This window comes from Streptomyces phaeolivaceus (assembly GCF_009184865.1).
In the GTDB taxonomy this organism is placed as follows: Bacteria; Actinomycetota; Actinomycetes; order Streptomycetales; family Streptomycetaceae; genus Streptomyces; species Streptomyces phaeolivaceus.
This window is the reverse complement of the sequence record NZ_CP045096.1, coordinates 5154276-5211946: the sequence shown is the minus strand read 5'-3', so window position 1 is coordinate 5211946 and position 57671 is coordinate 5154276. Positions and strand designations below refer to the sequence as shown.

The 57671-nt window shown below is 67.9% G+C and carries 46 protein-coding genes and 3 pseudogenes (1 of these 49 only partly in view); 20 read left to right on the top strand and 29 right to left on the bottom strand.

Annotated features, from left to right (window positions below; translation table 11 throughout):
• Positions 1–1481, top strand: partial view of a SpoIIE family protein phosphatase gene (locus F9278_RS24575; protein ID WP_226966905.1) — the 3' portion only. It extends 1171 nt beyond the left edge of the window; only the last 1481 of its 2652 coding nucleotides appear in the window; its start codon lies off the left edge, out of view; its stop codon occupies positions 1479–1481.
• A 34-nt stretch (positions 1482–1515) separates the two neighbouring features.
• On the opposite strand, the gene F9278_RS24570 is transcribed toward F9278_RS24575, so the two are convergent.
• Complete coding sequence (locus F9278_RS24570) at positions 1516–2562, bottom strand: AI-2E family transporter (RefSeq protein ID WP_152170256.1); 1047 nt, start codon at positions 2560–2562, stop codon at positions 1516–1518.
• A 184-nt stretch (positions 2563–2746) separates the two neighbouring features.
• On the opposite strand from F9278_RS24570, the gene F9278_RS48215 reads away from it, so the two are divergent.
• On the top strand, positions 2747–3661 hold the full coding sequence (locus F9278_RS48215; protein WP_152170255.1) for a BRO-N domain-containing protein: 915 nt from the start codon (positions 2747–2749) through the stop codon (positions 3659–3661).
• Between the two features lie 177 nt (positions 3662–3838).
• On the opposite strand, the gene F9278_RS24560 is transcribed toward F9278_RS48215, so the two are convergent.
• The 3 genes from F9278_RS24560 to F9278_RS24550 form a co-directional block, all read right to left on the bottom strand.
• Entirely contained in the window at positions 3839–5314 is a 1476-nt protein-coding gene (locus tag F9278_RS24560; protein WP_152170254.1) for a hypothetical protein, read from the bottom strand.
• 430 nt (positions 5315–5744) lie between these two features.
• Positions 5745–6716, bottom strand: coding sequence for a pirin family protein (locus F9278_RS24555; RefSeq protein ID WP_152170253.1), 972 nt, complete (start codon positions 6714–6716; stop codon positions 5745–5747).
• A gap of 324 nt (positions 6717–7040) precedes the next feature.
• Positions 7041–7535, bottom strand: coding sequence for an SseB family protein (locus F9278_RS24550; protein WP_152170252.1), 495 nt, complete (start codon positions 7533–7535; stop codon positions 7041–7043).
• A 149-nt stretch (positions 7536–7684) separates the two neighbouring features.
• Here F9278_RS24550 and F9278_RS24545 point away from each other — a divergent pair, with 149 nt between their 5' ends.
• The 3 genes from F9278_RS24545 to F9278_RS24535 all read left to right on the top strand — a co-directional run bounded on the left by F9278_RS24545 (position 7685) and on the right by F9278_RS24535 (position 11331).
• Positions 7685–9526, top strand: a complete 1842-nt coding sequence (locus tag F9278_RS24545) for an acyl-CoA dehydrogenase (protein WP_152170251.1) — start codon at positions 7685–7687, stop codon at positions 9524–9526.
• A 143-nt stretch (positions 9527–9669) separates the two neighbouring features.
• Complete coding sequence (locus F9278_RS24540) at positions 9670–10968, top strand: M18 family aminopeptidase (RefSeq protein WP_152170250.1); 1299 nt, start codon at positions 9670–9672, stop codon at positions 10966–10968.
• Positions 10969–11091: 123 nt separating this feature from the next.
• Positions 11092–11331 (top strand): DUF6458 family protein, encoded by a 240-nt coding sequence (locus F9278_RS24535; protein ID WP_152170249.1) that lies wholly within the window; start codon positions 11092–11094, stop codon positions 11329–11331.
• A 103-nt stretch (positions 11332–11434) separates the two neighbouring features.
• Here F9278_RS24535 and F9278_RS24530 read toward each other — a convergent pair whose 3' ends face one another.
• From F9278_RS24530 to dnaB, 9 genes and pseudogenes are all read right to left on the bottom strand, one after another.
• Positions 11435–13099, bottom strand: coding sequence for an IS1182 family transposase (locus F9278_RS24530; RefSeq protein ID WP_193241490.1), 1665 nt, complete (start codon positions 13097–13099; stop codon positions 11435–11437).
• Positions 13100–13196: 97 nt separating this feature from the next.
• Positions 13197–13514: a hypothetical protein gene (locus tag F9278_RS47300; RefSeq protein WP_226967404.1), complete on the bottom strand. Its 318-nt coding sequence runs from the start codon at positions 13512–13514 to the stop codon at positions 13197–13199.
• Between the two features lie 279 nt (positions 13515–13793).
• Positions 13794–14231 (bottom strand): annotated as a pseudogene (locus F9278_RS48765) (TniQ family protein); the annotation flags it as partial.
• A complete protein-coding gene (locus tag F9278_RS24520; RefSeq protein ID WP_152170247.1) occupies positions 14228–15346 on the bottom strand; it encodes an AAA family ATPase in 1119 nt (372 codons plus the stop codon). The gene F9278_RS24520 and the pseudogene F9278_RS48765, both read right to left, overlap by 4 nt.
• Positions 15343–16431: pseudogene (locus F9278_RS24515) on the bottom strand (transposase); the annotation flags it as partial. The gene F9278_RS24520 and the pseudogene F9278_RS24515, both read right to left, overlap by 4 nt.
• A gap of 94 nt (positions 16432–16525) precedes the next feature.
• Positions 16526–17251, bottom strand: a pseudogene (locus F9278_RS24510) (TniB family NTP-binding protein); the annotation flags it as partial.
• Entirely contained in the window at positions 17251–19299 is a 2049-nt protein-coding gene (locus tag F9278_RS24505; protein WP_152170246.1) for a Mu transposase C-terminal domain-containing protein, read from the bottom strand. The gene F9278_RS24505 and the pseudogene F9278_RS24510, both read right to left, overlap by 1 nt.
• A complete protein-coding gene (locus tag F9278_RS24500) occupies positions 19299–20048 on the bottom strand; it encodes a TnsA-like heteromeric transposase endonuclease subunit (protein ID WP_193241616.1) in 750 nt (249 codons plus the stop codon). Before F9278_RS24500 ends, F9278_RS24505 begins: the two co-directional genes overlap by 1 nt.
• Before the next feature lie 259 nt (positions 20049–20307).
• On the bottom strand, positions 20308–21783 hold the full coding sequence (gene dnaB / locus F9278_RS24495; protein WP_152170245.1) for a replicative DNA helicase: 1476 nt from the start codon (positions 21781–21783) through the stop codon (positions 20308–20310).
• 458 nt (positions 21784–22241) lie between these two features.
• Here dnaB and F9278_RS24490 point away from each other — a divergent pair, with 458 nt between their 5' ends.
• Complete coding sequence (locus tag F9278_RS24490; RefSeq protein ID WP_152170244.1) at positions 22242–23579, top strand: MATE family efflux transporter; 1338 nt, start codon at positions 22242–22244, stop codon at positions 23577–23579.
• 189 nt (positions 23580–23768) lie between these two features.
• On the opposite strand, the gene rplI is transcribed toward F9278_RS24490, so the two are convergent.
• The 4 genes from rplI to rpsF form a co-directional block, all read right to left on the bottom strand.
• A complete protein-coding gene (gene rplI / locus F9278_RS24485; protein ID WP_005482940.1) occupies positions 23769–24215 on the bottom strand; it encodes a 50S ribosomal protein L9 in 447 nt (148 codons plus the stop codon).
• A gap of 18 nt (positions 24216–24233) precedes the next feature.
• Positions 24234–24470 carry a 30S ribosomal protein S18 gene (rpsR, locus tag F9278_RS24480; protein WP_003949403.1) on the bottom strand — a complete coding sequence of 79 codons (237 nt, stop codon included), beginning with the start codon at positions 24468–24470 and terminating at the stop codon, positions 24234–24236.
• 82 nt (positions 24471–24552) lie between these two features.
• Positions 24553–25158, bottom strand: coding sequence for a single-stranded DNA-binding protein (locus F9278_RS24475; RefSeq protein ID WP_152170243.1), 606 nt, complete (start codon positions 25156–25158; stop codon positions 24553–24555).
• 77 nt (positions 25159–25235) lie between these two features.
• Positions 25236–25526: a 30S ribosomal protein S6 gene (gene rpsF, locus F9278_RS24470; RefSeq protein WP_005482942.1), complete on the bottom strand. Its 291-nt coding sequence runs from the start codon at positions 25524–25526 to the stop codon at positions 25236–25238.
• 262 nt (positions 25527–25788) lie between these two features.
• Here rpsF and F9278_RS24465 point away from each other — a divergent pair, with 262 nt between their 5' ends.
• The 3 genes from F9278_RS24465 (at position 25789) to F9278_RS24455 (ending at position 28546) form a co-directional block, all read left to right on the top strand.
• Complete coding sequence (locus tag F9278_RS24465; protein WP_152170242.1) at positions 25789–26103, top strand: hypothetical protein; 315 nt, start codon at positions 25789–25791, stop codon at positions 26101–26103.
• Between the two features lie 223 nt (positions 26104–26326).
• Positions 26327–27448, top strand: coding sequence for a peptidoglycan bridge formation glycyltransferase FemX (femX, locus tag F9278_RS24460; protein ID WP_152170241.1), 1122 nt, complete (start codon positions 26327–26329; stop codon positions 27446–27448).
• 66 nt (positions 27449–27514) lie between these two features.
• Positions 27515–28546: an alanine racemase gene (locus F9278_RS24455; RefSeq protein WP_033530670.1), complete on the top strand. Its 1032-nt coding sequence runs from the start codon at positions 27515–27517 to the stop codon at positions 28544–28546.
• A 122-nt stretch (positions 28547–28668) separates the two neighbouring features.
• Here the strand turns inward: F9278_RS24455 and F9278_RS24450 are convergent, their stop codons facing one another.
• Positions 28669–30177, bottom strand: a complete 1509-nt coding sequence (locus F9278_RS24450) for a glycosyltransferase family 87 protein (protein WP_152174095.1) — start codon at positions 30175–30177, stop codon at positions 28669–28671.
• 184 nt (positions 30178–30361) lie between these two features.
• Positions 30362–33034, bottom strand: a complete 2673-nt coding sequence (locus F9278_RS24445) for a transglycosylase domain-containing protein (protein WP_193241615.1) — start codon at positions 33032–33034, stop codon at positions 30362–30364.
• 373 nt (positions 33035–33407) lie between these two features.
• Between F9278_RS24445 and F9278_RS24440 the strand changes: the two genes are divergently transcribed.
• The 3 genes from F9278_RS24440 (at position 33408) to F9278_RS24430 (ending at position 36584) form a co-directional block, all read left to right on the top strand.
• A complete protein-coding gene (locus F9278_RS24440) occupies positions 33408–34088 on the top strand; it encodes a PadR family transcriptional regulator (protein WP_152170239.1) in 681 nt (226 codons plus the stop codon).
• 44 nt (positions 34089–34132) lie between these two features.
• Positions 34133–35215: an inositol-3-phosphate synthase gene (locus tag F9278_RS24435; RefSeq protein ID WP_152170238.1), complete on the top strand. Its 1083-nt coding sequence runs from the start codon at positions 34133–34135 to the stop codon at positions 35213–35215.
• 79 nt (positions 35216–35294) lie between these two features.
• Entirely contained in the window at positions 35295–36584 is a 1290-nt protein-coding gene (locus F9278_RS24430; protein ID WP_152170237.1) for an MFS transporter, read from the top strand.
• Positions 36585–36735: 151 nt separating this feature from the next.
• Here F9278_RS24430 and F9278_RS24425 read toward each other — a convergent pair whose 3' ends face one another.
• Positions 36736–38184 (bottom strand): CCA tRNA nucleotidyltransferase, encoded by a 1449-nt coding sequence (locus tag F9278_RS24425; protein ID WP_152170236.1) that lies wholly within the window; start codon positions 38182–38184, stop codon positions 36736–36738.
• A 232-nt stretch (positions 38185–38416) separates the two neighbouring features.
• Here F9278_RS24425 and F9278_RS24420 point away from each other — a divergent pair, with 232 nt between their 5' ends.
• The 7 genes from F9278_RS24420 to trxA all read left to right on the top strand — a co-directional run bounded on the left by F9278_RS24420 (position 38417) and on the right by trxA (position 48098).
• On the top strand, positions 38417–40825 hold the full coding sequence (locus F9278_RS24420; RefSeq protein WP_152170235.1) for a DUF6049 family protein: 2409 nt from the start codon (positions 38417–38419) through the stop codon (positions 40823–40825).
• 47 nt (positions 40826–40872) lie between these two features.
• Positions 40873–43104 carry a murein biosynthesis integral membrane protein MurJ gene (murJ, locus tag F9278_RS24415; RefSeq protein ID WP_152170234.1) on the top strand — a complete coding sequence of 744 codons (2232 nt, stop codon included), beginning with the start codon at positions 40873–40875 and terminating at the stop codon, positions 43102–43104.
• Between the two features lie 118 nt (positions 43105–43222).
• Positions 43223–44950, top strand: a complete 1728-nt coding sequence (locus F9278_RS24410) for a protein kinase family protein (RefSeq protein ID WP_152170233.1) — start codon at positions 43223–43225, stop codon at positions 44948–44950.
• 24 nt (positions 44951–44974) lie between these two features.
• Entirely contained in the window at positions 44975–45688 is a 714-nt protein-coding gene (gene sigM / locus F9278_RS24405) for an RNA polymerase sigma factor SigM (RefSeq protein WP_152170232.1), read from the top strand.
• The gene (locus tag F9278_RS24400) at positions 45685–46581 is read left to right on the top strand and encodes an anti-sigma factor family protein (protein WP_152170231.1); all 897 of its coding nucleotides are present in this window, start codon (positions 45685–45687) and stop codon (positions 46579–46581) included. The genes sigM and F9278_RS24400 overlap by 4 nt, the downstream gene beginning before the upstream one ends.
• A 171-nt stretch (positions 46582–46752) precedes the next feature.
• Positions 46753–47724, top strand: coding sequence for a thioredoxin-disulfide reductase (trxB, locus tag F9278_RS24395; RefSeq protein ID WP_152170230.1), 972 nt, complete (start codon positions 46753–46755; stop codon positions 47722–47724).
• Positions 47725–47765: 41 nt separating this feature from the next.
• A complete protein-coding gene (trxA, locus tag F9278_RS24390; protein ID WP_045558506.1) occupies positions 47766–48098 on the top strand; it encodes a thioredoxin in 333 nt (110 codons plus the stop codon).
• Between the two features lie 66 nt (positions 48099–48164).
• On the opposite strand, the gene F9278_RS24385 is transcribed toward trxA, so the two are convergent.
• The 9 genes from F9278_RS24385 to rpmH all read right to left on the bottom strand — a co-directional run bounded on the left by F9278_RS24385 (position 48165) and on the right by rpmH (position 55085).
• A complete protein-coding gene (locus F9278_RS24385) occupies positions 48165–48782 on the bottom strand; it encodes a GNAT family N-acetyltransferase (RefSeq protein WP_152170229.1) in 618 nt (205 codons plus the stop codon).
• 321 nt (positions 48783–49103) lie between these two features.
• Positions 49104–50198, bottom strand: a complete 1095-nt coding sequence (locus F9278_RS24380) for a ParB/RepB/Spo0J family partition protein (protein WP_152170228.1) — start codon at positions 50196–50198, stop codon at positions 49104–49106.
• The gene (locus tag F9278_RS24375) at positions 50195–51268 is read right to left on the bottom strand and encodes a ParA family protein (RefSeq protein ID WP_152174094.1); all 1074 of its coding nucleotides are present in this window, start codon (positions 51266–51268) and stop codon (positions 50195–50197) included. The genes F9278_RS24380 and F9278_RS24375 overlap by 4 nt, the downstream gene beginning before the upstream one ends.
• Positions 51269–51557: 289 nt before the next feature.
• Positions 51558–52274 (bottom strand): 16S rRNA (guanine(527)-N(7))-methyltransferase RsmG, encoded by a 717-nt coding sequence (rsmG, locus tag F9278_RS24370; RefSeq protein WP_152170227.1) that lies wholly within the window; start codon positions 52272–52274, stop codon positions 51558–51560.
• 115 nt (positions 52275–52389) lie between these two features.
• Positions 52390–52902: a Jag family protein gene (locus F9278_RS24365; RefSeq protein ID WP_152170226.1), complete on the bottom strand. Its 513-nt coding sequence runs from the start codon at positions 52900–52902 to the stop codon at positions 52390–52392.
• Positions 52903–52917: 15 nt separating this feature from the next.
• Positions 52918–54201 carry a membrane protein insertase YidC gene (yidC, locus tag F9278_RS24360; RefSeq protein ID WP_152170225.1) on the bottom strand — a complete coding sequence of 428 codons (1284 nt, stop codon included), beginning with the start codon at positions 54199–54201 and terminating at the stop codon, positions 52918–52920.
• Between the two features lie 3 nt (positions 54202–54204).
• Entirely contained in the window at positions 54205–54558 is a 354-nt protein-coding gene (yidD, locus tag F9278_RS24355; protein ID WP_152170224.1) for a membrane protein insertion efficiency factor YidD, read from the bottom strand.
• Positions 54555–54926 carry a ribonuclease P protein component gene (rnpA, locus tag F9278_RS24350; protein WP_152170223.1) on the bottom strand — a complete coding sequence of 124 codons (372 nt, stop codon included), beginning with the start codon at positions 54924–54926 and terminating at the stop codon, positions 54555–54557. The genes yidD and rnpA overlap by 4 nt, the downstream gene beginning before the upstream one ends.
• A gap of 21 nt (positions 54927–54947) precedes the next feature.
• Entirely contained in the window at positions 54948–55085 is a 138-nt protein-coding gene (rpmH, locus tag F9278_RS24345) for a 50S ribosomal protein L34 (protein ID WP_005482975.1), read from the bottom strand.
• 417 nt (positions 55086–55502) lie between these two features.
• Between rpmH and dnaA the strand changes: the two genes are divergently transcribed.
• On the top strand, positions 55503–57536 hold the full coding sequence (gene dnaA, locus F9278_RS24335) for a chromosomal replication initiator protein DnaA (protein ID WP_152170222.1): 2034 nt from the start codon (positions 55503–55505) through the stop codon (positions 57534–57536).
• The last annotated feature ends 135 nt before the right edge of the window (positions 57537–57671 follow it).

Sequence of the window (57671 nt, the reverse complement as noted above, 5' to 3'; positions counted from 1 at the left end):
AGGGACATCCCCCGGACGCGGTGCTCTCCCGTGCCTCCCGCTTCCTGCACGGGATCACGAACTCCTCCGCGGACGCCTTGGCCGACCTGCGCTTCGCGACCTGCCTCTATGTCGAGGTCGACCCGGTGTCCGGCGTGCTCGACATCGCCCGCGCCGGGCATCCCGACCCGGTGATCCGCATGGCCGACGGCACGGTCCTCGTCCGCCCGACCCCGGGCGGCCTCCCCCTGGGCATCGACCCCGACGCCGACTACCCCACCACCCGTCTGGTCCTCGAACCCGGCGAGACCATGCTCCTCTGCACCGACGGCCTCATCGAAACCGGCGGCCACGACCTCGACACCGGCTGGCGCCGCATCCGCACGATCCTGGAGTCCTTCGACCCGAGCCCACAGGGGACGGCGGCGACGCCGACGGGCACGGGAACGGGCGACGGGGCCGAGGCCGGGGCTGCGGCGGGGGAGGGGCGGTCGCTTGTTGAGGGCCTGGAGGGAGAGGGGCTGGGCGGAGAAGGACTGGGCGGAGAGGGGTCGGGCGCCGACGGGGTGGAGGCCGACAGGCTCGCTGCCGGTGGCGGTGCCGGTGCCGGTGGTGGCGGCGGCGGCGGCGGCGGCGGGGCGAACAGCGTGGGCCCGCTCGTCGACATGGACACGAGTCGCCTGGAGACACCGACACTCGCGGCAGGTGCCGCGCAGCGTGGGGCCGTCACACCCAACGGCTCGGAACCCGGCGACCTCACGCCGAGACGTCCGGAACCCGGCGACCTCGCACCGGGCCAACCGGGCCAACCGGCACCTGGTGACGGCGCGCCGAAGGCCCCCCGGCAGACCCCGCTCGCGCCGGCCGCCCTCCCCCCGGCCCGTCCGGAACCCGTCGGTCTCGCGCCGGGTCGGCTGGAGGCGTTGGCCGACGCGCTCGTCCAGGGGGTGCACGGCCCCTCGTCCCACCACACGCCCGGCCCCCTCGCCGACCGGCGCGAGGACGACATAGCGATGCTGCTGCTGTGCCGGGAGAGCGAGGGATGCGACCGCGACGACGCCTCGGCCGTACGCCCGCCCGTACGCCGTACCGCCCTGACCATCGCCCAGGCGGAGCCCGAACGCATCGCCGGCGCCCGCCAGCAGGTACGCGAACTCCTCCACGACTGGAACTGCGACGACCAGGTCGACTCCGCCGTCCTCCTCGTCTCCGAGACGCTCACCAACGTCCTCGTCCACACCGACGCCGACGCGCTCCTCGTCGCCGAGATGACCGGTGAGAGCGGAAGGCGCCGGATGCGTGTCGAGGTCACCGACGCGAGCGACGCCCTGCCCCACAAACGCCACCCCGGCGAACTCGCCTCCTCCGGCCGCGGCCTCGTGCTCATGGACATGCTCGCGGACGCCTGGGGCGTGGACCCCCGGGGCGACGGCAAGAGCATCTGGTTCGAACTGCACGAGACCACACCGCCGGACGGCTCGGACGGACGGCTACCGAGCTGACCACGCCCCGCGCGGGACACGGTCCCCGACCGCCTCACCCATCCCCGTCCCCCTCCGCCCCGTACCGCCCCCTCAGCTCATGCACCACCCCGAACGCCGCCGCCGTCAGCGGCACCGCCAGCAACATGCCGAGGACCCCGGCCACCGAAGCCCCAGCCGTGATCGCGAGCATCACCACCGCCGGATGCATCTGCACGGTCCGGCTCTGGATGACCGGCGTCAGCACATGCCCCTCCAGCACCTGCACGGCGAGCACCACCCCCAGCACCCACAACGCGATCGCGACCCCCCGGTCCGCGAGCGCGACCAGCACGGCCACCGCCCCCGAGACGAACGCCCCGAGATAGGGGATGTACGCCCCCACGAACACCAGCGCGCCGAGCCCGACCGCCCCCGGCACATCCAGCACCAACAGCCCCACCGTGATGCACACCGCGTCGATGAGCGCGATCAGTGTCGTACCGCGCATGAAGCCCTCGACCCCCTCGTAGGCCCGCCGCGCGATCGCCTCGACCATGTCCGCTCCCCCACGCGGCGACAGCGCCCGGATCACGTCCACGGCCCGGTGGGAGTCCCGCAGGAAGAAGAAGACGAGGAACAGCGCGAGTACGGCCATGGCGAGGGCCTCCCCGACGACGCTCACCCCGCTGATGACGTTGGACGCCGCCGTCCCCCCGAACCTGCTGAGCAACTCCTTCGCGTTGGCGGCCAGATCGTCCAGCGAGGTCCCCGCCGCCCCGAAGCGCGAGGTCAGATCCCCGGCCGCGTTCCGCAGCGAGGCGATGATCTGATCGCCGGTCTCGATGAGCGCCGCGACCACGATGTACACGGCCCCGCCGACCACCCCGACCACGGCCACGCACGTGAGCCCCGCCGCCACCGACCGATGCACCCGCGCCTTCACCAGCCTCCGGTGCAACGGCCCGAGCAGCGCGGTCCCCAGCAGCGCGAGCAGCACCGGCGTCACCGCCGTCCGGAACTCCACGCACAGGCGGACCCCGACATACCCGACCCCGGCCACCAGCAGCACGACGGCACACCACGCGGCCACACGCCGCACGGGTTCGGGGAGCAACTGCACACCCCCAGCGGACCACGCCCCGAACACCCCTGCCACGGGATGACACCCCGCCCGGGTGACCCGACCTCAAACGGCGTACGACGACCGCAGAATCGATGCCCTGTCCCCCATCGAGTGAACATCCTTGCCACGGACACGAGTTGCACCCCCCTCTGCCTGGCTTCCGAAGCGGAGGTGATGCTCGATGCACGAGCAGAACAACACGCCGCCGGAAGAACCGACGGCACACCAGGACGCGATCGACATCAACGACTTCGTCTTCGCGGCGACGGGAGCACGCATCCGAAGGCTGACGACCCCGGACGGCGAGCACTGGTTCGTAGCGGCGGACGTGGCCACGGACCTCGGCTACGCGAACACGCGTCAAGCGCTCATCTGGCACGTTGCACCGGATTGCGCAAAGCGGCTGAATGAGATTGCACAAGGCGTCTATACAACAGACACCTCACGCAAACTTGCAGATCACAGGCTGCAAAGGTCGATGAAGATGGTGAACCTGCGCGGGCTCATCGCACTCGTCAACGGTTGCTCCAAACCCGAGTGCACCCCCTTCAAAACCTGGGTCTCCGAAGTCATCGCCACCATCCAGCGCGACGGCTCCTACTCCCTCGAACCGTCCCCCGTACAACCCACCCCCACCGGCACCACGGCCTACGCCATGCCCCCACAGGTGGCCGACGCCATCGTCCGGCTGGAAGAGCGGAACATCCGGGCGGACGAGATGCTGACTGCGTTCCAGGAGGTGCGCAACGATCTCCTGAGGGACATCAGCCGGAGCCTCCGGGACATCGCCCAGGCTCTCAGGCACCCGGCCGACAGTCCTCGCCCCTCCCCGGCGCCGGAGCTGACACCCCGGCAGCTCCTCGCCAACTGGAAGGCGAAGAACCTCGTCGTCACCGACGACGTCCACACCGTGGCGGCCTATCTGGCACCGGCGCTGCTCCACGGAGGCGCCGCCTACCGGGTCGAGGAGATCGCGACCCGTACGGGGCTGTCGCAGGAGCGCGTACGCCACTGCATGGAGCTGCTGTTCGAACAGGGCTGCGTCCGCCCGGCAGGCCGCACGGTCGACAGCGCACCGGTTTTCGTCCTGCCGTGACGCGGTCACGCGGTCACGCGGTCACGCGGTCACGCGGTCACGCGGTCACGCGGTCACGCGGTCACGCACTGACGCCGTGACGAAGCGGCTCACATAGGCCGGGCCCGAAGTCGCAAATCCAAGTTGCGGCTTCGGGCCCGGCCGTACCGTACCGGAATTCAACGACTCCCCGCCCGCTCATCGCCGCTCGTACACGAGCACCCGCCGCCCGTGCCCCCGCTCCTCCGCCACCACCGTGAAGTGCTCCTCCAGCACGGCGGCCTTCACCCTGTCCCTCACCCCGGACGGCGACCGGCCCGCACCAGGGGTATCGGTGACCAGCAGGATCCGCCGCTCCGCGAGCATCGCGGCTCGTATCCGGGCCGCGTCCGACTCCACCCCCTTCAGCGTCCCGGACTCCGCCGGACTCCGCGCCAGCGCGATGTCCCGCAACCCCGCGAAGTCGTCGGGGGAGACCAGCGCGGTGTCGCGCCGGGCGGACGGCGCGAAGAGCACCGCGTCGCCGGGCTGCTTCAGGCGTCGCACGTCGACGGCGGTCGCCAGGACGTCGTCGATCCGGCTGGCGGGGGACCGTTTGGCCAGCGAATGCGGCAACAGCGCCACCACCGCGACGGCGACCACCACCGGAACGAACCACGACGCCGCCCGTGGAAACCGTGGCCGGACGCCCCGCACCGCCGCGTCCAGCGCCGCCCCGACCAGGAGCGCCAGCCCCAGCATGCCGAAGAGGACGTACCGCTCCAGGAACAAGGGGTGGACCAGCGAGAGACCGAGCAGCCCGAGCTGCGGCACCGCCAGCAGCGGCAGTCCGACGGCCGTCACCGACAGCCGCCCCGCCCGTGACCGGTCGAGCACCGCTCCCAGCGCGCCGATCGCCAGAAGGACCGCCGGGCCGATCAGCATGTGCCAGGTCAGCGGCGGTATCCAGGAGACCTGGCCGGACTGCCGCCGGCTGAACAGGATCAACGGCAGGACACCCGCCGTGGCGACCGCCGAGGCCCCGCCCCAGCGCACCCAGGTCGCTCGCGAGGCCCGCGTCCACAGCAGGGTCGCCGCATGCGCGGGCAGAATCAGTAGCGACAGCCAGTTCAGCAGCGCACACACCAGGACCGCACTCCCGTACGCGACCCAATGCGCCCCTCGGCCACCCCGCCCCCACCGCTCCGAACCCCACTCCCGCCTCCCGTCCCGCTCTCCTTCCTCCTCCCCTTCCCCTTCCGCTTCTCCCTCTCCCTCTCGCTGGAGCACGGTCACCAGTACCAGCGTCGAGATTCCCGCGCCCGCCGCTATCAGCGCGTACGGACGGCCCTCCTGCATCTGGAACTGCACGGCCGGCAGCAACCCGAACCCCAGTCCGCCACCCAGCCCGGCCCAGACCCCGGCCAGCCGGCGTCCGACGACCGTCACACAGACGGCCGCCACCGCCATGGCCAGCACCGAGGGCAGCCGCAGCGTCGTCGTGCCGGGCCCGAAACGCTCGAAGAGACCGTGCATCAGCAGGTAGTAGAACCCGTGTACGACATCGACCTGCCCCAGCAGATGCCAGATCTCGGCGGCCGACCGTCGCGCCACCTGCCAGGTCGCCGCCTCGTCCCGCCACACGCTGTTCTGCCGGGACATTCCCCACAGACCGAGAACGAGGGTCCACACCATCGGAATAGACCAGACCGGCGGTCTCCGCAGCCCGACCGACCGAATTCCCTGTGCCGGCAGCGCATTCACCCGTCAAGCACCGCGCCCATTTTCTCTCTCCCCGTTCCCCTGCTTCGCAGCTTCGTACGGCGGGGCGACGGGCACGCCGAATCACGCCCTGGCCGTCGGCCAACGCGGGGCCTGACGTGCCGGTATCCCCCTGAGCGCCACCCGTTTCGCAAGCCGGCCGAATCGAGCGGACACGCCAGAATCTACGCGCGGGGAATGAACCCATCCAGTAATTCCAGGGTGGGCATGATCACCCGAAAGCGAGGCAACCCGGAGAAATCCAGAAGCCCGATTGGAGAAGGTGCACCACATTTACCGCGTTTACCGCAAGAAAAGGCCCCGTCCACATGCGGACGGGGCCTTTTCGAGCTTCCTCCCGGGACTACAACCCTTCGGCGGTCATCCCGTGAACCGCCGGGATCGTGCCCAGCCGCCCCTTCTGGAAGTCCTCGAACGCCTGCTGCAGCTCGTCGCGGGTGTTCATCACGAACGGGCCGTAGTGGGCCATGGGCTCACGGATCGGCTGTCCGCCGAGGAGCACGATCTCCAGGTCGGGCGCATGGGAGTCCTGCTGCTCCTCCGCGCGGAAGGTGATCGAGGAGCCCGCGCCGAAGACGGCCGTCTGACCGAGGTGGATCGGGCGCCGGTCCACACCGACGCTGCCGCGCCCGGCCAGCACGTACGCCAGGGCGTTGAAGTCCTCGCGCCACGGCAGGGTGATCTCCGCGCCCGCAGCGACGGTCGCGTGCAGCAGGGTGATCGGGGTGTGGGTGACCCCCGGCCCCTCGTGGCCGTCCAGCTCACCGGCGATGACGCGGAGCAGCGCGCCGCCGTCCGGGGTGGTGAGCAGCTGGACCTGGCCGCCGCGGATGTCCTGGTACTTGGGGGCCATCATCTTGTCGCGGGCCGGCAGGTTCACCCACAGCTGGATGCCGTGGAAGAGACCACCGGACACGACGAGGGACTCCGGCGGCGCCTCGATGTGCAGCAGACCCGAGCCGGCAGTCATCCACTGGGTGTCGCCGTTGGTGATGGTGCCGCCACCACCGTGGCTGTCCTGGTGGTCGAAGACCCCGTCGATGATGTAGGTGACGGTCTCGAAGCCTCGGTGGGGGTGCCAGGGGGTGCCCTTCGGCTCTCCCGGCGCGTAGTCCACCTCGCCCATCTGGTCCATCATGATGAACGGGTCGAGGTGGCGGTAGTTGATCCCGGCGAACGCACGGCGGACCGGGAAGCCCTCGCCCTCGAAACCACTGGGCGCGGTCGTCACGGTGAGCACCGGACGGGCCACCGCGTCGGTCGGTGCGGCGACACGGGGCAGGATCAGCGGGTTCTCGACGGTCACTGCAGGCATGTCGGTACCTCCTTGTGCGCTCAGTTTAGTTGATTATTGAACTTTCTGCCAGGCCCAACACACACAGCCCGCATCCCATTCCCTAACGACCCGGGCAACAGAACGCCGCCGGCCACAGAGGCCAGCGGCGACAGTAGGGGACCCAAGAGACCGGAAGAAACGGTTCAGCAAACCCACATGGCCCAGCCGCAGCCCACCCAAGGGGCGCGGGGAACTGCGCGAACAACCCCCACAGACCCGCAGCCCGCGACGAACCGCGACCCCCCGCCCCGAACCCGAACCCGGCCCGACCGACGGAGTCACCCGTCCGCGAAGCAATGGCGTCTAGCCATACATCCGCCGCATCGCGAACTCCACCATCTGCTCCACCGCCTTCGCGTCGAACACCATCCGGTGCTCCCCCTCCATGTCGAGGACGAAGCCGTACCCGGTCGGCAGCAGATCGATCACCTCCGCACCGGTGATCACGAAGTACTTGGACTCCTTGCCTGCGTACCGGCGGAGCTCCTTGAGCGAGGTGAACATCGGGATCACCGGCTGCTGCGTGTTGTGCAGCGCCAGGAACCCGGGGTTGTCACCGCGCGGGCAGTACACCTTGGAGGTGGCGAAGACCTGCTGGAAGTCCTCCGCCGCCAGCTGCCCGGTGGTGAAGGCCCGCACCGCGTCCGCGAGGGAGGGCGGGGACGGCTCCGGGTACAGGGGTGCCTGCTGCCCGTAGCCGCCCCCCATCTGGCCGCCGGGCATCTGCCCGGACATCTGCTGCTGCGGCGGCGGGGCGTACTGCTGCTGAGGGCCGGCGCTCTGGTCGTAGCCGTACATGCGGCAAAGCGTAACGAGTCACAGATGGACCGCTCGGGGTTGCTTCTTATTACTGATGGGTAGCATCATCGACATACAAGCTACTTGTTGGTACGTGAACCAGCGCGAGGATCCAGTGCCTCGCCGATCCCTCTTACGGAGCCGTCGCCATGGGGCACTACAAGTCGAATCTCCGCGACATCGAGTTCAACCTCTTCGAGGTGCTCGGGCGCGACAAGCTGTACGGCACCGGCCCGTTCGCGGAGATGGACACGGACACCGCCAAGAGCATCCTGGAGGAGCTGGCCCGTCTCGCCGAGAACGAGCTGGCCGAGTCCTTCGTCGACGCCGACCGCAACCCCCCGGTCTTCGACCCGGAGACCAACACCGCTCCGGTGCCGGCCTCCTTCAAGAAGAGCTACAAGGCCTTCATGGACTCCGAGTACTGGCGGCTCGGCCTGCCCGAGGAGATCGGCGGCACCACCGCCCCGCGCTCCCTGATCTGGTCGTACGCGGAGCTGCTGCTCGGCGCGAACCCGGCCGTGTGGATGTACGCCTCCGGTCCGGCGTTCGCCGGGATCCTCTACGACGAGGGCAACGACGTCCAGAAGAAGATCGCCCGGATCGCCGTCGAGAAGACCTGGGGCTCCACCATGGTCCTCACCGAGCCGGACGCCGGCTCGGACGTCGGCGCCGGCCGCACCAAGGCCATCCAGCAGGAGGACGGCTCCTGGCACATCGAGGGCGTGAAGCGGTTCATCACCTCCGGTGAGCACGACATGGAGGAGAACATCCTCCACTACGTCCTCGCCCGCCCCGAGGGCCACGGCCCCGGCACCAAGGGCCTCTCCCTCTTCCTCGTCCCGAAGTACCTCTTCGACTTCGAGACCGGCGAGCTGGGGATGCGCAACGGCGCCTACGCCACCAACGTCGAGCACAAGATGGGCCTCAAGGCCTCCAACACGTGCGAGATGACCTTCGGCGACCGCCACCCGGCCAAGGGCTGGCTGATCGGCGACAAGCACGACGGCATCCGCCAGATGTTCCGCATCATCGAGTTCGCCCGGATGATGGTCGGCACGAAGGCGATCTCCACGCTGTCCACGGGCTACCTGAACGCGCTGGAGTACGCCAAGGAGCGCGTCCAGGGCACCGACCTGGCGAACTTCATGGACAAGACCGCCCCCAAGGTCACCATCACCCACCACCCCGACGTCCGCCGCTCGCTGATGACGCAGAAGGCGTACGCGGAGGGCATGCGCGCCCTCGTCCTCTACACGGCCTCCATCCAGGACGAGATCCAGGTCAAGGAGGCCGCGGGCGAGGACATCTCCGCCCTGGAGGCCCTGAACGACCTGCTCCTGCCCATCGTCAAGGGCTACGGCTCCGAGAAGGGCTACGAGCAGCTCGCCCAGTCGCTGCAGACCTTCGGCGGCTCCGGGTTCCTCCAGGAGTACCCGATCGAGCAGTACATCCGCGACGCCAAGATCGACACCCTGTACGAGGGCACCACCGCGATCCAGGGCCAGGACTTCTTCTTCCGGAAGATCGTCCGCAACCAGGGCGCCGCGCTGAACACCCTCGCCGAGGAGATCAAGAAGTTCCTGGCGCTCGGCGAGGGCGGCGAGCAGCTGGACGGCGCCCGCGAGCACCTCGCCAAGGCCGCCGTCGAGCTGGAGGCCATCGTCGGTCTCCTCCTCACCGACCTGGCCGCCACCGAGCAGGACGTCAAGAACATCTACAAGGTGGGCCTCAACACCACCCGTCTGCTGCTGGCCTCCGGTGACGTGGTCGTCGGCTACCTGCTCCTCAAGGGCGCCGCCGTCGCCGCCGAGAAGCTGGAGACCGCCTCCGCGAAGGCTGTGTCCGCCAAGGATGTGGCCTTCTACACCGGCAAGATCGCGGCGGCGAAGTTCTTCGCGGCCAACGTCCTCCCGGGCGTCACCCTCGCCCGCAAGATCTCCGAGGGCGTCGACCTGGACCTGATGGAGCTGGACGAGGCGGCGTTCTAGACACCCCTTTTCCGGCCGCACCCCGGTCGTGGCGCCGGACGGACCCTGCCCGTCCGTCCGGCGTCCCTTCCTCCACACGCTCACCACGAGGGCCCGCTCCCATCCCCCGGAGTGGGCTCTCGTACGTCGTTAAGGTGAACCCCATGCGCACACCCCCACGCTTCGATCGCGGCCACACCGACGACCTCATGACCTTTCTGGCGAGCAGCCCCACCCCGTACCACGCGGTGGCGAGCGCCGCGGAACGGCTGGAGAAGGCAGGCTTCCGGCAGCTCTCGGAGACCGACGCGTGGGACGGATCGCTGGGCGGCCGGTACGTGCTGCGCGGCGGCGCGATCATCGCCTGGTACGTGCCGGAGGGCGCTCACCCCCACACCCCCTTCCGTATCGTCGGTGCCCACACCGACTCCCCCAATCTGCGGGTCAAACCCCGCCCCGACAGCGGCGCCCACGGCTGGCGCCAGATCGCCGTCGAGATCTACGGCGGCCCGCTGCTGAACTCCTGGCTCGACCGCGACCTCGGTATCGCCGGCCGGCTCTCCCTGCGCGACGGCGGCAGCCGTCTCGTCAACGTCGACAGACCCCTCCTGCGCGTCCCCCAACTCGCCATCCACCTCGACCGCAACGTCACCTCCGACGGCCTCAAGCTCGACAAGCAGCGTCATCTCCAGCCCGTCTGGGGCCTCGGCGACGACGTCCGCGACGGCGATCTGATCGCCTTCCTGGAGGAGGAGTCGGGTCTCCCCAAGGGCGAGGTCACCGGCTGGGACCTGATGACCCACTCCGTCGAACCGCCCGCCTATCTGGGCCGCGACAACGAACTGCTCGCCGGTCCCCGCATGGACAACCTCCTCTCCGTGCACGCCGGTACGGCCGCACTCGCCTCGGTCGCCACCTCCGGTGACGACCTTCCGTACATCCCCGTCCTCGCCGCCTTCGACCACGAGGAGAACGGCTCCCAGTCCGACACCGGTGCGGACGGCCCGCTGCTCGGCGGGGTGCTGGAGCGCTCGGTCCTCGCCCGCGGCGGCTCCTACGAGGACCGTGCCCGTGCCCTCGCCGGCTCGGTCTGTCTCTCCTCCGACACCGGGCACGCCGTCCACCCCAACTACGCGGAGCGCCACGACCCGACGCACCACCCCCGCGCGGACGCCGGCCCGATCCTCAAGGTCAACGTCAACAACCGCTACGCCACGGACGGTTCGGGCCGTGCCGTCTTCGCCGCCGCCTGCGAGAAGGCCGGCGTGCCCTTCCAGACGTTCGTCTCCAACAACTCCATGCCCTGCGGCACCACCATCGGCCCCATCACCGCCGCCCGGCACGGCATCCGCACCGTCGACATCGGCGTCGCCATCCTCTCGATGCACAGCGTCCGCGAGCTGTGCGGCGCGAAGGACCCCTACCTCCTCGCGAACGCCCTGGTGTCCTTCCTGGAGGGCTGACCCGTAGGGCCCGACCCTCAACTGCTGTTACTGAACGGCCCCTCCGGGTACCCGGTAGCCACCGGTAGGACCGAACGACCGGAACGACCGGCCGACCCAACCGGACACTGGGAGGGAACACTCATGGGCCTGGGCGGGTGCATCATTCTGATCGCGGTGGGGGCCATCCTCACGTTCGCCACCGACTGGGACATGCAGGGCGTCAACCTCGACCTGGTCGGCATCATCTTCATGATCGTCGGACTCATCGGCGTCGCGACGTTCAGCAGCATCGCCAAGCGGAGGCGGGTCGTGGTACCGCCCCCCACCACTCAGATCGTCGACGAGAACGGCCAGCAGCGGGGTGGGTACCAGGGGTACTAGGCCCCTCACCCCACTTGGCGAAACCCCCGTCTGGCGGACTGCGGGCAGTGGGCAGTGGGCAGTGGGCAGTGAGCGACTCTGTCGGGGATCTTGAGGACGGGCGTCACTTCCCTTGGCGCCACCACAGCGGCCGGGGTAAGTCGCGTGCGTCGAGGTACTGCTGGAATGCTGTGGGAGGGCGGGGCCGGTACGAGCTGTCGGCGGGTTCTTGAAGGCTCAGCCGCTCGATGTTGATCGCGAGTGCGGTCAGGACGTGCTGGACGTGCGTCTTGGCCAGGCCGCGGTAGCGGCACCGGCGTCCGCGGTGGCCGTCCGCGAACTCCTCGATGGTGCCCTCGGCCCCCGAGCGCCGCCTGTAGAGCCGGCGCCAGTCCGCATCCTGCTGATCGGCCCGGTTCTTGACCTGGAGTTCGTACAGGCGCCGTGTCGGGAAGTACAGGCTGCGAAACCGGCCCGGAGTGCACTTGGCCCGCTCGGGGCAGCGGCCGCACTGGCGGGCGTCGAACCGGACTGTGACCTTGGTCGGCTCGACTGTCGGCAGGTCCTGCCAGTTGCCGCTGACCTGCCCGTTGGGGCAGGTCACCTCGCGCTGGTCGAAGTCGATGATGAAGTTCTCCCGGCCGAAGCCGTCCCCTGCCCGGTGCTGCGGGGTGGTGCTGGGCGGAAGCGGCCCGATCAGGGTGACGCGGTGCAGGCGGGCGGCTTCGTCCATGCCGGCCACGGAGGTGTAGCCGCCGTCGACCAAGTGCCGATTCGGCAGTAGACGCCGTCGCCTGAGGCGGGCGTGGATGCCGGGCAGCGCCTGGCTGTCCGCGCTGGAGACGGCCGTGGCCACGTCGGTGATGATGTTGACCCGCTTGTCGTCGCAGGTCTCGGTCAGGTGCACGAGGTAGCCGGTCCAGCGTGTGTCACCGCGCATGGTGCAGCGGGCCTCGGTCTCGTACGGGGATTCGATTCGGACTCGGGAGGGCGGCTGGCCGTCGCGTTTCGTGCGCGGCCTGAACCGCCCCTTGGCATCCACCAAGAAGTGCTGCACCAGGATCGTTCGGAGCACGTTCGCCTGCGCCGGAGCGCCGCCGGGGAACCGGGCGTCGAGACGGTACAGCAGTTCGCGGGCGTCGTTGCCCACCTGCTCCAGGCGGGCGACGGGGTGGCTGGGCTGGGAGCACAGGCGAACCGGCCGGCCGTAGCGTTGGGCCCATTCGGCGGTGACCAGCTCGTCCAGCACCTCTGGCGCGTCGCGGGCCGCCTCTTCCAGCACGGCGCGGACCGCCTCGCACGCCAGCTCCAGGCGGGTCAGCTCCCGTGCGGCGGACAGGACGTGGGTGGAGTCGGTGCGCTGCGTGACCCGCCCTTTGAGCAGGCCGGCCCGTCGGATCCGGGTGAGTGCGAGGCCCAGTAGCCGGTCGGCGCGGTCGCCTTCGGCGAGCCGGTCGCGGAAGTCGGACAGGACGCTGTGGTGGAAGCCGGGATCGTCCAGGTCCAGGCCGAGGGCGTACTTGAAGTCGATTCGGCAGCGCACTGCCTCGGCGGCCTGGCGGTCGGAGAGGTTCATCGCGTACTGCAGCACGCAGACGGTGGCGAGTTGGGCGGGTGAGAGCCCAGGTCGGCCGTCACGCGGGTACCAGGCGGTGAAGTCCTCGTCGCTCCAGAGGCCGTCGAGGCGGTCGCGGATCCACATCGCGGTGGTGCCTTTGGGGTTGGCCGCGCGGGCAACCCGGGCGGTCAGCGGCGGGATCTCGGCTCCGGAGTGAGGCTGGAGGGACACATCGGGCTCCTGGGGAACGAGGGCGGAACGTTCCAACGAGCCTGACGCAACGTCACGATCGTTAACTGCCCATCCTCAAGATTCCCGACAGAGTCGCTCAGTGGTAGATGTCGCTCGCGGTAACTGCCCGGTCTTCTCGTTCCATCGCCCGGAGGAGGTCACGCATGATGCTGCCGGCCTGCTGGATGTCCGGTTCACTCAGGGCTTTCAGGACTGCTGTGATCGCGACGGCGGTGCTGACCGCGGTGGACGGTGCCATGAAACCTGGTCGTTTGAGCGCCATGCGGCGTCCGCGGGGAACGGACAGGTGCTCGTCGATCAGGTCCCCAGGGACTACGGACGACAGTTCTTCGGAGTTGGCGGTGGCCAGGAGTCGGCTCGCGACCGTACGGACGTCGGCCAGAGCGACGGCCACTGGTTGAGGTGACCTCGCGTAGACGCCGAACTGGGCGGCTCCGGAGGTGATCGCGTCCAGGATCAGAGTCTGCGCTCGCAGCGCGAAGTGCCCGGCAGGCAGTGTGAGCGTGGAGACGTCGGTGAGGTCGTGACCGCAGAGGGCTGAACGGCGATCATCCGGTTCACAATTCCCGGCTCTTCGGCAGCGTCCGGGGTGGGGGATCTCCGTGCGCTGATGGGGCCGGTCTCGTTGCGTGTTGCCGCAGCAGGGACAGGCGTCAGCGAGGAGCCGCAGGTGGTGGACGCAGGCGAAGGACCATCCGAGGCGCCAGGTCAGTTGCCACCTCCCGCCGGAGGAGGCAAGGCAGTCCGGGCAGAATCGTGATCCTGAGGCACGGCCCCATAGAATGTGGCGGTTGACGCGGGGCTGGCGCTCCCTCAAAAGGAGGGCCCTCCCGTGGAAATGGGCGAGCGTCATGCGAGCGATCCGCGCTGGCTCGACACCCGTCGCGTGCGCGATGGACGAAATCTCATGCGGCCTCAGCTTGATCGTCCGCTCCGTTGGGCTGGAGCACCGCGGAGCTTGCTGACCTTTGGGCGAAGGCAGACCAAGAGCCTCCAGCAGGTTCCCAAGGGGGCTGTGATGCCGGTGGGCCAGGGCTTCCAGCCAGGAATCGAGAGCTTCTCCTTCAGCAGGCTGCAGTCTGAGTGGCAGTGTCCTCGGTGCGGCCGTCATGCCGCTTTCCCGCGGCCAGTCTGAGGGCGGCTGGTCAGGCGTCCTGTCTGCAGGGCGGCTTCGAGCTCCTGGCGGGCGTTTTCGGATGCCTCGTCGTTCTTCACTCCGGCGAGCAGATCGCGGCTGAGGCATTCGGCGCCGCTGCGGACGGCGCGCTGGCAGCCGCGGTTGATCAGCGTCATAAGCGATCCGATGTGCCCGGTGCTGCGGGCGAAGAGGTCGTCGGACAGGTCGTCGGCGAGCATGCCGGGGTACTTGTCCGCGAGAACAACGCGCTGTTCGAGGGTCAGCAGCATCTGCCGCCAGGCCTGCCGTCCCTTCTCGGTCTTGATGGCGAAGGGAGGCATGCCCAGGCGGGTGGTGCGACGGCCCGTCTGGGCCAGGGCGGAATCGCTCTGCTTGTCCCCCTCGCTGAACAGACCTTTCCCGGCGAGACCGACGCCGATCATCACCAGGGTCACGGGGAACTCGTTGGCGATCCACTTGAGGTGGTTGCTGACCTCGATGCCGTTCGTCTTGCCCCACTTCAAGAAGTGCAGGTCGTCGAGTACCAGGACACGGACCTCACAGGACAGAACGCAGTCCAGGGCCTGCTGCCCGAGCTGAGCGGTGGTTCCGCGGATACGGCCGGGGTGGCCGAAGAACTCCACCAGGGACCGGTTGAGATCCTTCATACCGGTGTTGCCCGTGAGCCCGACCCTGCAGACGGGCCAGCGCTCATGGCCGGCCGCAGTGAACTCTCCCTGTTCGGCGATCTCCCTGCGGTGGAACTTACGCGCGAAGGCCAGCACCGAAGTGGTCTTGCCCAGACCCGGGAAGGCGTCGACGGCCACTGCTCCCTTGGCTTTGTCCCCGTCCTGCTGGTTGCTGTCGACGATGTCCCACAAGTCACTGTGCAGTTCGGCCAGTTGAGGTGTCTTGATCGGTCCGAGGTTCGCGTGCCACTCACGCCGCCGACGGTCGTAATCGGCTCTTGCCGGTTCACTCAAGGCGTTCAACTGAGTCCGGTTCAGCACCGGGGGCTGGTCGCGGCAGGCAGCCTCGGCGAACACTTTGAAGTCTTCCTTCCGCGACAGCGCCAGGTTTCCCAGGTTCGGCAGACTGGCCGTAGTCACACGTCCTCCAGGGCGTCCGCGTAGAAGTCGCTCTCCTGGGCGAGGTCTTCGAGGTCGGCCTCGTCGTCATCGCCCGTCTCAGCCACCGGCTCCCGGGCTTCGGCCTCTGACGGTCCGTCGTCGTGGCCCAGGGCTTCGCGTACCGACGGAAGAGAAACGACCGCCTCCTGCTCGGTGTCGGGGAGGTCGATGGCGGCCTGTTCACGCGAGAGCCGCAGGGCCATGCGCCGTTCGGCGAGTGTGGTGCCCAGCCCGAGGTTCCAGCGTTCCAGCAGGTCGGCGACGGCGAGCCGGTCGTCGGGGTAGCGGTATTTCACGGCGGCCAGCTTCCGGGCGAAGGCCAGCGCGTCCTCGCTCAGCGGCATCCGCGCCGACGGCGCGTGCTCCCAGGTCAACGTCTGCCAGTGACGACCAGAGTCGCGGAAGTAGATGCGAGTGATGTCGTCGGGGTCGACCTGGAACGGCCAGCCGTTCTTCACCAGGCCGTCGTAGGGACTGCGGATCCCGGGATCGGGCAGGCCCGGGCCGCTGTAGCGACGGTGGCCGATCTCCACGCCGTAATGCTGGATCGTGCGCCACTCGGTCTTCAGGAACTCGAAGGCGAGGTCCCGGTCGCGGGGGACCTCGATGTAGCCGGCCCTGGCCATCCCGTGCTCGAACATCTTCGCCGGGGACATCCGCAGCCCCGGCATGCCTGGATCGACCAGACTGGAGTGCGGCCGGCTGTGGTAGACCGTCGCGGTCCACTCCCGGATGATCGCCTCCAACTCGTCGAGGAAGAAGAACGCGTCGTCTTCCGGGCTCTCGCCACGGGAGTGGATGTCGGGACCTTTGTAGCCGGGCAGGGCCTGCAGCAGGCCCTCGCGCAGCGTGCGGAAATAGCGCTCCACCGGCCCTTTGTCCCGGCCCGTTCGCAGCCTCGCTGGTTGGATCGAAATGCCTATCCGACGGCAGACACTCGTCAGATGCTCGGAGACGTAGACCTTGCCGTGATCGACCACCAGCGTCTCGGGAACCAGGGGCGGCGAGGCGAGCCCCGGCCCGGTGGCGCCCTCGACATCGACGAGGACGGTGCGTCCCCAGCCGGTGGGCTCGCAGCCGCAGGGACTCCTCCAAAGTCACCACGAGAGAACACCAGGAGCCGCGCTGTTCCTCGGTCTTGTGGTGGAACGGGCTGGTGGGAATGAGGGTGTAACGGCTGGCGATCTGTCCGCCGCGGCGTCCGGCGAATAGTCCGGTGCCCTCGACGCCGGCCAGGACGAACGTCGCGGGGATGCGCTCGGACAGGTACTTGATCTGGTCGGATGCCTCGGCGCCCACCCGCGTACCGATGTCGAGATTGTGCAGTTCGTCGATGAGCACGAGACGGCAGCCGAGGGTGCAGAGCAGATCGCAGACCTTGTTGGTCACTTCGACCTGGCTGAAGCGCGAGGGCAGCGGCAGGCCGATGAATCGTGCGAACTCGATGGCCAGCATTTTCGGGGTGGCCGCGGGCGGGACGGTGACGTAGACGACCGGCAGGGATTCCGGCATGATCTCGCCGCGGCGCCGTCCCAACTGTTCGTAGTTCTTGCCCAGTTGAGTGATGGCGGTGGTCTTCCCGGTCCCGGCGGGGCCCGAGACGATCAGTCCGCGGCGCGCGGAGTGCTGGTGCCGGTTGAGCACGATGCGCTTGCGTCCGGTCGCGGTGACATGGCGGATCGTCGGCGTGGAGACGATGACGAGTTGCGCGTGATAGTCCTCCAGAGCCTGGTCGTAGGCGGTTCGCTCCGCCTCGCTGAGCCGCTGCAGGGCCGCGGGCGCCAAGACAGCCGGCGGAGTGGTGGCCTCCGCGGTGAAGGCGGTCCAGCCCTCCTTCGTCGTCAGCGGGTGGTCGACCTCTTCCGGCTCCAGGAAGTGCGTCATCAGCGACTCCCATCGGTGAAGGCATCGAACACACCGAACGGGATGACCTGGGCGATCTCGCCCTCGCCGTCAGGTTCCTCGTCCGTCTCCGGCTGGGGTTCGCGCCGTGCCTGCGGCAGCGCGGGAACGGCAGTTGCCGCCTTGGTGCGGGCGGCGATGCGCCGGTCGGGCCCGCTCCCGGCGCGGGTCAGCAGGTCATCGATGACGACGGCGATGGCGTCCTCGTCGGAGTCGTCGGCGCCCTTGGCGGCCAGCACGGCTCGGGCATGGCGCCAGGTGAAGTCGGCGAACGGCGCGGAGACCGTGCCCAGCCGGGTCCAGGGAACGGTGATCCAGCCTCCGGCCCGGGTGTCGCGTACCCAGACATGCGAGAGGTCGTAGGGGTCGTAATGGACCTCCCATAGGTTGCCCTTGGTGTCCACTCCGGACGGCTGGCGCCGGTAGGAGCCCAACTCCCGGCAGTCGTAGGTGCGGTAGTCGAGCGTGATGCCGTAGTCGTTGATCTTCCGCCACTCGACGGGCAGCAACTCGATGTAGTCGTCACCGTCGAGACAGACCGGCAGGTAGCCGGTGCGGGAGACCAGCATGGCGTAGACCTCGTTCGGCGAGAGGGCCTTGCCCGGCAGGAACGGACTGCGCAGAGCATCGTGCGGTCGGGTCTGCCACCGGGCGATAACCCACTCGTGGAAGAGATCGGCAAGTTCCGCGATCGTCCAGACCGCCTGGACGTCGCGGCCGCGGCGGGTGGTGTCGGAGCCGACATATCCAGCGACATGCTGGCAGAACAGCGTGTTGATCGATTCGAAAGTCCGTTCCACGATTCCCTTGTCCGTCGGCGTGGCCGGCCGTGCGGGCTGGAAGGACATGCCCAGCGAACGGCAGGCCGCGACGAACGTGTCCGAGACGAAGACCTTGCCCCGGTCCACGATGATCGTGTCCGGGACGATCACCGGACGTGCCGCGGCGTGCTCCAGACGGGCATCCACGCTCATCAGCCGGGCGTGCGGGATCAGCGAGGCGGACATCCGCAGGGCGTCCGACCAGCCGGGCCGCATCGGTTCGGGCACCAGCATCCGCGCCAGCAGCAGTGCGGCATCCACGGCCTTCGTTCCGGCCGGACGCAGGATCGCCGCGCAGATGGTGCGCGAGGCGACATCGACCGCGATCGTCAGCTCAACCCGGCCGGTCACGCCGTCGTCCAGGACGGCCAGCACGTCCAGCGGAGTGGTGTCGATCTGCACCACCTCACCGGGCCTGGCGGCCAGCGTCGGAGTGAACGGAGCCTCCGGGCGCCCGGCCAGAGAGCGCCGGGTCGTGGCCGCCCCGAAGCTGTGACGCCCCTCGGAAAGCGACTTGAGCAGCCGGAAGTACGTCGCCCTCGACGGCAGTGGGACCGTGCCCTCCCCGTGCCGCTCGGCGACGAGTTTCTCGGCCAGCCGGATCACGCGGGTGCGGGTCCCCGACGAGGAATCCTCCTGCGCGGTCAGGACCTCCAGCACCGCCTCGACCAGGCGCTCGTCCACCCGCCCGATGCCCGGCGCCATGGACAGCCGGGTGGCTCGCCGGTCCACCAGCCCCCAGAGCCCCTCGTCCCGCCACTTCGACCTCAGCCGGAACAGGGTCCGGTCCGACACCTCGTTGCCTGCTGCGGTCAACTCGGCCGCTTTGGCCACGACGCGTTCGTTCACGGTTCGCCACTGCGGGTCGTACTCAGGCCGAGGAACAGCTCCCTTCGGCGCCTCGGGAGGGAGCCCGGTCTCCACCTCGATCAGGTGCTTCTCATAGAACCGGGCCTTGCGCAGGGCCACTTCGGGAACGGTGTCCAACAGGCCGAAGGGCGGAAGCCCCGGCGTGGGTGCCGTTGAGTCCAGCAGCTCGAACCCTTCTGACGCCATCAGGTGGGCGAACATCACCATGCTCGCGCTGTTGTGCTCGTCGAGCAGGCGGACCGTCGTGCCCGACAGACCCACCACTGTGTGGACCCGGTCCTCGAACCGGACACGGTCGCCCACCCGCAACACGCCCTTGGGCCGCTCGTGCTCGGTCATCAGCCCTCCACCCGGCTCACCAAAGAGTGATCACCCAAGGGGCGCGACAGGTCTGTCGTCAGCCGTCCGCACCACAGCAGATGAAAGACGACCGGCAGCACCAGGATCGGGTCACCGACCTGCGCTGCCTGGCCCACCAGTGGTCCTGGAACGGCGAAGGCGGCCCCGACCACTTCCTCCAACCCGGCCTGGGCGAAACGCGGATGACGAAACCCGGCAAGCCACCGCAGGTTCGCCACCCGCACCCGGTCGATCTCGCCCACGAGCTGGAAGTCCCAGCCCACGGCCTCGCACGCCATCTGCGTACCGGCGAACTTGGCCAGGTCCCTCGGCTTGCTCCGGCGAGCCTCCGGCCGGCAGTCCACCACCACGGCCGTTCCGTCGGTCCGCCGGGCGAAGTAGTCCGGCGCGTGGGACAGCCGCACCCCCTCCGGCGACGTCCAGGACAGCCAGAACGGCTGCGACGCGAACCACATGACGCGCGGGTCGAAGTCCATCGAGATCGCATGATCCCGCTCCAGCCAGGACTCGAACCCCACGTGCCGCAGCATCGTGGCCGCCCAGTACAAGCCCGGAAAGTTCCTCTGCCCCCGGTACGACGGGAACTCCCGTACCGGATCGGCCTCCTCGAAGGCCAGCTCCGTCACGTCCGCCAGCGACCCGCGTACCTCGACCCCGCCCTGAACCCAGGCCACCTCGAAATCGACTGCCCTGTGCCTGCCGCTCTGCGACTTCCCCTGATCATCCACACCAGGACGATGTCCACTGAAATGAGACAAGCCACCTGTAGCGAGACAAGAGCCACCCCAAAGCGGGACACCGTCTCACTCAAACCTGTCCCCGCCCCGTACACGGCACGGTCAGCACGCAGATGAGTGCGACAGGCCCCGCTTCACTGAGACCGGACAGCTCCGACCAGGGAGTCTCACGATGGCGGCATAAGTGCCACCGTTGTGCCATCGCGGCTGAGACTGTGCCACGAAATCTGAGACCCTACATTTCCCCGGGTCAGGTCTGTGCCATGTCCACGAACCGTGAGTAGTGGCCCTGGAAGGCGACCGTGATCGTGGCCGTCGGGCCGTTACGGTGCTTGCCGACGATGATGTCGGCCTCGCCGGCGCGCGGCGACTCCTTCTCGTACGCGTCCTCGCGGTGCAACAGGATCACCATGTCCGCGTCCTGCTCGATCGATCCCGACTCACGCAGGTCGGAGACCATGGGCTTCTTGTCCGTGCGCTGCTCGGGACCACGGTTGAGCTGGGAGAGCGCGATCACCGGCAGCTCCAGCTCCTTGGCCAGCAGCTTCAGGTTTCGCGACATGTCCGAGACTTCCTGCTGACGGCTCTCGGATCGCTTGCCACCGGACTGCATGAGCTGCAGATAGTCGATGATCACGAGCTTCAGGTCGTTGCGCTGCTTCAGCCGTCGGCACTTGGCGCGGATCTCCATCATCGACAGGTTCGGGGAGTCGTCGATGTAGAGCGGCGCGGCCGAGACGTCCGGCATCCGGCGGGCCAGCCGCGTCCAGTCCTCGTCCGTCATCGTGCCGGAGCGCATGTGGTGCAGGGCCACGCGTGCCTCGGCCGACAGCAGACGCATCGCGATCTCGTTGCGACCCATTTCGAGCGAGAAGATCACGCTCGGCATGTTGTGCTTGATCGAACAAGCGCGCGCGAAGTCCAGCGCCAGGGTGGACTTACCCATGGCGGGACGGGCCGCAATGATGATCATCTGACCTGGGTGGAGGCCGTTGGTGAGCTGATCGAGGTCGGTGAAGCCGGTCGGCACACCGGTCATCTCCCCCGAACGTGAACCGATCGCCTCGATCTCGTCGAGCGCGCCCTCCATGATGTCGCCGAGGGGCAGATAGTCCTCGGTGGTGCGCTGCTCGGTGACCGCGAAGATCTCGGCCTGGGCTCTGTTGACGATCTCGTCGACGTCGTCGTCGGCCGCATATCCCATCTGGGTGATTCGGGTGCCGGCCTCGACCAGGCGGCGCAGAACGGCGCGCTCGTGGACGATCTCCGCGTAGTACTCGGCGTTCGCCGCCGTGGGCACGGTCTGGACGAGGGTATGCAGATAGGAGGCGCCGCCGACCTTGGTGATCTCGCCGCGCTTGGTGAGTTCGGCGGCGATGGTGATGGGGTCGGCGGGCTCGCCCTTGGCGTAGATGTCGAGGATCGCCTGATAGATGGTCTCGTGCGCCGGCTTGTAGAAGTCGGGGCCCTTGAGGATCTCCACCACGTCGGCGATGGCGTCCTTGGACAGCAGCATGCCGCCGAGAACCGACTGCTCGGCGTCGAGGTCCTGGGGTGGGACGCGCTCGAAGGCCGAGCCTCCGCCCTCCCACTCCCCGTTGTCCCGGCCGCGGTCGTGCCGGTCGTCCCTGCTCCGGCCGCCGTCGTCACGGCGGCGGGAAGAGGGCAGACGATCACTGGGCCCGCTGTCGGCCCACGGGTCGTCCAGGGGCTCGGAAATGCTCACCGAGCGACCTCCTCCCGTCCGCCGAGCGGACCTCGCCGTGCTTCTCATTTCTACGGCACGACACTGACAAATAAGAGGCCCAACTCCGGTTCTGGCGCGTCGGTTTTGCGAGCTTTTCGTGATCTGCCGAGGAACGGGCGCCGCACCACCGTAGGCCCGTCGGCACCGTCAGCCAATCTGGTTATCCACAGGCCATGTGGACGACGGCCCAGATGCTGTGGAGAACCCCGCGAAACCTGTGCACGACTCGGTGGACAGCCCTGTGAACAAGACCTCGCTCTTTTCGTCGCACCCCATCTGACCTGCATCTTTACCATCCACCGGCTGTGCAGAAGAAAAACTTCCTCGACCGGATCAAGATCATCACAGTCAGTGCACGAGAGCGCACCCGACGAGGCATGATGTAATGGTCACTGACTTACTTCATCTATTACCTGTGGAAGGTTGGATAGGTGGTCATGACACAGGCTCCCGTGACCCCCAGGGCCACCCGACGTCGACATGATCGCGAGATCGTCACGCTGGCCGTTCCCGCCTTCGGCGCGCTCGTCGCCGAGCCTCTCTTCCTGATGGTCGACACGGCTGTCGTCGGCCACCTCGGCACGGCGCAACTGGCCGGTCTCGGGATCGCTTCCGCACTCCTCGTCACCGCCGTGAGTGTCTTCGTCTTCCTGGCCTACGCCACCACGGCCGCCGTCGCCCGGCGCGTCGGAGCCGGAGATCTGCGGGCCGCCATCCGCCAGGGCATGGACAGCATCTGGCTCGCCCTGCTACTGGGCGCGGCCGTCGTGGCCGTCGTCATTCCCACCGCACCCACCCTCGTGGCTCTCTTCGGCTCCTCGGACACCGCGGCCCCTTACGCCACGACCTATCTGCGGATCTCGGCGCTCGGCATCCCGGCCATGCTCGTCGTTCTCGCCGCCACCGGCGTACTGCGCGGCCTCCAGGACACGAAGACCCCTCTGTACGTCGCCGTGGCGGGCTTCATCGCCAACGGCGCCCTGAACGTAGGCCTCGTCTACGGCGCCGATCTGGGCATCGCGGGATCCGCCTGGGGCACGGTCATCGCCCAGGCCGGCATGGCTGTCGCTTACCTCTACGTCGTCATCCGCGGTGCACGCAGACACGGCGCCTCATTGCGGCCGAACGCAGCCGGCATACGCGCCTCGGCCCAGGCAGGAGTCCCCCTGCTGGTCCGTACGCTCTCGCTGCGAGCTGTCCTCATGATCGCCACTGCGGTCGCCGCCCGGCTCGGGGACAAGGACATCGCCGCGCACCAGATCATCCTCTCGCTCTGGAGCCTGCTCGCCTTCGCCCTGGACGCGATCGCCATCGCCGGGCAGGCCATCATCGGCCGCTACCTCGGCGCAGGCGATACCCAGGGAGCACGCGAGGCCTGCCGCCGGATGGTGCAGTGGGGGATCGCCACAGGTGCCGTACTCGGCCTACTGGTGATCCTCGCCCGCCCCGTGTTCATCCCTCTCTTCACGGACGATCCGACAGTGCAGGAAGCCGCGCTTCCCGCTCTGATCGTGGTGGCACTCGCCCAGCCGATCTCCGGGATCGTCTTCGTGCTCGACGGCATACTCATGGGCGCGGGAGACGGTCCCTATCTCGCCCGAGCCATGCTGCTGACCCTGGCGATCTTCATCCCGGCCGCGCTGCTCGTTCCCACCCTCGGCGGTGGTCTGACCGCCCTCTGGGGCGCCATGACGCTGATGATGGCGACCCGTATGCTGACTCTCTGGCTGCGGTCCCGTTCCGGCCTCTGGATCGTCACCGGAGCAACGCGCTGAGAGCAGGAGCTGAGCCCGGCGTTGTTTCACGTGAAACATCGCCCCGGATTCGCCGTGTTTCACGTGAAACAACCGCCCCGTGGGCATCCTGAGCCGATCCACGTCTCGTCACCGAGGGCTCGACAAGCGTGTGGGGCCGCACCCCATCACAGGGTGCGGCCCCACACGTCGCTTCAGCGAGCACGACCCTTAGGCCGCGATGACCTCGATGTTGACCTTGGCGGCAACCTCGGGGTGCAGACGCACGGACGTCTCGTGAGCGCCCAGCGTCTTGATCGGAGAGGTCAGTTCGATGCGGCGCTTGTCGACCTCGGGGCCACCGGAAGCCTTGATCGCGGAAGCGATGTCGGCGGGGGTGACGGAACCGAAGAGACGACCGGCGTCGCCGGAGCGGACAGCCAGACGGACCTTGACGGCCTCGAGCTGGCCCTTGACCTGGTTGGCCTGCTCGATGGTCTGAATCTCGTGGATCTTGCGAGCACGACGGATCTGCTCGACGTCCTTCTCGCCGCCCTTGGTCCAGCGGATAGCGAACTTCCGCGGGATCAGGTAGTTGCGAGCGTAGCCGTCCTTGACGTCGACGACGTCGCCGGCAGCGCCAAGGCCAGAGACCTCGTGGGTGAGGATGATCTTCATGTGTCGGTCACCCTTCCCTTATCGCGCGGTGGACGTGTAGGGCAGCAGCGCCATCTCACGGCTGTTCTTGACGGCCGTGGCGACGTCACGCTGGTGCTGCGTGCAATTGCCGGTCACGCGGCGGGCACGGATCTTGCCGCGGTCGGAAATGAACTTCCGCAGCATGTTCGTGTCCTTGTAGTCCACGTACGTGACCTTGTCCTTGCAGAAAGCGCAGACCTTCTTCTTCGGCTTGCGCACAGGCGGCTTCGCCATGGTGTATCTCCTGTGTGATCAAGAAGTTTGGGGTACGACCCCGCCCTCGACCTCGAAGACCGGTGATCCGGCCTCAGGGGTCCTAGAAGGGGGGCTCGTCCGAGTAGCCGCCGCCACCGCCACCGCCGCCGCCGGAGCTTCCGCCCCAACCGCCGCCTCCGCCGCCGCCCTGGTTGCCACCGGCGGGAGCGCCGCTGGCCCACGGGTCGTCGGCGGGAGCGCCGCCGCCCTGCTGACCGCCGCCGGGGCCTCCGCCCCAGCCGCCGCCACCCTGGCCACCGCCGTTGCCGCCGCCGTAACCACCCTGGCCACCGCGGCCACCCGCGGCGGTCTTGGTGACCTTGGCCGTGGCACTGCGCAGGCTGGCGCCGACTTCCTCGACGTCCAGCTCGTAGACCGTGCGCTTGACGCCCTCACGGTCCTCGTAGGACCGCTGCTTCAGCCGGCCCTGCACGATGACGCGCATGCCTCGCTGGAGCGACTCGGCGACGTTCTCCGCCGCCTGACGCCAGACCGAGCAGGTCAGGAACAGGCTCTCGCCGTCCTTCCACTCATTGGTCTGACGGTCGAAGGTGCGGGGGGTGGACGCGACACGGAACTTCGCGACCGCCGCACCGGAAGGGGTGAAGCGCAGCTCGGGGTCGTCGACAAGATTGCCGACGACCGTGATGACGGTCTCGCCTGCCATGGGGGAACCTCTCGGCGGGTTTGCTGCTGGCTGCTTGTGCTGCTACTCGGATCCCGGGATCGACTGAGCGGGAGAGCTCAGTGGGTCTCGGGGCGGAGGACCTTGGTCCGGAGGACCGACTCGTTCAGGTTCATCTGGCGGTCGAGCTCCTTGACGACCGCAGGCTCGGCCTGCAGGTCGATGACCGAGTAGATGCCCTCAGGCTTCTTCTTGATCTCGTACGAGAGACGACGACGGCCCCAGGTGTCGACCTTCTCGACCTTTCCGTTGCCCTCACGGACGACGGAGAGGAAGTTCTCGATCAGGGGGGCGACAGCGCGCTCCTCCAGATCGGGGTCGAGGATGACCATCACCTCGTAGTGACGCATGTGGAACCCACCTCCTTTGGACTCAGCGGCCACGGTCGTTCCGTGGCAGGAGGGTTGTGATGCGTACGCAACGGTATCCGCCGCCACTGACAATCGGGGTCCCGCTAGGGATCCCTGTCATGGCCTGGGCAGACACCGGTGCAGAGGGTACAGACTACCCGCACACCCGCTTCCGGTTGAAATCCGGGGGTGGTGACCCTCAATCTGTACACATCGGGTGTGTATGGCGCTACGATGCGCCGCCTTCCGCAGGAGGTGCCCCATGGCACAGACATTGCGACCCAACATCGCCGGCTCTCTGCTCGCCACCGACGACAAGCCCCACCCCGTGCAGGACACCCTGCTCGCCGTGACGCTCGTGCTCGGCGTGCTGTCCTTCGTCACGGCGATGTTCCACCATCTGCATCTGCTGAGTTCCTGGGCGGGGCTGGTGGGCATTCTGACCGGCGCGTACGGACAGTTCATCTCCGAGACGACCCGTGAGCGCTTCGGCCTGATCGTGGGTCTCGGTGCCTCAGCCGTCGGTTTCTTCCTCGGCATGGCACACGGAGGTCTTTTCGGCGGGGTCATCGGCTGACTCCGTGCCCCGGCCGCACAATTGACGGACCGTGCTCCCTGCCGTCCATCGGCTTACATCGGACCAAGCGGCCGAATAACACCGCCTGACGTCCCGGCCACGTGTCGGCCGGGACCCAGGTTCCATACGGCCATTCGAGGCGCCCGCAGGGCGCAGTAGGCTTCGGCGCGAGAGCCGGAGCCCCTGTACCCATGGGGACACACCAGCCCGAGGAGCGCCCCGAATGAGCCTGACCCTGAGGACGATCAGCCGTGAGCAGCATCTGGCATACATCCAGAGCCTGCCCTCGGCCAGCCACATGCAGGTCCCGGCCTGGGCCGACGTCAAGGCCGAGTGGCGCTCAGAGAGCCTCGGGTGGTTCGACGGCAAGACCGGTGAGATTGTCGGCGCGGGCCTGGTGCTGTACCGCCAGTTGCCCAAGATCAAGCGCTATCTCGCCTATCTGCCAGAGGGCCCGGTCATCAACTGGTTCACGCCGAATCTGACCGACTGGCTGGAGCCGATGCTCGCCCATCTGAAGCAGCAGGGCGCCTTCTCGGTGAAGATGGGACCTCCGGTGATCATCCGGCGCTGGGAGGCCACCTCCATCAAGGCGGGCATCCAGAACCCGGACGTGAAGCGCCTGCGTGACATTGAGGCCGACTTCATCGAACCGCGTGCCTTCGAGGTGGCGGACAAGCTCCGCCGGATGGGCTGGCAGCAGGGCGAGGACGGCGGGGCCGGCTTCGGTGACGTACAACCCCGATACGTCTACCAGGTGCCGCTCGCCAACCGCTCGCTGGAAGAGGTCCACAAGAACTTCAACCAGTTGTGGCGCCGAAACATCAAGAAGGCCGAGAAGGCGGGCGTCGAGGTCGTCCAGGGCGGCTATCAGGACCTGGAGGAATGGCAGCGGCTGTACGAGATCACGGCCGTCCGTGACCGCTTCCGGCCCCGCCCGCTGTCGTACTTCCAGCGCATGTGGACGGCCCTCAACACCGAGGACCCCAACCGCATGCGGCTCTACTTCGCCCGGCACAACGGGGTGAACCTGTCCGCGGCGACGATGCTGGTCGTCGGCGGGCACGTCTGGTACTCCTACGGAGCCTCGGACAACATCGGCCGTGAGGTCCGGCCCTCGAACGCGATGCAGTGGCGCATGCTGCGCGACGCCTACGCCCTCGGCGCGACCGTCTACGACCTGCGCGGCATCTCCGACTCGCTGGACGAGACGGATCACCTCTTCGGCCTGATCCAGTTCAAGGTGGGCACCGGCGGACAGGCCGCCGAATACCTCGGTGAGTGGGACTTCCCGCTGAACAAGCTGCTCCACAAGGCGCTCGACATCTATATGTCGCGGCGCTGACACCCCCCGTTTTTGCTTCCATATCTCTGATACACCGCAGCCACGAGAAAGGTTCCGGGACCGTCCATGGCGCTCACCCTGTACGTCGACACCGCGCGCTGGCGGGCACACCACAAGCACGTTCAGGAGCAGTTCCCGGGACTCGTCCCCGTCTGCAAGGGCAACGGCTACGGCTTCGGGCACGAGAAGCTGGCCGAAGAGGCCACGCGCCTCGGGTCGGACATCCTCGCCGTCGGCACCACGTACGAGGCCGCCCGGATCAAGGACTGGTTCAGCGGTGACCTGCTGGTGCTGACGCCCTACCGACGCGCGGAGGAGCCCGTCCCCCTGCCCGACCGCGTCATCCGCTCCGTATCGTCGGTCGACGGCGTCTACGGCCTCGTGGGTGCCCGTGTCGTCATCGAGGTCATGTCCTCGATGAAGCGGCACGGAGTGAGTGAACAGGAGCTGCCCCAGCTCCACGCGGCCATAGAGAACGTGCGCCTGGAGGGCTTCGCCATCCACCTGCCGCTGGACCGCACCGACGGCTCGGACGCCGTCGAGGAGGTCATCGGCTGGATGGACCGCCTGCGCGCGGCCCGTCTGCCGCTGCACACCATGTTCGTCAGCCACCTCAAGTCCGAGGACCTCATCCGCCTTCAGCAGCAGTTCCCGCAGACTCGTTTCCGGGCTCGTATCGGCACGCGGCTGTGGCTGGGCGACCACGAGGCGACCGAGTACCGCGGGGCCGTGCTGGACGTCACCCGCGTCGCCAAGGGCGACCGCTTCGGCTACCGGCAGCAGAAGGCGGCCTCCGACGGCTTCCTGGTGGTCGTGGCGGGCGGTACGTCGCACGGGGTGGGTCTGGAGGCACCAAAGGCGCTGCACGGCGTCATGCCGCGCGCGAAGGGCGTGGCGCGGGCGGGCCTCGCCACGGTCAACCGGAACCTTTCTCCGTTCGTCTGGGGCGGCAAGCAGCGCTGGTTCGCCGAGCCACCGCACATGCAGGTGTCGATCCTCTTCGTTCCGTCGGACGCCCCGGAGCCGAAGGTCGGCGAGGAACTGGTGGCCCATCTGCGGCACACCACCACGCAGTTCGACCGGATCGTCGACCGCTGACCCCTGCCGCGCCAGGGGGCGGGGGCGAGTCGTCGGGCGGATCGTCCGCGGTCCGACGCGGAAGGCCGTACACAAGAACCTCGTGTACGGCCTTCCGCGTTGCGCGCCCGTGCTCTGTTCGCTCAGAGCGAACTTTCCTCCGGTCCACGGTTGCCCCACTCCACCTGCGGCCCTTCGAAGTGCATCGCGTGCCTCGAGGGACGGGCCGCCGCGCCGTAGACATGAACGTCCTGCGCACCGTCGAGCACGCCGCCGGAGGGATCGTCGTCACCCGCCCGGCGCACCACGTCCCGGTCGGGCATGAAGATGTCCCGCACGACGATGACGCAGAGATAGAGCGTCCCCAACAGGTGAGCCATGATGGCGAGTTGATAGCCCTCGGCCGGCAGACCCTTGTGGGCGTCCCCGCTGGTCGTGTACGCGAGGTACATCCAGATCCCCAGGAAGTACGCGACCTCGCACGCCTGCCAGATGAGGAAGTCCCGCCAGCGGGGCCGGGCCAGCGCGGCAAGCGGGACCAGCCAGAGCACGTACTGCGGTGAGTAGACCTTGTTGGTGAGGATGAAGGCCGCGACGATCAGGAAGGCGAGCTGCGCGAAGCGCGGGCGGCGCGGGGCGGTGAGCGTGAGCGCGGCGATGCCGGCGCAGACGAGCACCATCGAGACCATCGCGTAGGTGTTTGCCGTCTCGGCGGTGATCTGGATGTTCAGCCGTTGCGAGAGGACGAGGAAGAAGGATCCGAAGTCGACGCCGCGTTCCTGGCTGAAGCGGTAGAACTTCGACCACCCGTCGGGTGCCAGGAGCATCACCGGAACGTTCACCGCGAGCCAGGCCCCGACGGCGCCGAGCAGGGCCGTCGCGAAGGCACGCCATTTGCCCGCTCGCCAGCACAGCACGAAGAGCGGTCCGAGCACCAGGAACGGATAGAACTTGGCGGCCGTGGCGAGCCCGATCAGCACACCGAAGGCGAGGGGGCGCCGGCGCGACCACATCAGCATCGCGGCAGCCAGCAGGGCCACGGCGAGGAGGTCCCAGTTGATCGTGGCGGTCAGCGCGAAAGCGGGCGCCAGGGCCACCAGGAGGCCGTCCCAGGGGCGCCGACGGTGGATGCGCGCACAGCAGACCGCGATGACCGCCGCGCACACCATCAGCATCCCGGCGTTGACCATCCAGTACCACTGCTCTTGTTCCTGGATGGTGCCGCTGCCCGGGGTGAGCCAGGCGGCGACCTCCATGAACACACCGGTCAGCACCGGGTACTCGAGGTACTCCATGTCGCCGGGGATCTTGTCGAAGTACGGCACCAACCCGTCGGCGAACCCACGCCCCTGGTAGAGGTGCGGGATGTCCGAGTAGCAGGCGTGCGTGTACTGGGAGCTGGCTCCGAAGAACCAGGCACCGTCGTAGCAGGGCAGCTTCTGGACCATGCCCAGCGCGAACACGCCGATCGCCACCAGTGCGACGACCCGCACCGGTGTCCACCAGGACGTGCCGAGCAGCGCCCGCCGCCCGATCGGGCCGCCGATCAGCTCGCTGCCGGTCGAAGCGACCTCGTCCTCCTTGGTCGGCCGCACCGGCTCCGGCTCGTCCGTACTCACTCGCGTCGTCTCTGCACTAGGCATGCCGCACATCCTGCCGTACGCGCCTAGGAATACGCCGAGGACCATCGCATCCGCCGTGGGCCACGCTCATGTTTCACGTGAAACATGAGCCGTCGTCCCTACCCGGCCTCTTGGGGACACGGCAAGGGCCACCGCACCTTGATCGGTGCGGTGGCCCTTGTTTCACGTGAAACACAGTCCGGCGGACGTGGAGCTACCCGTCGTTCCCTCCGAAGAGTCCCCCGTTCTGGTTGCCTCTCGAATCGTCCTCCGGCTCACTCGGTGACGCTGTCACCCCGCCATCGGTGCCACCGACATCCGTACCTCCCGTGTCCGTGCCTCCCGTCTCCTCACAGGTGGTGTCGAACGGGTTGGTGCAGGTCTCGCTGGGCGACGGTGAGGGCAGGATCTCGCTCTCGGTCGGCGTCGGGCTCGGCTCGGGGTCCTCTTCCTCCTCGGACTGGGTCGGCGTCGGGGTCGGCGTCGGGTCCGGATCGTCGTTGACGATCACACCGATCGGCTCGGGCTCCGGGAAGTCCTCCGGCTCCACACCCTTGAGCGCGTCCTCCATGTAGTCGTGCCAGATCTCGGCCGGGAACGAGGCACCGTGGATCGTCTCCTGACCGCCCGTGCCGTACATCTCCAGGAACGTGCGGTTCTTGTTCGACTCGTCGTCGTCCATGCGGTACATGCTGATCGCGGTCGACAGCTGCGGGGTGTACCCGACGAACCAGGCCGACTTGTTGCCGTCGGTGGTACCGGTCTTGCCCGCCACCTCACGGCCGGTCAGCTGAGCCGACGTACCGGTGCCCTCGTCGACGACGGTCTTGAGGACATCGGTGACGTTGTCGGCCACCGCAGCCGTGAAGGCCCGCTTGGGCTTGGAGACCTCGTCGTGGTCGAACACCGTCAGGCCCTCGTACTCGACCGTCTTCACCGAGAACGGGTCGTTCTGCTTGCCGCTGGCGGCGAAGGTCGCGTAGGAGCCCGCCATACGGATCGCGCTGGGATCGGAGATACCGATGGAGAACGACGGGAAGCCCGTGCCAGTGAGGCTGTCCTTCTTGAGGCCCGCCTCGATGGCCGCCTCCTTCACCCGGTCCAGACCGACGTCCATACCCAACTGCACGTAGGGGGAGTTCGCCGAGACCCGCATCGCCTCACGGAGATCGATCTGGTACTTCGGCGCACTGCCGTACGACTCGTCGCCGTCGTTGGCCTGCAGCCACTCCTTGCCCTCTTCGTTGGTCCAGATCTCGCCGTTGTAGTCCCTGATCTTGAGGTTGTTCTTGCCGTTGTAGAGGCTCTTCGGCGAGACGATGGTCCGCTCGTCCTGTGCCTGATCCGGATCGAGGTCGGGATCGCGCTTGCCCCAGGTCATGGCTGCCGCCAGGACGTACGGCTTGAACACCGAGCCGACCTGGGCTCCGGTGACGTCGGCGTTGTTGGTGAAGTGCTTGGTGGCGTCCTCACCGCCGTAGATCGCCTCGATGGCGCCGGACTTCGGACTCACCGACGCGCCACCGAACTGCACATGGGTGTCGGTATCCGGGCGCAGATCCGGCTTGATGTTCTCCTTCCGGACCTTGTTCACAGCCTTCTCGAGTTCCTTGACCTTGTCCTTGTCGAAGGTCGTGTGGATCTCGAAGCCGCCCTGCTCGAGCTGCTTCTGCGTGATCTTCGTGTTGTTGAGGATGTAGCCCTTGGCCGTGTCGACGAGGTAGCCGATCTGGCCTCCCAGCTGGGCGTTGGAGCGAGGACGCTGGATCTTGGGGAAGTCCGGGTACTTGGCCCGCTCGGCCGCCGACAGATGGTTGTCCTTGACCATCTCGTTGAAGATCCAGATCCAGCGTTCCGTGGCCCGCTTGGTGTTCGCCTGAGACGTGGCCGCCGGGTCGATCGACGTCGCTCCGGCCGGGTCGTAGTACGTCGCGCCCTTGAGGACAGCGGCGAGGAAGGCGCACTGACTGGGGTTGAGCTTCTCCGCGTCCACACCGAAGTACGTACGGGCGGCCGCCTGCAGACCGTAGGCGCCACGGCCGAAGTAGGCCGTGTTCAGGTAGCCGCGCATGATCTCGTCCTTGTCGACGGACGCGCCCACCTTCACAGAGATGAAGAGTTCCTTCACCTTCCGGGACAGCGTCTGCGACTGGTCGTCGAGCATGGCGTTCTTCACGTACTGCTGGGTGATGGTCGAACCACCCTGCGTCTGACCACCCTTGGCCATGTTGACGACGGCGCGGGCGATACCCATGGGGTCGACGCCGCTGTCGGTCTCGAACGTCTTGTTCTCGGCCGACATGACGGCGTAGCGCATCGCCTTGGGGATCTTCTCGTACGCGATGATCTGGCGGTTGACCTCACCACCCGTCGCGACCATCTGCGAGCCGTCCGACCAGTAATAGACGTTGTTCTGCGCTGTCGCGGCCTCGGCCGCGTTGGGCACGGCCACGACCGCGTATCCGATGCCGGCCGCGGCCACCAGGCTTCCGAAGAACCCGATGAGCAGTCCTGTCACCTGGCGCCACGACGGGACCCAGCGCATGGCTCCGTACTTGCCGGCACGCGGGTAATCGATAAAGCGCTTCTTCCCCGGTGGAGCGGCGCGTCCACGACCGCGGCCCGGTCCGCGCCCCGTGGGTTCGGCGGCTCTGCGGCGACCGCCACCTGCGCCGGCGGCCATGCCGGTGCTTCTCTGCGACGCCCGCCGAGACGCGGCACGGCCCTCGTAATGGTTCTCCTCACCCCCCGCGCCATAGGTGTCGGAAAGTGACCCGGTGGCGCCCGGCGGTGCCGCGCGGCGGCCGGAGGACGCCGACTGGCCGCGTCGGGCCGCGGCACGTCCGCCTCCCTGCGGCTGCGGCGGTTTGCGACGGTGCTCGCTCATCGAACGACTACTCCTCGGGCAGGCGCACCCGTGCGCGCCTGGAAACGGCGGCTGGTTTCCGGTCCCCCCGAAGTACGGATGCGGTCGTGTGGGTATTCATCCGTACCGCACCCAGGACCACTACGTGCTCAAACGTCACTCGGTTCCCGGTGGTGTGCATGCCGCACAGACTACGCACCGCCAAAACCCACTGAGCACCGAACTTCACCCCAAATCAGGCAACTTGCTTCCTACTGATCGGTGATGTGACCCCGTTCACCGGATCCCCACTTGTCGCATCCGTAGGGGCGTTCTATCGTCTGGATGTATCGAGTCGATACATCAGCTCGGCATAAACCGTGACGACAGGGCCAGCGGGAGAGGGGAGGCGACGATGAGCCGGCGCTCCGGGATACTCGAGTTCGCTGTCCTCGGTCTGCTCCGCGAAGCCCCGATGCACGGTTACGAGCTGCGCAAACGGCTCAACACGTCGTTGGGCGTGTTCCGGGCGTTCAGCTACGGGACGCTCTACCCCTGCCTCAAGACGCTGGTCGCCAACGGCTGGTTGATCGAGGAATCGGCGGGTACCCCGGAGGATGCTGCCGCCGCCCCGCTCACGGGACGCCGCGCCAAGATCGTCTACCGGTTGACGGCGGAAGGTAAGGAGCACTTCGAGGAGCTGCTCTCGCAGACGGGTCCCGATGCCTACGAGGACGAGCACTTCGCCGCTCGCTTCGCGTTCTTCGGGCAGACCTCCCGTGATGTGCGCATGCGCGTCCTGGAGGGCCGTCGCAGCCGTTTGGAGGAACGGCTGGAGAAGATGCGTGCCTCCCTGGCACGCACCCGCGAGCGCCTCGACGACTACACGCTCGAGCTCCAGCGCCACGGGATGGAGTCCGTGGAGCGCGAAGTGCGCTGGCTGAACGAGCTCATCGAGAGCGAGCGGGCGGGCCGGGACCTGAAGGGCCCCGCCCACGGAGAACCCGCTCGCGACACCACAGAGGGAGCGCCGGGCGCCCTGCCCCGGCCCGGGGAAACCCCCCGGCCGGATGCGCCCGGCGACACCACCACGTGAGGTCCCTGCCAGGACCTCACTCGTACACACAGGGAGCAACCGGAATGGGTTCGGTTCGCGTAGCCGTCGTCGGTGTGGGCAACTGCGCCGCGTCGCTGGTGCAGGGAGTCGAGTACTACAAGGACGCCGACCCGGCGTCGAAGGTCCCGGGCCTCATGCATGTGCAGTTCGGTGAGTACCACGTCAGCGACGTGGAGTTCGTCGCCGCCTTCGATGTCGACGCCAAGAAGGTCGGTCTGGACCTCTCGGACGCCATCGGCGCCTCCGAGAACAACACCATCAAGATCTGTGACGTGCCGGCCACGGGTGTGACCGTGCAGCGCGGCCACACCCTCGACGGTCTCGGCAAGTACTACCGCGAGACCATCGAGGAGTCCGCCGAGACCCCGGTCGACGTGGTCCAGATCCTCAGGGACAAGCAGGTCGACGTTCTCGTCTGCTACCTGCCCGTCGGTTCCGAGGACGCAGCGAAGTTCTACGCCCAGTGCGCCATCGACGCCAAGGTCGCCTTCGTCAACGCCCTGCCGGTCTTCATCGCCGGCACCAAGGAATGGGCGGACAAGTTCGTCGAGGCGGGCGTCCCGATCGTGGGCGACGACATCAAGTCGCAGGTCGGCGCCACCATCACGCACCGCGTGATGGCGAAGCTGTTCGAGGACCGGGGCGTGGTCCTGGACCGCACGATGCAGCTGAACGTCGGCGGCAACATGGACTTCAAGAACATGCTCGAGCGTGACCGCCTGGAGTCCAAGAAAATCTCCAAGACCCAGGCCGTCACCTCCCAGATCCCCGACCGGGAACTGGGCGAGAAGAACGTCCACATCGGCCCGTCCGACTACGTCGCCTGGCTCGACGACCGCAAGTGGGCGTACGTCCGTCTTGAGGGCCGCGCCTTCGGTGACGTCCCGCTGAACCTGGAGTACAAGCTCGAGGTCTGGGACTCCCCGAACTCCGCCGGTGTCATCATCGACGCCCTGCGCGCCGCGAAGATCGCCAAGGACCGCGGTATCGGGGGTCCGATCCTGTCGGCGTCCTCGTACTTCATGAAGTCCCCGCCGGTGCAGTACTTCGACGACGAGGCCCGTGAGAACGTCGAGAAGTTCATCAAGGGCGAGGTCGAGCGCTGACCGGGCGTTCGTAGTGGGCTGTTGAGGGTCTCCGGGGCATGTGCCCCGGGGGCCCTCCCCGTATGTGAGGCTGTGCCCCATGTCCGTCGTGCGCGACCTGCGTGTCCTGCTCCGCCTCCGGGACTTCCGGCATCTGCTGACCGTACGGCTGCTGTCCCAGGGAGCCGACGGCGTCTACCAGGTCGCGCTCGCCACCTACGTCGTCTTCTCGCCCGAGAAGCAGACCTCGGCGGCGGCCATCGCCTCCGCGATGGCGGTCCTGCTTCTCCCGTACTCCCTCGTCGGCCCCTTCGCCGGCGTCCTGCTGGACCGCTGGCGACGTCGCCAGGTGCTGCTGTACGGAAACCTGCTGCGTGCCCTGCTGGCGTCCGTGACCGCCGTCCTGATCCTGGGCGACGTGCCCGACTGGCTCTTCTACGCCTCCGCGCTCTGTGTCACGGCGGTCAACCGCTTCGTACTGGCGGGACTCTCCGCGGCGCTGCCCCGTGTGGTGGACGCCGACCGCCTGGTGATCGCCAACTCCCTCTCACCGACCGCCGGAACGCTCGCCGCGACCGCCGGCGGCGGACTCGCTTTCGTCGTACGGCTGGTGGCCTCGGACTCCGACGCCGTGGTGGTCCTCCTCGGCTCGACCCTGTACCTCTGCGCGGCCCTGGCTTCCCTGCGCATGGCCCGGGAACTGCTCGGCCCGGATCCGGAGTTGGTCCAGCCGCGGCTCTGCGCTGCGCTCGCCGGGACCGCGCGAGGTCTGGCAGCAGGCGTACGGCACCTCGCCGAGCCGGGGCGACGGGCGGCTGCCTGGGCGTTGACCTCGATGACGCTGATGCGGTTCTGCTACGGCGCCCTGACGGTCATGGTGCTCATGCTCTGCCGATACGCCTGGTCGTCCGACACCTCCGCGGCATCCGACTCCGAGCAGGGGCTGGCCCTTCTCGGTCTCGCCGTGGGGATCTCGGGAGCCGGGTTCTTCACCGCGGCGGTGATCACGCCCTGGGCAGCCGGGCGACTGGGGCCGGGCATGTGGATCGTCACCTGCTCCGCGGCTGCCGCCCTGTTGGAACCGGCCCTCGGCCTGCCGTTCACGGAAGTACCGATATTGATCGCGGCGTTCGTCCTGGGTCTGGTCACACAGGGAGCGAAGATCTCCACGGACACGATCGTCCAGTCCTCCGTCGAGGACGGCTACCGGGGACGGATCTTCTCCCTCTACGACGTCCTGTTCAACATCGCCTTCGTCGGTGCCGCCGCCGTGGCAGCCCTGATGCTTCCACCGGACGGCCGCTCGGTCGCCCTGGTCATCACCGTGGCCGTGATCTATGGAGTGATCGCCGCGGCCATGGCCAGAGTCGAGGTGACGAGGCAGCGCTGACGCAGGGGCACCGATGTTTCACGTGAAACATCGACCCCTCGGCGCCTGCCTTCCCTCGCAGACTCCGCTGACACAACAGCGCGGGCGCGATGTTTCACGTGAAACATCGCGCCCGCGCCGGAGCCTCACCGGGACTTCGGAGTACTGGTCGTCACGATGCCTGCGACGTCTGAGCCCACCACTCCTTGAGTGCGGTGACCGCCTCATCGTGTTCCATCGGCCCGTTCTCCAGCCTCAGCTCCAGCAGGAACTTGTACGCCTGCCCGATGACGGGGCCGGGGCCGACACCCAGGATCTCCATGATCTGGTTGCCGTCGAGGTCCGGGCGGATGGCGTCCAGCTCCTCCTGGTCCTGCAGTTGGGCGATGCGCTCCTCCAGGCCGTCGTACGCACGCGACAGAGCGTTAGCCCTGCGCTTGTTCCGTGTCGTGCAGTCGGAACGGGTCAGCCGGTGGAGCCGGTCCAGGAGCGGGCCGGCGTCGCGCACGTAGCGGCGGACCGCGGAGTCCGTCCACTCACCGGTGCCGTATCCATGGAAGCGCAGGTGAAGTTCGACCAGACGCGAGACGTCCCTGACGAGGTCGTTGGAGTACTTGAGGGCCACCATGCGCTTCTTGGTCATCTTGGCGCCCACCATCTCGTGGTGGTGGAAGGAGACCCGGCCGTCCTTCTCGAATCGTCGGGTACGCGGCTTGCCGATGTCGTGCAGCAGCGCGGCGAGCCGCAGGGTGAGGTCCGGCCCGTCGTCCTCGAGCGCGATCGCCTGCTCCAGGACGATCAGTGTGTGGTCGTAGACGTCCTTGTGCCGATGATGCTCGTCCCGTTCCAGACGCAGCGCGGGCAGCTCGGGCAGGACGTGCTCGGCGAGGCCGGTGTCGACCAGCAGGCTCAGGCCCTCGCGAGGGTGGGCGGACAGGAGCAGCTTGTTCAGCTCGTCCCGCACCCGCTCGGTCGAGACGATCTCAAGACGGCCGGCCATGTCCGTCATCGCCGCGACGACCTCGGGGGCCACCTCGAAGTCCAGCTGGGCGGCGAAACGCGCGGCCCGCATCATGCGCAGCGGGTCGTCGGAGAAGGACTCCTCCGGGGTGCCAGGCGTACGCAGCACACGCGCGGAGAGGTCCTCGAGCCCACCGTGGGGGTCGATGAACTCCTTCTCGGGGAGGGCCACCGCCATCGCGTTCACCGTGAAGTCGCGACGTACGAGATCTTCCTCGATCGAGTCGCCATACGACACCTCGGGCTTGCGCGAGGTCCGGTCGTACGCCTCGGAGCGATAGGTCGTGACCTCGATCTGGTAGCCGTCCTTCTGCGCTCCCACCGTGCCGAAAGCGATCCCGACCTCCCAGACCGAGTCCGCCCAGGGCCGCACGATCTTCAGCACGTCCTCGGGGCGGGCGTCCGTCGTGAAGTCCAGGTCGTTGCCGAGCCGGCCGAGCAACGCGTCCCTCACCGAACCGCCGACCAGGGCGAGCGAGAACCCGGCCTGCTGGAAACGGCGGGCGAGGTCGTCGGCTACAGGGGAGACCCTCAGCAGTTCACTCACCGCGCGGCGCTGCACCTGGCTCAGGGCACTGTTGTCTTCGTTGGCGTTCGGCACAACAGAAAAGGGTACGTGGCGCCGGTGGCACCGGTCGCCTCCATTGAATGTGCACAACGGCTTCCCGCAGCCGGCCGTCTCGCCGACTCCCTCGATACGTGCACATACGGGGACAGCCCGGCCTCACCCCCGATCTTGTGGAGCGGACCGCGGCACTTCCCCTCAGCGCGCATCGTTACCATGCGTGGACGCACATTCCGACGACCACTGACGACGAGGGACGGGCGAGCGCGTGGCCGAGGCGGCAGACTTCCAGGGGACGAGTCCCTCACCTGCCCGCCGGTGGCTGCTGCGCACCGGGGCACTGTTCGCCGGGGCGCCCCTGCTGGCCGGCCTGTTCCAGCTGCCCGTGGCCCCGTCCGCGCAAGCGACGCCGCAGGCCTCCCTGGCCGAGGCGACGGGGTCCAGCACCGTCGAGGTCTCCCTGGACTCACTCAGCCCCAGCGTGCCCAGCGACGGCGACACGGTGACCGTGTCCGGAACGGTCACGAACAAGGGCAAGCAGACGGTCACGGACGCCCATGTGGGCCTGCGTGTGGCCTCGGCCGCCGTCACGGGCCGTTCAGCCATCGACGACAGGGCCAAACGCACCGGCTTCGACCAGTACGCCGACGGGACGGAGGTCGGCGGGAAGTATGTGGAGGAGTTCTCCGAGCTCGCCTCCGGTGTGGCCCAGCCCTTCACCATCTCGGTTCCCGTCAAGGAGCTGGACCTCGGCTCGGACGGTGTCTATCAGCTGGGCGTCTCGCTCTCGGGCAGGACCGCGGCAGCCCCGTACGACCACGTCCTCGGGATCCAGCGCACGTTCCTGCCGTGGCAGCCCGACGAGGCAGGGACCAAGACGAAGACGACGTATCTCTGGCCGCTGATCTCCACCACCCACCTGACGGCGGAGACCGGTCCCGGCGAGCAGCAGACGCCGGTCTTCCTGAACGACGATCTGGCCAAGGAGATCTCGGCGGGCGGACGCCTGGAGCAGATGCTGACGCTGGGCAAGGACCTGGACATCACCTGGGTGATCGATCCGGACCTGCTGGCCTCGGTCGTCGCGATGACGGAGAGCTACCGGGTCCGCAGCGGGGGCACTACCGTCGAGGGCAGGAACCAGGCCGTCGCCAAGGAGTGGCTGGCGGAGCTGGAGACGGCGGTCCAGGGCGAGGAGGTGGTCGCCCTCCCCTTCGCGGACCCGGACCTCGCGTCGCTGGCCCACAACGGCAAGACGATCACCGGTTCCCTCAGCCGGCTGAAGGACGCCACCGATGTGGCCTCGGACACCGTCCAGAACATCCTCCGGGTGGTACCGGAGACGGACTTCGCCTGGCCCGTCAACGGCGCCGTCGACCCGTCGATCGTCAATGTGGCCATCTCCGCGGGCGCCGACAAGGTGATCGCCCGCAGTGACAGCCTGCGAGAGAGCGACAGCCTGTCCTACACGCCCAACGCGGCCCGGCCCATCGGCGGCGGCACCACGGCGGTGGTCTCCGACGCACGGCTGTCGACGGCGTTCCAGGGCGATATGACGAAGGCCGAGAGTTCCACGCTGGCGGTGCAGAGATTCCTCGCCCAGAGCCTGATGACGGATCTGCAGAACAACAAGCAGCGCAGCATCGTGATCGCCCCGCAGCGCATGCCGTCGGCAAGCCAGGCACAGACGATGGCACAAGCCCTGACCGCGCTCCAGGGCGGAAACTGGTCGCAGCCCCAGGAGCTGTCCGCTGCAGCCGCCGCGAAGCCCGATCCCGGCGCCAACACCAAGATCCCGTCGGCCTCGGCGTACCCGTCGTCGCTGCGGAAGCAGGCGCTGTCCAAGTCGGCGTTCAAGGAGATCCAGACCACGCAGACGGACCTCGACCGTTTCAAGGTGATCCTCTCCGACCAGTCGCGCGTGGTCACGCCGTTCGGCAGGACCATGGACCGGGAGATGTCCACCTCCTGGCGGGGCCGGTCCATGGACGCGGCGGTCTACCGCAACGGTGTGCAGAGTTACCTCAACTCGCTCACCGAACAGGTCCGGCTGATCGAGAAGTCCGAGACGAAGCTCTCGGGCCGCAGCGCGACGATCCCCGTGACCGTGCAGAACAACCTCGTGCAGGGTGTCGGCAACCTGACACTCCGCCTCACCTCCCTGTCCTCGAAGCGTCTGAAGATCGATGACAAGGTCTTCGCGGAGCAGTCCGTCGACATCTCCGGCGGGCACAGCGAGTCGGTGAAGTTCACCACGAACGCCGAGGCCAACGGCAAGGCCGACGTCGTCGCCCAGCTCTACACGGCGGACGGCGAGAAGTACGGTGACGAGGTCAGGTTCACGGTGAACGTCACCGAGATCACACCGGCGGTGATGCTGGTGATCGCCGGTGGCGTGCTGCTCCTTGTCCTGGCCGGATTCCGGATGTACACACAGCGCAAGCGTGCCGCCGCCCGGCTGGAGGCGGAGGGGACCTCGACGGGCGACGACTCGTCGGAAAGCCTCCCGAAGGACGGGGGCGCGAACGCCGAGGCGGCCTCGGTCGTACACACTGCCGAGGAGGAGTCACCGGCCGAGGCCGGGAAAGACGAGCCGGAGCACCCGAGTGACCCGGCCCCGGACACCGCTCCGGAAAGCGCCGACCCGTCCGGCACGGGTGAGAGAGTGGACCGTTGAGCGACTGTCGTGGCCGGTTGGCCCGGGGACGATGAGGTGGGGTAACCATGAACGCGCCGTACGACGGTGACCGCGGCCAGGGCGCAGCCGACTCGGGGTATCCCGACGGCCCGCTCCCCGGGACGGGCCAGGTGCCGCCGCAGCCTCCCGCGGACATGTACCTCCAGGACGCCTACGACCAGGACCCCTACCGCGCGCGGGATCTCGTCGCCCAGGACCCGGTGGCCGAGGCGCTCTACGACCGCGCCGCGCACCCGCCGCCGGCTCCGGGCACCTACCAGCCCCAGCAGCCGCTCTACGCGCAGCCGTTTACCCCGCAGTACGCGCCCGACCCGCGGGTGTGGGCCCAGACTCCGGCCCCCGAGCCCGAAGGCCCGACCCGGCATCTGCCGTACGGCGACGACGCCCGCACGACCCAGTTCGTCGGCGTGGACGACCTGGTGACCCAGGCCGGCGAGGAGCGCCACGAGCCGGACGCGTTCGCCCACCTCTTCCGCGACCAGCAGCAGAGCGGCCAGACCCCCGTGGGACAGCCCTCCGTTCCCGGGCCTGCCCCGGCGCCCGGTCCGGGCCGCCCAACGTACGAGGCCCCCGCGCCCTCACCGGCTCCCACGCCCCCGCCCGCGCCCGCGCCCGCGGCGAAGAAGGGCGGGAAGGCCTCGGGCCTGCTGAAGTCGAGCGCCGTGATGGCGGCGGGCACCATGGTGTCGCGCCTCACCGGGTTCATCCGCTCGGCGATGATCGTCTCCGCGCTCGGCCTCGCCCTGCTCGGTGAGTCCTTCCAGGTCGCCTACCAACTGCCGACGATGATCTACATCCTTACCGTCGGCGGTGGTCTCAACTCGGTCTTCGTGCCACAGCTCGTCCGTGCCATGAAGGATGACGACGACGGTGGAGAGGCGTACGCCAACAGGTTGCTGACCCTGGTCATGGTGATCCTGGGGCTCCTCACCGCGCTCGCCATGTTCGCCGCACCACTGCTGGTCCGCGCGCTGTCGACCCCTCTCGCCGACGACGCCGCAGCCAATGACGTCGCCGTCACCTTCACCCGGTACTTCCTGCCCTCGATCTTCTTCATGGGCATCCATGTGGTGATGGGGCAGATCCTCAACGCCCGTGGCCGCTTCGGCGCGATGATGTGGACCCCGGTCCTCAACAACATCGTCATCATCGTCACCCTCGGCGCATTTCTCTGGGTCTACGGCAGCGCGGCCGACTCCCACATGACGGTCGAGAACATCCCGCCGGAAGGCGAGCAGCTCCTCGGTATCGGTATCCTCCTCGGCCTCGTGGTCCAGGCCCTGGCGATGATCCCGTACCTGCGGGAGACCGGGTTCCGGATGCGCCTGCGTTTCGACTGGAAGGGCCACGGCCTCGGCAAAGCCGCGATGCTCGCCAAGTGGACGATCCTGTTCGTGCTCGCCAACCAGGCGGGCGCCCTCGTCGTCACTCAGCTGGCGACCGCAGCCGTCACCGAGACGAAAATCGCCGGCACCGGTTTCAGCGCCTACGCCAACGCCCAGCTCATCTGGGGCCTGCCACAGGCCATCATCACCGTCTCGCTCATGGCCGCCCTCCTGCCGCGCATCTCGCGCTCGGCCGCCGAGGACGACACTGGCGCCGTTCGTGACGACATCTCACAAGGTCTGCGCACCACCGCGGTCGCCATCGTGCCGATCGCCTTCGGCTTCGTCGCGCTCGGCATCCCGATGTGCACGCTGATCTTCGGTTCCTCCGGCACCGGCGCCGCCACGAACATGGGCTTCATGCTGATGGCCTTCGGGCTCGGCCTGATCCCGTACTCCGTGCAGTACGTCGTTCTCCGCGCCTTCTACGCGTACGAGGACACCCGGACCCCGTTCTACAACACGGTCATCGTGGCCGCCGTCAACGCAAGCGCCTCCGCGGTCTGCTTCTTCGTGATCCCGGCCCGCTGGGCGGTGGTCGGTATGGCGGCCTCGTACGGTCTGGCGTACATGATCGGTGTCGGCGTCGCCTGGCGTCGGCTCAAGAAGCGGCTGGGCGGGGACCTGGACGGATCCAAGGTGATGCGGACGTACGCGAGGCTGTCCATCGCCTCGCTGCCCGCGGCGCTGCTCAGCGGCGCGGCCTGCTACGGCATCAGCCGGACGCTGGGACAGGGTGTCGGCGGCTCGATGCTCGCACTCGTCGGGGGAGGAATCGTTCTGCTCGGTGTCTTCTACGTCGCCGCGCGACGCATGCGCATCGAAGAGCTCAACTCGATGGTCGGTATGGTCCGCGGACGGCTGGGGCGCTGAGGCTGGGGTACGCGCACAACCATCGTCCGCCGCCGCGTGTCGCTCATAGCGGCGGACTGTGGGCACAATTGGCTTTGGCGTCTCAGAGCGCTCAACGGATGGGGAGGCAGGAACGACGGTGGCGGAACGGAGCACGGCTGCCGTCGACGTGGCAGACAACAGCGGCGACGAGCCGCTGACCGCACAAGCGGACCAGTCCACGGCCGACGGGGAGGCCCAGAACCGGGAGCGGGACACGGAAAGCTCGGCGAGCGAAGAGGCACAGGGGAGCGGCGGTACCGAGAGCCCTTCGAAGACGACACCGCCCGAACTGCACAGCGGCCACAAACTCGCCAGGCGCTATCGCCTCGAAGAGTGCGTCACCCGTCTGGACGGTTTCAGCAGTTGGCGTGCCGTGGACGAGAAACTGCGTCGCGCGGTCGGGGTGCATGTCCTGCCCGCCGACCATGCGCGCGCTCGTTCCGTGCTGGCGGCGGCCCGCTCCTCGGCGCTGCTGGGTGATCCCCGCTTCGTCCAGGTGCTGGACGCGGTCGAGGAGAACGACCTCGTGTACGTGGTGCACGAGTGGCTGCCCGACGCCACGGAGCTGACGGCTCTGCTGGCCTCCGGTCCACTGGAACCGCACGACGCGTACCAGATGGTCACTCAGGTCTCCCACGCCATGGCCGCCGCACACCGCGAGGGCCTCTCGCATCTGCGGCTCAATCCGAGCGCCGTGCTGCGTTCCGCCTCCGGGCAGTGGCGCATCCGTGGTCTCGCGGTGAACGCGGCGCTGCGTGGCATCAGCTCGGACACCCCGCAGCGCACGGACACGGAGGCGATCGGCGCGCTGCTGTACTCGGCGCTCACCCAGCGCTGGCCGTACGAGAACGACGCACACGGTCTCTCCGGGCTACCCAAGGGCGTCGGGCTCATCGCGCCCGACCAGGTCCGTGCGGGCGTCCACCGGGGGCTGTCGGAGCTCTCCATGCGCGCGCTCGTCAACGACGGTGCCACCGCCTCACGTCACGAGTCTCCGTGCACGACGCCGGAGGAGCTGGTGAAGGCGGTCGGCGAGATGCCGCGCATCCGTCCGCCGGAGCCCGCGTTCACCGCGCCACCCGACTATCAGCGGACGACGTACCAGCAGGGGTCGTACGGCCGTCAGTCACCGCACGCCGGCGTCACCCAGCCGCTGCAGACCCCGCCGCCCCCGCTGCAGAGCCGGACCGGCAAGGCCCTCAAATGGGCCGTCTCGGCGCTGCTGATCGCCGCGCTCGGTCTCGGCAGCTGGCAGTTGGCCGACGCGCTCATGAACGGTGGCGGCCAGTCCGGCGAGCCGGACACGAGCCAGACGTCGGACGGCGGCGACAAGGGCACCGACAAGGCCAAGCCCGTCACCACGCTCGGTATCAAGGACGCCGCGGAGTACTACCCGGACGGCAAGCCCCAGCACGCGAACGACGCGAAGCTGACGTACGACAGCAGCTCGTCGACGTACTGGCGGACCTACTCCTACAACGGCGGCCCCACACTGGCGCCGTTCAAGCAGGGCGTCGGCATCGTCTACGACCTGGGCTCGGCCCAGGAGGTGTCGGCGGCCTCAATAGGGCTGTACTACACCGGCGACCACACGACAGCCACGCTGTACGCGGCCCACTCCCTGTCTTCGTCCGCTCCCCTCAGCTCCATGACGAAGATCGCCACGAGCAGGACGAGTGGCACGGAACTGAAGATCTCGGCCAAGAAGTCGGTGAAGACCCGGTACGTTCTCGTCTGGCTCACCGATGTGCCCTACGCGAACGGTGACCAGTTCAGTGGTGCCGGCTACAAGCAGGCGATCACCGACGTGAAGTTCACGGGCTGAGAGCTCATCGAGGGAGGGGATCCGATGGCGCACAGTGCTGACCACAGCGGGGTAAGCGATCAGGATCTCCTGGCCCGGCACGTCAAGGGCGACCCCGACGCCTTCGGTGAGCTGGTGCGGCGGCACCGGGACCGGCTGTGGGCGGTGGCGCTGCGGACGCTGGGGGACCGTGAGGAGGCCGCCGACGCCGTCCAGGACGCGCTGGTGTCCGCCTATCGGGCCGCCCACACCTTCCGTGGCCAGTCGGCCGTCACGACCTGGCTGCACCGCATCACGGTGAACGCCTGCCTGGACCGTGCCCGCAAGGCGGCATCCCGTAAGACGTCGCCCGTCGACGACACCGAGCGCTTGGAGCAGCTCCTGGAGCCGCACGAGTCGGCTTCCGCTCCGGCCGAGCGCAACGATCTGCACCGCCAGCTGCTGGAGGCGCTCGGCACCCTGCCGCAGGATCAGCGGGCGGCGCTCGTGCTGGTGGACATGCAGGGCTACCCGGTAGCGGAGGCCGCGCGGATCCTCGACGTGCCGACCGGCACGGTGAAGAGCCGCTGCGCCCGTGGCAGAGCCAGACTCCTGCCGCTCCTGACCCATCTCCGTGCGGATGGCGAGGGTGACGGCGGCAGAAAGTCGGGGCGTGGAAGGAACCGGGCGCAGGGGACATCCGTCCCACCCGCAGCGGGACCACATGATGCAGGGCCAAGCGATTCAGCTGCTGTGAAGGGCGGAGGTGGGCGAGCGTGACATCCACGACCGACACGGCCGGGCACCCGGAAGTCACCGAGATCTCCGACCTCAGCGAGGGGCTGCTGCCTCCGTCCCGTACCTCGGACGTCCGACAGCACCTGGAGGAGTGCCCCCTCTGCGCCGACGTGTACGCCTCACTGGAGGAGATCCGCAGCCTTCTCGGCACCCTGCCGGGCCCTCCCCGTATGCCCGACGACGTGGCGGGACGGATCGATGCCGCCCTGGCCGCCGAGGCGCTGCTGGACGCCACGGCGTCCCAGAGCCAGGACACCGAAGACCGTTCCGACGTCTCCCACACAGTGACGAGCGGCAGCGGCGCGCATGTTTCACGTGAAACATCGTCTGCGGCTGATCGCTATGCCGGTCATCCACGCGCGTCCACCGGCCCAGGCCGGACGAGCCAGAGGCGGCACAACCGTCGCAGGACGGCTATCGGCGCCGTCTTCGCGATCGCGGCCCTGGGTTTCGGTGCCGTCCTCGTCCAGTCGATCGGTGAGGACGACAGCCCCCCGAGTGCGTCTCCGACGGCCTCCGATGTCTTCTCCGGCGTCAAGCTGGAGAAGCGGGTCCAGGACCTCCTGGGCGATACGGAGAAGGAGAGCACGCCGGAAAGGGATATCTACGGGACCCAGGGAACCAAGGACAAGAGCACGAACACGCTCTTCAAGACCGAGGTGCCCGACTGCATCGCGAAGGGCATTGGCGACACCACGGACGCCATCGCTTCCGAGCCCGGTAGCTACCAGGGAACCGACGCGTATCTTGTGCTGCTGCCTGACCGCTCCGACGACTCCCGCGTGACTGCCTACGTGGCCGACGCCTCCTGCTTGGACAAGGCTTCGGAGCCCGCTGCCGACATTCTGGCGAAGCACTCGTACGACCGTCCCTGAGGACTGTCTCGCTCCTCGTGCCGTCCTGGCATCCCGGTGGGGTGTCCAGTCTCCGTGTGCCCGGACACAGTGGGAATGCGCGCCCCTTAGGATCCGTTGGGTGGGGTGAGAGTTCCGAGAGCAGCTCCCACCGGCAGTACGCAGCAGTCTCCAGAGACGAGGAATCAAGCCGTGAGCGACGTCCGAAACGTGATCATCATCGGCTCCGGGCCCGCCGGCTACACGGCGGCGCTCTACACCGCGCGCGCGTCGCTGAAGCCGCTGGTGTTCGAGGGCGCCGTCACCGCAGGCGGCGCGCTGATGAACACCACTGAGGTGGAGAACTTCCCGGGCTTCCGGGACGGCATCATGGGCCCCGACCTCATGGACAACATGCGGGGGCAGGCCGAGCGCTTCGGTGCCGAGCTGATTCCGGACGACATCGTCGCCGTCGACCTGAGCGGCGAGATCAAGACCGTCACGGACACCGCTGGCACGGTGCACCGCGCCAGGGCCGTCATCGTCACCACCGGCTCCCAGCACCGCAAGCTCGGGCTGCCCAGCGAGGACGCGCTCTCCGGCCGCGGTGTCTCCTGGTGTGCCACCTGTGACGGGTTCTTCTTCAAAGACCAGGACATCGCCGTGATCGGCGGCGGTGACACGGCCATGGAGGAGGCCACCTTCCTCTCGCGGTTCGCCAAGTCCGTGACCATCGTCCACCGCCGGGACACCCTGCGTGCCTCCAAGGCGATGCAGGAGCGTGCGTTCGCCGACCCGAAGATCTCCTTCGTGTGGGACAGCGAGGTAGCCGAGATCCAGGGTGACCAGAAGCTCGCCGGACTGAAGCTGCGCAACCTCAAGACGGGCGAGACCTCCGAGCTGCCGGTGACGGGTCTGTTCATCGCGATCGGCCACGACCCGCGCACGGAACTCTTCAAGGGGCAGCTCGACCTGGACGACGAGGGCTATCTGAAGGTGGCCTCTCCCTCGACCCGGACGAACCTGACCGGTGTCTTCGCCGCTGGTGATGTCGTCGACCACACGTACCGCCAGGCGATCACCGCGGCCGGCACCGGCTGTTCCGCCGCCCTCGACGCCGAGCGCTACCTCGCCGCCCTCGCCGACGGCGACCAGGCCGCCGAGCCCGAGAAGACCACCGTCTGACCCCCGTCCGCCCCACCGCACCAACCAGTTAGGAGCCCTCAGTGGCCGGCACCCTGAAGAACGTGACCGACGATTCCTTCGAGCAGGACGTCCTCAAGAACGACAAGCCCGTCCTGGTGGACTTCTGGGCCGCTTGGTGCGGTCCGTGCCGCCAGATCGCGCCGTCCCTCGAAGCGATCGCCCAGGAGTACGGCGACAAGATCGAGATCGTCAAGCTCAACATCGACGAGAACCCCGCCACGGCAGCCAAGTACGGCGTCATGTCCATCCCGACGCTGAACGTCTACCAGGGCGGCGAGGTCGCCAAGACCATCGTCGGTGCCAAGCCCAAGGCAGCGATCGTGCGTGACCTCGAGGACTTCATCGCCGAGTGATGTTTCACGTGAAACATGAAGGGGCCGACCCAGGCGGGTCGGCCCCTTCGCTCTGCAACGACCCCCTCAGAGAGGTCGCAACGCCGGTTCCTTCTGCACGGCTCCCAGAAGCCGATCCAAGGCCAGCTCGACGTCCTCCTTCCAGGAAAGCGTCGTCCGCAGCTCCAGCCGAAGCCTGGGGTAGGTGGGGTGGGGACGGACCGTCTTGAAGCCCACCGCTGTCAGATGGTCAGCGGGTAGGACGCACGCCGGATCCTTCCAACGGGCGTCCCCGAAGGCCTCGATCGCCTTGAATCCCCGCCGCAGCAGATCCTTGGCCACTGTCTGGACCATCACTCGACCGAGCCCCTGCCCCTGATAGCCCTGCCTGATGAAGGCGGTCATCAACTGGACCGCGTCGGGAGACACCGGGCTCGTGGGGAACGCCATGGCGCGGGGCACATAAGCCGGCGGCGCGTACAGCACGAAACCCACCGGCACTTCGTCCACGTAGACGACCCGACCGCAGGACCCCCAGTCCAGCAGGACCGCGGAGATCCACGCCTCCTTCTCCAGGGCCGGGGTGCCCGCCCTTAGTGCGGCCTCGCCGCTGACTGGGTCCAACTCCCAGAAGACACACGAGCGACAGCGCTTGGGAAGGTCCTGAAGGTTGTCCAGCGTGAGCGGTACGAGCCGACGCCCCATGAAGGCTGTTCCTCGCTTCCTTCGCCCGCAGCGTCGCGAGCGGCTGTCAGAGCGCTCCGCTCCCTGAGCAGACTGCCGACGAACCCGCCGACCGCCCCCAGTCCCAGGCATGCGGTCACCAGTCCGGATCGGCTCACGGTTCGCATGGCCCCGCCCTCCAAAGATTCACCAGGTCGATGCGCCATACCCAAACGCATCGTATCCACGATGCGATTGCCTAGATACCGCCTCAAAGCAAAGAGCGGGCTGTGTCCGGTATACATCGGACACAGCCCGCTCAGGCTGTCGACGGGCCGAATGCCGTCCCTCCATTCGACCGGCTCAGGCCTCCGCCTCCTCCGAGGCGTCGTCTAGGAGACTCTTCTGGAGAGCGAGCTTCTCGCCCGGGGCGAGCGTGCTCAGAATCCGCTCAAGGTCCTCTGTGGACGCGAACTCCACGGTGATCTTGCCCTTCTTCTGGCCCAGATCGATCTTCACGCGCGTCTCGAAGCGGTCCGAGAGGCGCGTCGCGAGCTCCCCCAGCGCCGGGGAGGGAACGGAGCCCGCTCGTGGGCCCTTGGACCGTGCCGAGGTCTTCGGATGCGACCCCATGAGGGTGACGATCTCTTCGACGGCTCGGACGGAGAGCCCCTCGGCCACGATCCGATGAGCCAGCTTGTCCTGCTCCTCCGAGTCCTCGACAGAGAGCAGCGCCCGTGCGTGCCCTGCGGAGAGAACTCCGGCGGCCACACGGCGCTGAACCGCCGCCGAAAGCTTCAGCAGCCGCAGTGTGTTGGAGACCTGCGGACGGGATCGGCCGATGCGGTCCGCCAGCTGGTCGTGCGTGCAGTTGAAGTCCTTGAGCAACTGGTCGTAGGCGAAAGCCTCTTCCAGCGGGTTCAGCTGCGCACGATGCAGGTTCTCCAGGAGGGCGTCCAGGAGAAGCTTCTCGTCGTCCGTGGCCCGGACGATCGCCGGGATCGCCTCCAACTCGGCCTCGTGGCAGGCTCGCCAGCGCCGCTCACCCATGATGAGCTCATAGCGACCGGGGCCCGCCTGACGTACGACGATGGGCTGGAGAAGGCCGACCTCCTTGATGGAGGTGACGAGTTCCTGGAGCAGATCCTCGTCGAACACCTCGCGCGGCTGACGCGGGTTCGGGGTGATGGAGTCGAGAGGCAGTTCCGCGAAGTAGGCACCGATGGGTGCCGCCGGCAGCTCCACCGCTCCGTTCGGCGACGTCTCCTCTGTTTCACGTGAAACATGCGGAAGCGTGGCCACCTTCGCGGCTCCCACGCCGCGCTCGGGCGTGAACACAGACGCCGCCGGCGGCGTGGGCGCAGGTACTGCCGCTGCCGGAGACTCCTTCTCTCCTGTCGCGGCTGCTGGGATCAGTGCGGCGAGACCACGGCCCAACCCCCTCCGTCGATCACTCACTGGATCCCCTCCACCACACTCGGATTGTTCTGAGCACCGATATGGGCGTGCGTCGGGTCGTACCCGACGCCTACGCCCTTCAGTGCGATTTCTCGTGCCGCCTCAAGGTAGGAGAGGGCACCGCTCGATCCTGGATCGTAGGTCAGCACCGTCTGCCCATAGCTCGGCGCCTCGGAGATACGGACCGAACGGGGAATGCTCGTCCGCAGCACCTCCTCGCCGAAGTGCGTGCGCACCTCGTCGGCGACCTGGGACGCCAGACGCGTCCGGCCGTCGTACATGGTGAGCAGGATGGTCGACACATGGAGGACGGGGTTGAGGTGCCCCCGTACGAGGTCGACATTGCGGAGCAGCTGCCCGAGGCCCTCCAGCGCGTAGTACTCGCACTGGATCGGAATGAGGACCTCCTGGCCCGCGACCATCGCGTTCACCGTCAGCAGGCCGAGCGAGGGCGGGCAGTCGATGAGGATGTAGTCCAGGGGCTGCTCGTACGCCTGAATCGCCCGCTGCAGCCGGCTCTCTCGTGCCACCAGGGACACCAGCTCGATCTCCGCACCGGCGAGATCGATCGTGGCCGGCGCGCAGAAGAGGCCCTCTACATCGGGAACAGGCTGGACGACTTCTGCCAGCGGCTGGCTGTCGATCAGCACGTCATAGATGGACGGCACCTCGGCGTGATGGTCGATCCCCAGCGCGGTGGAGGCATTGCCCTGGGGGTCGAGATCGATCACCAGGACACGGGCGCCATGCAGAGCCAGCGAAGCGGCGAGGTTGACCGTCGTCGTGGTCTTGCCGACGCCGCCCTTCTGGTTGGCGACCACCATGACTCGGGTCTGCTCGGGTCGAGGCAGGCCTTCGCCGGCCCGGCCCAGAGCCTCTACCGCCAGTTGGGCAGCACGACCGATGGGAGTGTCGTCCATCGGGGGCGGTGTTTCACGTGAAACATCGTCCCCCATCGACTCGGTACGGGGGCCGGGGACCGGATCGGTCATCGGTCCCGCGATGTTGGCGTCGGACCGCAAGGATTCACTCTCCTCGACTTCAGGCTCGCAATGAACAGAGCCTCCCATGTCTTCGGGGTCATGAACCAGTGAGGCCTGGTCTTCTGTGGAGAATTCCACCTCTGTGGAAAACTCCGTTACCTCTCCGAGTGACCCGAGAGGCTTCCGGTCGCGCGGTTCGGCCGCGGCGCGGCCACGGCTGATGATGCCGTGAAGCAGGGAGCGACGTTTCACGTGAAACACGATGCCCAGCCGCACAGGCCACGCTCGCGCGACACTCCGAGATGCGTAGGTTGGGAAGCTTGTGTGGAGTACGACTCTTCGTCAGGACGGATCAGCGAACGTTCCGATCCGATGCCTAACGGCGTCGACGTACTCGCCCTGTCCGAGCAGCCTTCGCCCGTTTCGCCGCGAAGCGCACACCACCCGGGCTCTCCCCGACCTCCACACGGACCACCGTGGACAGTGGATCGACGACACCCTCACCGACATGCAGGATGGAGGTCTCGACCGCGCCGAGCTTGCTCAGAGCCGTGGAAGCGCTCTTCAGTTCCTCCTCCGCTGTGTCGCCCTTGAGCGCGAGCATCTCCCCGTACGGACGCAGCAGCGGAATACCCCACGCGGCGAGTCGGTCGAGAGGCGCCACGGCCCGAGCCGTCACCACGTGGACCGGCTGCAGCGTTCCGAGGACTTCTTCGGCTCGGCCACGGACGACGGTCACATGGTCGAGACCCAGGAGTTCGACGACCTCGGTCAGGAAGTTCGTGCGTCGCAGGAGCGGTTCGAGCAGCGTGATCTTCAGATCCTCCCGGACAAGGGCCAGCGGAATGCCGGGCAATCCGGCACCGGAGCCGACGTCGCACACCATCACCCCCTCGGGCACGACCTCGGAGAGCACCGCGCAGTTCAGCAGGTGCCTCTCCCACAGCCGGGGTACCTCCCGCGGGCCGATGAGCCCTCGCTGCACTCCCGCCTCGGCCAGGAGCTCGGCGTACCGGACCGCATCCGCGTAGCGATCACCGAATACGTCGCGCGCCTGCTCGGGCGCAGGGGGGAGCTCCGCTGACTCCGTCACGGGGACCGTCCTTCCGTACCGCAAGAGCGCACTGGGCGCTGACACCAGAACAACAGGCTGACAAAGTTCGGCCCCGTCTGCGGACAGACGGGGCCGGAGAAACGTACGTACCGAATCAGGCAGGCAGCACGACGACGAAGCGCTGCGGCTCCTCGCCCTCCGACTCGCTGCGCAGACCTGCGGACTTGACCGCGTCGTGCACGACCTTGCGCTCGAAGGGCGTCATCGCCTTCAGCTTCACGGGCTCGCCGGTGCTCTTGGCCTCGGCCGCCGCCTTGGCGCCCAGCTCGGAGAGCTCGGCGCGCTTCTTGGCCCGGTAGCCCGCGATGTCCAGCATCAGACGGCTGCGGTCACCGGTCTCGCGGTGGACGGCCAGGCGCGTGAGCTCCTGGAGCGCCTCGAGCACCTCGCCCTCGCGGCCGACGAGCTTGGTCAGATCGCGGCTGCCGGAGTCGCTGATGATCGAGACAGAGGCACGGTCGGCCTCGACGTCCATGTCGATGTCGCCGTCGAGATCGGCGATGTCCAGCAGACCTTCCAGGTAGTCCGCCGCGATCTCACCCTCCTGCTCCAGGCGGGTGAGGGTGTCGCCACCCTCGGAGGCGGTGGAGGTGGTGCCTTCCGTCACGGGATGGGCTCCTTCTTACTTCTTGGACGGGGACTTGGGGCGCTGCTGGCCCTTGCGCTGACCGGACTGGGCCTTGCTCCGGCCACCGGCGCCGGGCTTGGGCGCCGCCTTCTGGGCAGCGGCCGCCGGCTTGGCGTCCTCCGGCTGTTCGGACTTGGTCAGCGACGTGGGCTCGGTCTTCGGCTCGTCGTCGTCGGCGGTCTTCGCGGCACCGGACTGACGCTGGGCCTTGGTCTGGCGCTTGGGCTGCTGACGCTTGGGGGTACCGGACGTGGGCGTACCGTCCTCGGCCGTGGCGACGGTCGAGACCTCGCTCTTGACCACGGTGCCGTCGCCCTGAGCCGTGAGGCTCTCCTTGCCCAGGCCGGTGATGAACTTCCGCTCGTACTCGTTGCGGTCACGGCCCTTGGCGACGATCGCCTTGACGATGGCGCGCTCACGGCGGTTGCGGGTCTTGCCGTGCCGCGTGACGTGCTTGAAGAGGCGCTCCAGGTAAGCGGCCTGGGCCTTGGAACCCGGGGTCGGGTTGTTGTGGATGACGTACATCTGCTGGCCCATGGTCCACACGTTGGTGGTCAGCCAGTAGACGAGGACACCGACCGGGAAGTTGATGCCGAAGACTGCGAACATGACCGGGAAGATGTACATCAGCATCTTCTGCTGCTGCATGAAGGGCGTCTTCACCGTGGTGTCGACGTTCTTCGTCATCAGCTGACGCTGCGTGTAGAACTGCGACGCGGACATCAGGACGATCATGACCGCGGTGACGACGCGGACGGTGGTCAGCGAGGCGTCGAGCGCGGCGACGTCAGCAGAGCTGTCGGTGAACTTCGCGGCCAGCGGAGCACCGACGATGTGCGCCTTCTGGGCGCTCTGCAGCAGGCTCTCGTTGATGACACCGATGGTGTCGTTGTTCGCGATGCTGTTGAGCACGTGGTACAGAGCGAAGAAGAACGGGGACTGCGCCAGGATGGGAAGGCACGAGGAGAGCGGGTTGGTGCCCGTCTCCTTGTACAGCTTCATCATCTCTTCGGACTGACGCTGCTTGTCGTTCTTGTAGCGCTCCTGGATCTTCTTCATCTCGGGCTGCAGCGTCTGCATCGCCCGGGTCGCCTTGATCTGCTTCACGAAGAGCGGGATCAGGCAGATACGGATCAGGATCACCAAGGACACGATGGACAGGCCCCAGGCCCATCCGGTGTCCGCGCCGAAGAGGGCGCCGTACACGCTGTGGAACTGGACGATGACCCAGGAGACAGGTGTCGTGATGAAGCTGAAGAGGCTGGCAATCGTGTCCACTAATCATGCTCCTTGGGCATGGGACGGGCTCTCGGCGGCCGGGCCCGAGGGGACGTGCCCCTCGGTGGCCGGTTCGGCGGCGGAGGTCCCGCCCTTGCGTGCGCGCCACGTGCCACGCAGCATCTCGTGCCACCGTGGGCGCTTGCGCGGCGGGACATGGTCCACACCGCCGAGCGACCACGGATTGCACCGCAGGATGCGCCAGGCCGTGAGTGCCGTTCCCTTGATCGCACCGTGCCTGTCGATGGCCGTATAGCCGTAGTGGGAGCACGACGGGTAGTACTTGCACACCGGCCCGAGCAGCGGACTGATCGTCCACTGGTACAGCTTGATCAGCGCCAGCAGCGGGTACTTCATCGTGCGCCCCCTCCCAGCAGCCGCCCTATGGCGGCATCCAGGTCTTGGGCCAGTTGTACGTGGTCGGCGTCACCCGCTCCGGGCAGCGCTCGTACGACTACCAGGCTACCGGGGGGAAACAGGGCGACTCGATCGCGCATCAGATGGCGAAGTTTGCGCTTCACCTTGTTGCGTACGACCGAACCACCGACGGCTTTGCTCACGACGAAACCCGCACGCGTCGGGGGAGCGCTCTCCCCAGGCGCGTGCGGGTCCGTGGCACCGCTACGTAGGTGAACGACGAGGAGCGGGCGTCCGGCCCGGCGTCCTCGGCGTACCGCGGTCGCGAAGTCCTCGCGCCGCCTCAGCCGATGCTCGGTAGGCAGCACGACGTCATGACCTGATCTGGATCAGGCCGACAGGCTGGCGCGACCCTTGCTGCGGCGGTTCGCGAGAATCGCGCGACCGGCACGGGTACGCATCCGCAGGCGGAAGCCGTGGGTCTTCGCGCGACGACGGTTGTTCGGCTGGAAGGTGCGCTTGCTCACTCGGGGGCTCCAGAAAGAAATCGGTGTTTGCGGGTGCCGTCCTGGCTGTCACCGTGCGCCCACGAGTAGCTCGTATAAACGCCCGAGTGCACCGCTGTCCGATCACCTGACGCGATCTGTGCCCATCGGAGGCAGGCGGCAGCAGCCATCGACAACTCGACCTGGTTACGGTACGCGCGGCTACGCCATCCGGTCAAACCGGAGGTCACGGGGAGACACTATCCACAGGCTGGGGACAACAACTTGAACCGCACCCGTCGCCGTGACTACCGTGACGGAACTCCGATTCGTTCCCTTTCCTTTGGCTGCTGGGACCCGACCCACCCACCAGCACCTCATCCCGAGAGCCCCACCCGAGTTTCAAACCGACCTGTCCCAGAACCACACGTTCGTGGGACCTGTGAGAGAGCGTGCCCTGTGGCTGACGTACCTGCCGATCTTGCCGCAGTGTGGCCACGAGTATTGGAGAAGCTCCTCGGTGAGGGCCGCGGTCAAGGCGTCGAGGTGAAGGACGAGCGCTGGATCAAGCGCTGCCAGCCCCTCGCGCTGGTCGCGGACACGGCTCTTCTCGCCGTTCCGAACGAGTTCGCGAAGGGCGTACTCGAAGGCCGGCTCGCGCCGATCGTCAGCGAGACCCTGAGCCGGGAGTGCGGGCGCCCGATCCGTATCGCGATCACCGTCGACAGCTCTGTCGGCGAGCAGCCGTCCCCGCCGGCGCAGCACCGTTTCGAGGAGTCGGAGCTTCCTTCCGTCCCGTCGCAGAACCGCGACGGCTACGACAACAGGGGTGCGTACGACGGCCAGGGGCGCGACGCGCGTGGTGGGTACGAGAACCAGAACACGTACGACAATCAGAACGGATACGACGGCCAAGGCCGCGGCCCCTATGAGGGATACGGCCGCCATCGGGCCGACGACCGCGGTCCGGGACGTGGCGGCGAGCAGCTGAGCGGCGGGCCCGGCGACCAGTTGCCGCCCCCGCGCTCGGAACAGCTCCCCACCGGCCGCTCGGACCAGCTTCCGACCGCGCGCCCCGCGTATCCGTCCGAGTACCAGCGCCCCGAGCCCGGCGCCTGGCCGCGGCCGTCGCAGGACGACTACGGCTGGCAGCAGCAGCGGCTCGGCTTCCCGGAGCGGGACCCGTACGCCTCGCCGTCGTCGGACTACCGCTCGCAGCCGATGGACCGGCCGCCGTACGACCAGCAGCGCTCCGAGTACGACTCCCCGCGCTCCGACTACGACCAGGGCCGCGGCGACTACGACCGGCCGGGGTCCGACTCCGACTACGCGCGTCCGGACCGGCGTGAGCTCCCCGAGCCGCCGCCGGGCTCGGGGCATGTGCACCGGGGCGGCCCGGCCAGCAGCGCGCCCGGCCCGCTGGCGGCGCAGCCCGCGCCGGCGCCCGGTCCGGGTGAACCGACCGCACGCCTCAACCCGAAGTACCTCTTCGACACCTTCGTCATCGGTGCCTCGAACCGTTTCGCGCACGCGGCGGCGGTGGCCGTCGCCGAAGCGCCGGCGAAGGCGTACAACCCCCTCTTCATCTATGGGGAGTCGGGACTCGGCAAGACGCACCTGCTGCACGCGATCGGGCACTACGCGCGCAGCCTCTACCCGGGTACGCGGGTGCGGTACGTGAGCTCGGAGGAGTTCACCAACGAGTTCATCAACTCGATCCGTGACGGCAAGGGCGACAGCTTCCGCAAGCGGTACCGGGAGATGGACATCCTGCTCGTGGACGACATCCAGTTCCTGGCGGACAAGGAGTCGACGCAGGAGGAGTTCTTCCACACCTTCAACACGCTCCACAACGCGAACAAGCAGATCGTGCTCTCCAGCGACCGGCCGCCGAAGCAGCTGGTGACCCTGGAGGACCGGCTGCGGAACCGTTTCGAGTGGGGTCTGATCACCGACGTCCAGCCGCCGGAGCTGGAGACGCGTATCGCGATCCTCCGCAAGAAGGCGGTGCAGGAGCAGCTCAACGCCCCGCCGGAGGTACTGGAGTTCATCGCGTCCCGTATCTCGCGCAACATCCGCGAGCTGGAGGGCGCGCTGATCCGGGTGACGGCGTTCGCGTCGCTCAACCGGCAGCCGGTGGACCTCGGGCTGACCGAGATCGTGCTCAAGGACCTGATCCCGGGCGGCGAGAACGCGTCCCCCGAGATCACCGCCGGGGCGATCATGGCCGCGACGGCCGACTACTTCGGGCTCACGGTGGAGGATCTCTGCGGCACCTCACGGGGTCGCGCCCTGGTCACCGCCCGGCAGATCGCCATGTATCTGTGCCGTGAGCTGACCGATCTGTCGCTGCCCAAGATCGGCGCGCAGTTCGGCAACCGTGACCACACCACCGTCATGCACGCCGACCGCAAGATCCGCGCGCTGATGGCCGAGCGCCGCTCCATCTACAACCAGGTGACGGAGCTGACGAACCGCATCAAGAACGGCTGACAGAGGCCGCCGTACGTCGCTGAGGGCGCCCCGGGACGAGTTCCCGAGGGCGCCTTCGGCGTTCCTGCGGGGCCCCGTCCGTCCTCCGGGCAGGCCTCGGCCGTCGTCGCGCCGTCATCAGGTGTTCGATTACCT

What these genes read in the sequence shown, in the direction of transcription:
- F9278_RS48215 (WP_152170255.1), top strand. Translation starts at nt 2,747, where the DNA reads ATGCACGAGCAGAACAACACGCCGCCGGAAGAACCGACGGCACACCAG.
- F9278_RS24560 (WP_152170254.1), bottom strand. Translation starts at nt 5,314, where the DNA reads ATGGTGTGGACCCTCGTTCTCGGTCTGTGGGGAATGTCCCGGCAGAAC.
- F9278_RS24555 (WP_152170253.1), bottom strand. Translation starts at nt 6,716, where the DNA reads ATGCCTGCAGTGACCGTCGAGAACCCGCTGATCCTGCCCCGTGTCGCC.
- F9278_RS24550 (WP_152170252.1), bottom strand. Translation starts at nt 7,535, where the DNA reads ATGTACGGCTACGACCAGAGCGCCGGCCCTCAGCAGCAGTACGCCCCG.
- F9278_RS24545 (WP_152170251.1), top strand. Translation starts at nt 7,685, where the DNA reads ATGGGGCACTACAAGTCGAATCTCCGCGACATCGAGTTCAACCTCTTC.
- F9278_RS24540 (WP_152170250.1), top strand. Translation starts at nt 9,670, where the DNA reads ATGCGCACACCCCCACGCTTCGATCGCGGCCACACCGACGACCTCATG.
- F9278_RS24535 (WP_152170249.1), top strand. Translation starts at nt 11,092, where the DNA reads ATGGGCCTGGGCGGGTGCATCATTCTGATCGCGGTGGGGGCCATCCTC.
- F9278_RS24505 (WP_152170246.1), bottom strand. Translation starts at nt 19,299, where the DNA reads ATGACCGAGCACGAGCGGCCCAAGGGCGTGTTGCGGGTGGGCGACCGT.
- F9278_RS24490 (WP_152170244.1), top strand. Translation starts at nt 22,242, where the DNA reads ATGACACAGGCTCCCGTGACCCCCAGGGCCACCCGACGTCGACATGAT.
- rplI (WP_005482940.1), bottom strand. Translation starts at nt 24,215, where the DNA reads ATGAAGATCATCCTCACCCACGAGGTCTCTGGCCTTGGCGCTGCCGGC.
- rpsR (WP_003949403.1), bottom strand. Translation starts at nt 24,470, where the DNA reads ATGGCGAAGCCGCCTGTGCGCAAGCCGAAGAAGAAGGTCTGCGCTTTC.
- F9278_RS24475 (WP_152170243.1), bottom strand. Translation starts at nt 25,158, where the DNA reads ATGGCAGGCGAGACCGTCATCACGGTCGTCGGCAATCTTGTCGACGAC.
- rpsF (WP_005482942.1), bottom strand. Translation starts at nt 25,526, where the DNA reads ATGCGTCACTACGAGGTGATGGTCATCCTCGACCCCGATCTGGAGGAG.
- F9278_RS24465 (WP_152170242.1), top strand. Translation starts at nt 25,789, where the DNA reads ATGGCACAGACATTGCGACCCAACATCGCCGGCTCTCTGCTCGCCACC.
- femX (WP_152170241.1), top strand. Translation starts at nt 26,327, where the DNA reads ATGAGCCTGACCCTGAGGACGATCAGCCGTGAGCAGCATCTGGCATAC.
- F9278_RS24455 (WP_033530670.1), top strand. Translation starts at nt 27,515, where the DNA reads ATGGCGCTCACCCTGTACGTCGACACCGCGCGCTGGCGGGCACACCAC.
- F9278_RS24450 (WP_152174095.1), bottom strand. Translation starts at nt 30,177, where the DNA reads ATGTGCGGCATGCCTAGTGCAGAGACGACGCGAGTGAGTACGGACGAG.
- F9278_RS24445 (WP_193241615.1), bottom strand. Translation starts at nt 33,034, where the DNA reads ATGAGCGAGCACCGTCGCAAACCGCCGCAGCCGCAGGGAGGCGGACGT.
- F9278_RS24440 (WP_152170239.1), top strand. Translation starts at nt 33,408, where the DNA reads ATGAGCCGGCGCTCCGGGATACTCGAGTTCGCTGTCCTCGGTCTGCTC.
- F9278_RS24435 (WP_152170238.1), top strand. Translation starts at nt 34,133, where the DNA reads ATGGGTTCGGTTCGCGTAGCCGTCGTCGGTGTGGGCAACTGCGCCGCG.
- F9278_RS24430 (WP_152170237.1), top strand. Translation starts at nt 35,295, where the DNA reads ATGTCCGTCGTGCGCGACCTGCGTGTCCTGCTCCGCCTCCGGGACTTC.
- murJ (WP_152170234.1), top strand. Translation starts at nt 40,873, where the DNA reads ATGAACGCGCCGTACGACGGTGACCGCGGCCAGGGCGCAGCCGACTCG.
- sigM (WP_152170232.1), top strand. Translation starts at nt 44,975, where the DNA reads ATGGCGCACAGTGCTGACCACAGCGGGGTAAGCGATCAGGATCTCCTG.
- F9278_RS24385 (WP_152170229.1), bottom strand. Translation starts at nt 48,782, where the DNA reads ATGGGGCGTCGGCTCGTACCGCTCACGCTGGACAACCTTCAGGACCTT.
- F9278_RS24375 (WP_152174094.1), bottom strand. Translation starts at nt 51,268, where the DNA reads ATGGGAGGCTCTGTTCATTGCGAGCCTGAAGTCGAGGAGAGTGAATCC.
- yidD (WP_152170224.1), bottom strand. Translation starts at nt 54,558, where the DNA reads ATGAAGTACCCGCTGCTGGCGCTGATCAAGCTGTACCAGTGGACGATC.